Source organism: Stenotrophomonas sp. CASM106 (genome assembly GCF_049384825.1).
Lineage (GTDB): Bacteria > Pseudomonadota > Gammaproteobacteria > Xanthomonadales > Xanthomonadaceae > Stenotrophomonas > Stenotrophomonas muris.
On the sequence record NZ_JBMRFS010000013.1, the window covers coordinates 1 to 57,551 of the forward strand.

Here is a 57,551-nt window from a genome sequence, read left to right on the forward strand (position 1 = left end):
AGAATCCGGCGTGGGGACCCAAGCTACTTCTCGGTCGCAAGACCTGGATCCACACGGTCGCCCACGCCGGGCTCTCGGCCCCCAAGGTGCCAGATCGGCAAGAGATAAGATCCACGCCATGCGTGGATGACTCATTCGACATCTGACAGATGTGCCGACCAAGGTCGACACCTACCAACAGCTGCCGGAGTCTGTCAAAGGTGGGGCGATGTGGGCAGGCAGGACCGTTGGCGCCATGGATGGCGCCATCGAGCCCCCATGGATGGGTTCACGGCGTGTCCTGCCTGCCCACATCGCCCCGCCATCCCACGGAATGCATGCTGTTGCCGTTGCTTAGGCCGTTGCCGTTGCCGTTGCCGTTGCGTCAGCAGGTGCAGGGCTGCAAGCCCTGCCGCAACGCCCTTACCGCACCTGCTCCTGCTTGCGCACGATCGCCATCGCGATCTCCAGCGACTGCTCGTAGTTCAAACGCGGGTCCACCGTCGAACGATACGCGCGTTCCAGGTCGCGCTCGGTCAGTTCGCGCGCGCCACCGGTGCATTCGGTCACGTCTTCGCCGGTCAGTTCCAGGTGCACACCGCCCAGTCGCGTGCCTGCGGCCGCATGCAGATCGAACGACATCTCCACTTCGCCACGCACGTTGTCGAAGCGGCGCGTCTTGAAGCCATTGGCGGTGCTTTCGGTGTTGCCATGCATCGCATCGCACACCCACAGCACGCGACGGCCATCGCGCTTGACCGCGTCCAGCAGCGGCGGCAGCTTATCGGCAATCTGCGCTGCCCCCATGCGGTGGATGAAGCTCAGTCGACCCGGCTCGTCATGCGGGTTGAGCACATCGATCAGGCGCAGCAGCTGGTCCGGCGTCACCGACGGGCCCACCTTGATCGCAATCGGATTGCGCACGCCACGCAGGTACTCCACGTGCGCGCCATCGAGCGCGGCCGTGCGCATGCCGATCCACGGGTAATGCGTGCTCAGGTTCAACCAGCCCTGCTGGCGCGGCACCTGCCGGGTCAGCGCCTGCTCGTAGGGCAGCAGCAGCGCTTCATGCGAGGTGTAGAAGTCGATGCGGTTGAGGTTGTGCACGCGGGCCCCGGCCAGGGTTTCCATGAAGTGCACCGCATCACCGATCGACGCCACCATCTTCTGGTACTCGGCGGCCAGCGGCGAATGCCGCACCCACTCCAGGTTCCAGTACTCCGGATGATGCAGGTCGGCGAAGCCGCCATCGATCAGCGCACGCACGAAGTTCATGGTCATCGCCGAATGCGCATGCGCCTGCAGCATCCGCTTCGGATCCGGCAGGCGCGCCGCCTCGGTGAACGCCGGCGCATTGATCACATCGCCGCGGTAGCTGGGCAGGGTCACGCCGTCGCGGGTCTCGGTATCGGCCGAACGCGGCTTGGCGTACTGGCCGGCAAAGCGCCCGACGCGGATCACCGGCTGGCGAAGGCCATGCACCAGCACCAGGCTCATCTGCAGCAGCACTTTCAACCGGTTGGAAATCGTGCCCGATTCGCAGTCGCTGAAGTTCTCGGCGCAGTCGCCGCCCTGCAGCAGGAAACGCTTGCCTTCCTGGGCCTCGGCCAACTGCTGCTTCAGCGCCAGGATCTCCCACGAGGTGACCAGCGGCGGTAGCCGCTTCAGTTCGTGCAGGGCGGCGTCCAGCGCCACCGGGTCAGGGTAGGTCGGCATCTGCAGCGCGGTCTTGCCGCGCCAGCTCTCCGGCGACCAGGCAGCGCCAGCGGCGGTCGCGGCAGGATCGAGGACGGGCGGAACGGCGGACAGGCTCATTGCAGACTTCCGGGGAGGGGGGCGGTCATGGTCGCAGAGCCAGCCGCTGGCGCAAAGGGCTGGGCACGCCCTGCACATGACTGAACGCCGGGGAAAGGGCATCGCGATCGGCCAGAAACCGCATGGCCACGGCCGCCCGGACAGGCGCATGATTCGCCACGCACTGTTACGAAGTAACACTTCGTCCCCGTCGGCCCCTTCCACAGCCTATCTGCCATGAAGCCCTCCCTGCTCGCTACCGGCATTACCTTCGCCCTGACCCTGGCCAGTCTGCCCACCCTCGCTATGGCCGCCGATGCCGCCGCTCCCGTGAAGGACCTCGACACGGTCACTGTCAGCGCCCAGCTCGATCAGGCCCGCAATGCGCTGTCGCCGGACATCGGCAGCAGCCAGTACCAGATCACCGCCGAGGACATCCAGAAGCAGCCGCTGGGTGCCTCCGCGCCGCTCAGCCAGGTGCTGCTGCAGGCTCCGGGCGTGGTCCAGGATTCCTACGGTGGCGTGCACGTGCGCGGCGACCACGCGAACCTGCAGTACCGCATCAACGGCGTACTGCTGCCCGAATCGATCTCCGGCTTCGGCCAGACCCTGGATGCCCGCACCATCAAGAGCATCCGCCTGATGGACGGGGCGCTGCCGGCGCAGTTCGGCGAGCGCACCGCTGCGGTGGTCGACATCACCACCCGCAGCAGCGCCGAGCTCGGCAATGGCGGCAGCGCCGGTCTGACCGCAGGCTCGTTCGGCAAGATCAATCCGAATGCCTCGTGGTGGGGCAATCAAGGGCGCTGGAGCTGGTTCCTGACCGGCAACTACGACCAGAACGAGGTCGGCCTGGAGAACCCGACCCGCTCGCGCAAGCCGCTGCACGACGACACGCACCAGGGCAAAGCCTTCGCCGACCTGACCTACCTGGTCAACGAGAACACCCGCCTGAGCGTGTTCGCCGGCTTTGCCAACAATCGCTTCCAGATCCTGGTCAATCCCGGGCAGACCCCGCAGTTCGGTTACCTGGACACGACCACCTTCGACTCCAGCCAGCTGGATGAAACCCAGCGCGAGACCACCCGCTTCGGCATGCTGGTGCTGCAGGGCACGCTGGGCGGCACCGCCTACCAGCTGTCCGCCGGGCAGCGCTACAGCGACGTGGCGTTCAACCCGGATGTCATCGGCGATCTGGTATTCAGTGGCGTCGCCTCGCAGGTCCAGCGCAGCAACCGCGCCAACACGCTGCAGGCCGACTTCTCCACCCCGCTGGGCAACGACCACACGCTGCGCTACGGCCTGTACGGCAACTACGAGAATGCGCGCGCCAGCAACAACAGCTGGGTGTTCCCGGTCGATGGCGCCGGCCAGCAATCCAGCACCGCGCCACTGCTGATTCCAGACCGCAGCGCCTTCCACGCCAGTACGCTGGCGGTGTACGTGCAGGATGAGTGGAAGATCGGCGACGACTGGACAGTGAACTACGGCCTGCGTGGTGATCGCTACAAGGCCTTCGGCCGCACCGAGGGCCAGCTCAGCCCCCGCCTGGGCGCGGTCTGGAATGCCAGCGACAGCACCACCGTGCATGCCGGCTATTCGCGTTACTTCACGCCACCGGCCAGTGAGCTGATCGCCAGCAGCGATATCGCCCTGTACGACGGCACCACCAACCAGCAGCCGGGCGGCGGCAACAACATTCCGCTGGCCGAACGCAGCGACTACTACGACATCGGCGTCTCGCAGCAGCTGGGTGAACACCTGACCCTGGGCCTGGACGCCTACGACCGCCGCGTCGCGCGCCTGCAGGACGAAGGCCAGTTCGGCGCCGCCTACATCTACTCGACGTTCAACTACCGCCGCGGCCATATCCGTGGGCTGGAGTTCAGTGCCGACTACAGCAACGGTCCGTTCAGCGCTTACTTCAACGCGGCGTACAACAAGGCCATCGGCACCCAGGTCATCACCAGCCAGTACAACCTCGATCCGGACGCGCTGGCCTATGTGGCCGACCACTGGATCCACCTGGACCACGACCAGAAGCTGACGTCGTCGGGGGGCTTCAGCTACGCCTTCGCCGGGCACAACCGGGTCGGTGCCAACTACGTGTTCGGCAGCGGCCTGCGTTCGGATATCGAGGGCGTGCCCAACGGCGGCGAGCTGCCGTCCTACCTGCAGGTGAACCTCAGCGCCGGGCATGATTTCAATGCCGACAGCGGCCATCCGCTGCACGTGCAGCTGGCCGTGATCAACGCATTGGATCGCAGCTACCAGCTGCGCGATGGCGGCGGTGTCGGCGTGTTCGCCCCGCAATGGGGACCGCGCCGCGGCGCCTACCTGAGCCTGCAGCAGGACTTCTGAGGAGACAGGGGTCGGATCCCTTTCCGCAGGAAAGGGCTCTGACCCCGCACCGGGAACGGAGTCAGAGCCCTTTGCGATGCAAAGGGATCCGACCCCATCCTGCTTCAGCGCTTGACCTTGCGCAGCGACACCACCAGTGCCCACAGCGCCAGCAGCACGAACCACACGCCCGACCACATCGGCATGGTCAGGCCCAGGAACGTCCAGTCGATGTTGCCGCAGTTGCCGGTACCGGTCAGCACCGTGCGGAACACTTCCAGCGGCCCCATGGTCTCGCGCAGGAAGCTCAGCGGCGGGCCACAGGTCGCGCCCATCTCCGGCGGCAGCATCTGCACGTAGACGTGGCGCGCAGCGATGCCCACGCCGACGGCCGCCGCGATGAAGGCGAGCACGCCGTAGGTGGCGCGCCCGGGACGGTTGGACGGCCCGTGCAGCGCACCGATCAGGAACAACAGGCCCAGCGCGGCAAAAGCCAGGCGCTGGAAGATGCACAGCGGGCACGGCTCCAGGCCCATCTTCAGCTGCAGGAAGATCGCGTAGCCGAGCAGGCCCGCGCAGATCAGGAAGCCCAGGAAGAACTGGGCGCGGAAGGGCCAGCGCAGTGGATTCATCGTCAACGCTCGAATGGATCAAGGCGCCAAGCGTAACCGAGAGTGCGTGCCATTCGAACCGCCACAGGTGACGCCTGTCGGAACGATGCGGGTCGGATCCCTTTGCGAATGCAAAGGGATCTGACCTGCGGTGCTGCCTGCTTGGGGTCAGAGCCCTTCCCTGCGGAAAGGGATCCGACCCCTGGAAACGCAAAAGCCCGGCAGGCGCCGGGCTTTCGCTGTGTCGCGTTGGAGCGCTCCGATTACTCGGCCACTTCCTCGGCCACGACCGGACGGTCAACCAGCTCGACGTAGGCCATCGGTGCGTTGTCGCCGGCGCGGAAACCGCACTTCAGCAGGCGCAGGTAGCCGCCCGGACGGTTCGCGTAGCGCGGGCCCAGGATGGTGAACAGGTTGCCCACGGCTTCGTTGTCGCGCAGGCGGGCGAAGGCCAGACGGCGGTTGGCGACCGAGTCGACCTTGGCCAGGGTGATCAGCGGCTCGGCAACGCGGCGCAGTTCCTTGGCCTTCGGCAGGGTGGTCTTGATCAGCTCGTGCTTGAACAGCGAGGCGGCCATGTTCTTGAACATCGCTTCGCGGTGGGCGCTGGTGCGGCTGAACTTACGGCCAGACTTCTGGTGACGCATGGTGATATTCCTTGGTTAATGATGCGGCTGTGTGGATCGTTGTCGCCATCCTGGCGTTACTGCGCGGACTGCGGTTGGTCCTGGCCGCCCGTCCTGGACGACCTGCCCGCGAACCTGTGGTTCGTCGTGGCATGGTGTGTTGCGTTGAAGGCTCCACCGCAAGCGGTGGAGCCTCCAGGCATTACCGATATCAGCCCAGCATGCCGTGGCTGGCGACGCCGGCCGGCGGCCAGTTCTCCAGCTTCATGCCGAGGGACAGGCCGCGCTGAGCCAGCACTTCCTTGATCTCGGTGAGCGACTTCTTGCCCAGGTTCGGGGTCTTCAGCAGCTCCACTTCGGTCTTCTGGATCAGATCGCCGATGTAGTAGATGCTTTCAGCCTTCAGGCAGTTGGCCGAACGCACGGTCAGCTCCAGATCGTCGATCGGGCGCAGCAGCACCGGATCCACGCCGTTGTTGGCCGGCTTGGCCGCACCGCGGTCGCGGTGGGTGAAGTCACCGAACACCGACAGCTGGTCGCTGAGGATGTCGGCGGCGGTGCGCACGGCTTCCTCGGCATCGATGGTGCCGTTGGTCTCGATATCGATGACCAGCTTGTCCAGGTCGGTACGCTGTTCGACACGCGCCGCTTCCACGGCGTAGGCGACACGGCGGACCGGCGAGAACGAGGCATCCAGGACCAGGCGGCCGATGGCACGGGTTTCTTCGTCCGGACGACGACGCGCGGCAGCCGGCTGGTAGCCGAAACCACGTTCGATCTTCAGACGCATGTTGATCGCCGTATCCTTGGTCAGGTGGCAGATCACATGGTCGCCGTTCAGGATCTCCACATTGTGGTCGACCTTGATGTCGGCAGCGGTGACAACGCCCGGGCCCTGCTTGGACAGGGACAGGGTGGCGCTGTCGCCGGAGTGCATACGGATGGCCACGTCCTTCAGGTTCAGCAGGACTTCGAGCACGTCCTCCTGCAGACCTTCGACCGTGGTGTACTCATGCAACACGCCGTCGATTTCGACTTCCGTGATGGCGAAGCCCGGGATGGACGACAGCAGCACGCGACGCAGGGCATTACCCAGCGTATGCCCGTAACCCCGCTCCAAAGGTTCGATAACGACCTTTGCACGGGTGTCGGTAAGGCGTTCGATCTGCGGACCGCGAGGACGCAGAACCTGGTTGGCGGTAACCGTCATGTTGCGGGTTCTCCTAGTGAACCCCCGGCCGTCGCCGGGGGCTCTCCAATGTGAATTACTTCGAATACAGCTCGACGATCAGCGCTTCGTTGATGTCCGCAGGCAGATCCGAACGATCCGGAACAGCCTTGAAGATGCCGGTGAACTTCCCGGAATCCACTTCAACCCACGACGGGCTCAGGTCATGCTGGGCGGCGACGGTCAGGGCTTCCTGGACGCGCAGCTGCTTGGCAGCCTTTTCAGACAGGGCGATGGCGTCGCCAGCCTTGACCTGGTACGAAGCCAGGTTGACCGACTTGCCATTCACGGTGACGCCGCGGTGCGACACCAGCTGACGGGCAGCCGGACGGGTCACGGCGAAGCCCATGCGGTAGACGACGTTGTCCAGGCGGGTTTCCAGCAGCTGCAGCAGGTTCTCGCCGGTGTTGCCCTTCTTGGTCGAGGCCTTCTTGTAGTAGTTGCGGAACTGACGCTCCAGCAGGCCGTAGATACGCTTGACCTTCTGCTTTTCACGCAGCTGGGTGGCGTAGTCGGACAGCTTGCCCTTGCGGGCAGTGGCGCCGTGCTGGCCGGGCTTCTGCTCCAGCTTGCACTTCGAGTCCAGCGCACGCGCCGGGCTCTTCAGGGACAGGTCGGCGCCTTCGCGGCGGGCGAGCTTACAGGTAGGACCGATATAACGAGCCATTTCTTATCGCTCCCTTTAGACGCGACGCTTCTTCGGCGGACGGCACCCGTTGTGCGGGATAGGCGTCACGTCGATGATGTTGGTGATCTTGTAGCCGACGTTGTTCAACGAACGCACGGCCGACTCACGGCCCGGACCCGGGCCCTTGATGCGGACTTCCAGCGACTTCACGCCGTAGTCCAGCGCAGCACGACCGGCCTTTTCAGCAGCCACCTGGGCAGCGAACGGGGTCGACTTGCGCGAACCGCGGAAGCCAGCGCCACCGGAGGTCGCCCACGACAGAGCATTGCCCTGGCGGTCGGTGATGGTGACGATGGTGTTGTTGAACGAAGCGTGGACGTGGGCAACGCCGTCGGTGACGACGCGCTTGATCTTCTTCTTGGTCTTAGCAGCGGGCTTAGCCATTTCTCAGTCCCTTACTTCTTGATCGCCTTGCGCGGACCCTTGCGGGTGCGGGCGTTGGTACGGGTGCGCTGGCCACGCAGCGGGAGGCCACGACGGTGACGCAGGCCGCGGTAGCAGCCCAGGTCCATCAGGCGCTTGATCGCGATACCGATTTCACGGCGCAGATCGCCTTCCACGATGTACTTGCCGACTTCGGCGCGCAGGCGCTCGATTTCCGGCTCCGACAGATCGCGGATCTTGGTGGTCGAAGCAACGCCTGCGACTTCGCAGACCTTCTTCGAACGGGTACGGCCGATGCCGTAAATGCTTTGCAACCCGACCCAGACATGCTTCTGGGCTGGCAGGTTGACGCCTGCAATACGCGCCATGACGCGGTTCTCCAGCTGAGTGATGGCCGACAGCGCGCCTCGGGCACGCCAATCCGGCAGGATGGATCAAAAAAGTGAACTAGCGATACTAACAAGGTTCCGGTTTACATGGAAGCCCGTGAAACCATTGGTTTCATGAACCCGGCCTGGGGAGTGTGCCCAGGCTCCGGCGCCGGATGGGGTTGGACCTGGGGTTTCCCCCGGGGCCGCCCGCGCTACTCCAGCGCGGGACCACCTCATCACACCCCCACCCGGAACCGCTGCGGGGGCCGCCCTTCGTTTGTGTGGCCGGAGTCCGCGAAGCGGAGGGACCATCACGTCAGGAAGACGAAAGTATAACAGGCCTATCAGCCGCGGGCAAAACCGCCGCGGTTGCCACCCTTCAGGTTGGCCTTCTTCAGCAGGCTCTCGTACTGGTGGGACATCAGGTGCGCCTGCACCTGGGCGATGAAGTCCATCACCACCACCACCACGATCAGCAGCGAAGTACCACCGAAGTAGAACGAGGCGTTCAGCTGCGTGCGCATCAGTTCCGGCAGCAGGCAGACGATCACCAGGTACGCCGAGCCGGCCGCGGTCAGGCGGGTCAGCACGCCGTCGATGTAGTCGGCGGTCGCCTTGCCCGGACGGATGCCCGGAATCAGCGCACCGGACTTCTTCAGGTTGTCGGCGGTTTCCTGCGAGTTGAACACCAGCGCGGTATAGAAGAACGCGAAACCGGTGATCAGCGCAGCGAACACGATCATGTGCAGCGGCTCGCCCGGGCCCAGGGCGTTGGCGACCTTCTGCAGGACCTGGCCGAAGCTGCTCTGGTTGGCGGCCTGGCCGGACCACATGGCCAGGGTGGCCGGGAAGGCCAGCAGGCTCGAGGCGAAGATCGCCGGGATGACGCCGGCCATGTTGAGCTTCAGCGGCAGGAACGAGGTCTGGTTCATGTACGCGTTGCGACCACCCTGGCGGCGCGCGTAATTGACCGTGATCCGGCGCTGGCCACGCTCGACGAACACCACGAAGAAGGTGAAGGCGAGCACGACGATGGCGATCAGCAGCAGCTGGATGAACTGGATGTTGCCGTCGCGGTAGGCGTCGAAGGTGTGGATGACCGCACCCGGCAGGCCCGCCACGATACCGGCGAAGATGATCAGCGACACGCCGTTGCCGATGCCGCGCTCGGTGACCTGCTCACCGACCCACATCAGGAACATGGTGCCGGCGGTCAGTGCGACCACGGCAGTGAGCACGAAGCCCATGCCCGGCGCATACACGACCGGAGCGCCCGACGGCGAGACCTGGCCCTGCAGGGCCAGCGCGATCGAGCCGCCCTGCACCACTGCCAGCAGCACGGCGCCGATGCGCGAATACTGGGTGATCTTGCGGCGGCCGGACTCACCTTCCTTCTGCATCGCCTTCAGGGCGGGGAAGATGTGCACGGCCAGCTGCATCACGATCGATGCCGAGATGTACGGCATCACGTTCAGCGCGAAGATGCTGAAACGGTGCAGGGCGCCGCCCGAGAACATGTTGAACATGTCCACGATGCCGCCGCCCTGCTGTTGCATCATGGCAAGCATGGCATCGGGATTGACGCCCGGCACCGGCACGTAGCAGCCGATGCGATAGACGATCAAAGCCCCGACGACGAACAGCAAACGTTGGCGAAGTTCAGTGAACTTGCCCATTCCGCCCGCGAGGTTACCGATGCCAGCTTGCGCCATGATTTTCTTACTCCGTTACGCTGCCGCCGGCAGCTTCGATTGCAGCCTTGGCACCCGCCGTGGCAGCAATACCCTTCAGGGTGAACGCCTTGGTCACTTCGCCCTTGACGACGACCTTGGCCTTCTTTGCGGTGCTCGGGACCAGCTTGGCAGCACGCAGGGCGGCGAAATCGATCTCACCGGCCGGCAGCTTGTCCAGCGCGTACAGCAGCACTTCAGCGGTGTCCTTGGCGATCGGCGAACGGAAGCCGATCTTCGGCAGACGGCGCTGCATGGGGGTCTGGCCGCCTTCGAAGCCAGCCTTGATCTTGCCGCCACCCTTACGGGCGAACGAACCCTTGTGGCCGCGGCCGGCAGTCTTGCCCAGGCCCGAGCCGATACCGCGGCCGACGCGGGTGCGCTCGGTGCGGGCGCCCGGTGCCGGGCTCAGTTCATTGAGACGCAGAGTCATGGTCGATTACTCCTCAACCTGGACGAGGTACTGAACCTTGTTGATCAGGCCGCGTACCTGCGGGCTGTCCTTCAGTTCACGCACATCGTTGAGCTTGTTCAGGCCCAGGGCACGCACCGACAGGCGGTGACGCGACTGGGTACCACGCAGGCCACGCACCAGGCGGACCTTCACAGTCTTGTTGGACTCATTAGCCATGGTTGAGTTCCTCCACCTTCTTGCCGCGCTTGGCCGCGATGCGAGCCGGCGACTGCGCAGCAGACAGGCCCTTCACGGTGGCACGCACCAGGTTGATCGGGTTACGCGAACCGGTGGCCTTGGCCAGCACGTTCTTCACGCCAACGGCTTCCAGCACGGCGCGCATGGCACCGCCGGCGATCACGCCGGTACCTTCCGAAGCCGGCTGCATGAACACGCGGGCTGCGCCGTGACCATCCTTGATGGTGTGCCACAGGGTGCCGTTGTTCAGGTCAACGCTGACCAGGTTCTTGCGGGCCTGTTCCATCGACTTCTGGATGGCGACCGGCACTTCGCGGGCCTTGCCATAACCGAAACCGACCTTGCCTTCGCCGTCGCCGACAACGGTCAGGGCGGTGAAGGTGAACTGGCGGCCACCCTTGACGGTCTTGCTGACGCGGTTGACCGCGACCAGCTTTTCGATCATGCCGTCGTCGATCTTCTCTTCGCGGTTACGGTCGCGATCGCGACCCCGCTGCTGACGCTCTTCTGCCATGTTGATTCCTTGGTTGTTTGGGTATGTACGGCTCGAGGCCGCTTATGGTTGTGGAGTGACGCGTTGTTCCGGTGGGCCACTGCAGAAGAGCGGCGCCGTCCAGCCTCGCTCAGGCTGGCGAGCAGGCAGGCAGGAGGCCATCGGCCCCCTGCCCTTGTCCCTTAGAACTGCAGGCCGGCTTCGCGGGCCGCTTCTGCCAGGGCCTTGATGCGGCCGTGGTAGCGGTAGCCCGAACGATCGAAGGCAACCTTCTCGACGCCGGCGGCCTTGGCGCGCTCGGCGACGATGCGGCCAACCTTGGCAGCGGCATCGGCGTTCTTGCCGTTCTTCAGGCCTTCCTTGACGTCGGTCTGGGTGGTGTTGGCGGCAGCCAGCACCTTCGAACCGTCAGCGGTGAAGACCTGGGCGTACAGGTGCTGGCCGGTGCGCAGCACCGACAGGCGGGCGACGCCGAGCTCACGGATGTGGGCGCGGGTCGACTTGGCGCGACGCAGGCGGGCGATGTTCTTGTTCATTTTGATTATTCCTTGAAAGCTGAAGGATGGGCTTCTCCCTGAGGAGTCCGCACATGGATGTGCGGGCTCTTGCGAGGGAATCGCACTTACGCCTTCTTGGCTTCCTTACGGATGATGACTTCGTCGGAGTACTTCACGCCCTTGCCCTTGTACGGCTCCGGCTTGCGGAACGCACGGATCTTGGCGGCGACTTCACCGACGACCTGCTTGTCAGCGCCCTGGACCAGGATCTCGGTCTGGGTCGGGGTGGTGATGGTGATGCCTTCCGGCGCCACGAACACGACCGGGTGCGAGAAGCCCAGCGACAGGCTCAGGTCCTTGCCCTGCATGGCAGCGCGGTAACCCACGCCAACCAGCTCCAGCTTGCGCTCGAAGCCTTCGGACACGCCCTTGACCATGTTGGACAGGATCGCACGCACGGTGCCGGTCAGTGCGACCAGCTCGGCGTTCTCGGTGCTCAGGGTGGCAACGCCATTGTCGACGTTGATGGCAATGCCGGCCGGCTTGGCCAGCGACAGGGTGCCCTTCGGGCCCTTGGCGGTGACGCTGTCCGACTGGACGTTCAGTTCAACCTTACCCAGGGTGATCGGCTTCTTGGCTACGCGGGACATAGTTCTACTCCTTTCGCCTTAGGCCACGAAGCACAGGACTTCGCCGCCGACGCCCAGCTGGCGCGCCTGCGCATCAGTCATGATGCCCTTGGAGGTGGAAATGATGGAGATACCCAGGCCATTCATGACCTTCGGCAGCTCGCTCTTGCCGCGGTACTGGCGCAGGCCCGAACGCGAGAAGCGCTTCAGGGTCGCGATGACCGGCTTGCCTTCGAAATACTTCAGCACGATTTCCAGCTCGGACTTGTTGTTTTCCAGCTGGGTCACGCGCAGGTCGGTGATGTAACCCTCGTCCTTCAGGACCTGGGCGATCGCAACCTTGATCTTGGACGACGGGGCTTTCACCGTCTGCTTGCCAACTGCGGCCGCATTCTTGATGCGGACCAGCAGGTCGGCGATGGGATCAGTCATGCTCATATGAGTACCTTTGAGTGCACCGATATCCGCTTTCGCGAAAATCTGTTGTCTCCTGGAAACGGGCCAGGTCCCTTGATGCAGCGGGCCGGGGCCCACTCCTACAACCCCGTCTGCACAGGGCAAGACGCGGGAGTATACGCCAAAAGAGCCCGACTTGCGTCGGGCTCTTCGGGTTTTTTCGCAGAAAGGAAGCTGAACAGCCCCCTCCCCCGGTTCAGCACCCCCGCAAGGGGGCGCTGAGCGCAGGGCCGGCTGGGATTACCAGCTGGCCTTGCGCAGGCCCGGGACGTCGCCACGCATGGTGGCTTCGCGCAGCTTGTTGCGGCCGAGGCCGAACTTGCTGTACACGCCACGCGGACGACCCGACAGCTCGCAACGGTTGCGCTGACGGCTCGGCGACGAATCGCGCGGCAGCTTGGCCAGCTTGGTTGCGGCGTCGATCTTCTCTTCGTAGGTCGCGTCCACGGAGGACACGATCTTCTTCAGAGCCGCACGCTTCTCAGCGTACTTCTTGGCCAGCTTTTCCCGCTTGATGTCGCGGTTGACCATGGAGGTCTTTGCCATTTCGGTTTCCTCGACAGATCAGTTACGGAACGGGAACTTGAACGCTGCCAGCAGCGCCTTCGCTTCCGCGTCGGTCTTCGCAGTGGTGGTGATGGCGATATCCATACCGCGGATCGCGTCGACGGCGTCGAAGTCGATTTCCGGGAAGATGATCTGTTCCTTCACACCCATGTTGAAGTTGCCGCGGCCGTCGAAGGAACGACCGGAAACACCACGGAAGTCGCGCACGCGCGGCAGCGAGATGTTGATCAGGCGGTCCAGGAACTCGTACATCTTGTGGCGACGCAGCGTGGTCTTGCAGCCGATCGGCCAACCATCACGGATCTTGAACGACGCAACCGAGATACGCGACTTGGTGACAACCGGCTTCTGGCCGGAAATCTTGGTCATGTCCGCGACGGCGTTTTCCAGGATCTTCTTGTTGGTGGCAGCCTCGCCGACACCCATGTTCAGGGTGACCTTGACGAGCTTCGGTACTTCCATCGGATTGGTGTAGCCGAACTGCTTCATCAGCGCCGGCACCACTTCTTCCTTGTAGATCTTTTCGAGACGGGAAGTCATCTTCACATTCCTCAGGCGTCGAGCGCCTCACCGCTGGAGCGGAACACACGCAGTTTGCGTCCATCCTCCAGCACCTTGAAGCCAACGCGTTCGCCCTTGCCCGAAGCCGGGTTCAGCACGTTCACGTTGGAGATATGGATCGAAGCTTCGCGCTCGACCACGCCGCCGGCAACACCTGCCTGCGGGTTCGGCTTGGTGTGGCGCTTGACGATGTTCACGTTGGCGACGACCACACGGTCGCCGTCGACGCGGACGACTTCGCCCTGCTTGCCCTTGTCCTTGCCAGCGTTGACGACAACCTGGTCGCCCTTCTTGATACGGTTAGCCATGATTATCTCCTGTCGCTCACAGCACTTCGGGAGCGAGCGAGACGATCTTCATGAACTTCTCCGAACGAAGTTCACGGGTCACCGGCCCGAAGATACGGGTACCGATCGGCTCCTGCTTGTTGTTCAGCAGGACGGCAGCGTTGCCGTCGAAGCGGATCAGCGAACCGTCGGCGCGACGCACACCCTTGCGGGTACGCACCACGACGGCGTCATACACTTCACCCTTCTTGACCTTGCCGCGCGGAATCGCATCCTTCACGGTGACCTTGATGATGTCGCCGATGCCGGCGTAACGGCGCTTGGAACCACCCAGCACCTTGAAGCACATCACCTGCTTGGCACCCGAATTGTCCGCGACGTCAAGGTAGCTCTGCATCTGGATCATGATTCAGACTCCTTATTCAGCCGCACGCGTGATGACTTCCACCACGCGCCAGTTCTTGGTCTTGGACATCGGAGCAATCTCGGTCACGCGGACGACATCGCCTTCCTTGCAGGCGTTGTCGGCATCGTGGGCGTGCAGCTTGGTCGAGCGCTTGATGTACTTGCCGTACAGCGCGTGCTTGACCTGACGCTCAACCAGGACGGTAACCGTCTTGTCCATCTTGTTGCTGACGACACGGCCTTCGACCGTGCGCAGCGTCTTCTTTTCAGTATTGTCGCTCATAGCGGCCATCCTTACTTCGTGCTGCCGAGCAGGGTCTTGACGCGAGCAATCTCGCGACGGACCCGGCGAATGTCGTGGGTCTTCGGCAGCTGGCCGGTGACCTGCTGCATACGGACAGAGAACTGTTCCTTACGCAGGTCGATCAGGTGGGCCTTGAGTTCGTCAGCCGACTTTTCACGGAGAGTTTTGATATCCATCAGCGCACCGTACGGGTCACGAAAGTGGTGGTGACCGAGAGCTTGGCGGCGGCCAGGCGGAACGCCTCGCGAGCCACTTCCTCGGAAACACCCTCGATTTCATAGATCATGCGGCCGGGCTGGATCTGGGCCACCCAGTATTCCACGTTACCCTTACCCGAACCCATTCGAACTTCGATGGGCTTCTTGGTGATGGGCTTGTCGGGGAACACGCGGATCCACATCTTGCCGCCGCGCTTGACGTAGCGGCTGATCGAGCGGCGGGCCGCTTCGATCTGACGCGCGGTCAGCTGACCGTGTGCGGTTGCCTTCAGGCCGTATTCGCCGAAGCTGACAGCGTTGGCGCTCCAGCTCAGGCCATCGTTACGGCCCTTGTGTACCTTGCGGTACTTGGTTCGCTTGGGTTGCAACATTGTCGTTACCTCGCTTCACGGGCCGGGCGCTGACGGTCACCACGGTCGCCGCGATCGTGACGATCGTTGCGCGACGGGGTGTCGTCCTGCTTTTCCTGGCCAACCTGGGAGAAATCGAAGACCTCGCCCTTGTAGATCCAGACCTTGATGCCGATGATGCCGTAGGTCGTCTTGGCTTCAGCGAAGCCATAGTCGATGTCGGCACGCAGGGTGTGCAGCGGCACGCGGCCTTCGCGGTACCACTCCGAACGGGCGATTTCAGCACCGTTGAGGCGGCCACCAACGTTGACCTTGATGCCCAGGGCACCCAGGCGCATCGCGTTGCCGACCGAGCGCTTCATTGCACGGCGGAACATGATGCGACGCTCCAGCTGCTGGGCGATCGACTCGGCAACGAGCTGCGCGTCCAGTTCCGGCTTGCGCACTTCGGTGACGTTGATGTGCGCCGGGACGCCCATCATCTCGCTCACTTCCTTGCGCAGCTTCTCGATGTCCTCACCGCGCTTGCCGATCACCACGCCCGGACGGGCGGTGTGGATCGTCACGCGAGCGGTCTTGGCCGGACGCTCGATCAGGATCTTGCTGATGCCGGCCTGGGCCAGCTTCTTGCGCAGCATTTCGCGCACTTTCAGGTCGGCTGCCAGGTAACCGGCGAACTCGGCCTTGTTGGCGTACCACTTGGAGTTCCAGTCCTTGGAAATGCCGAGGCGGATACCAATCGGATGAACTTTATGACCCATGGTCTTTTCCTTATCCGCTTACTTGGCGGCGCCCACAACCACAGTGATGTGGCTGGTGCGCTTGAGGATGCGGGTACCGCGGCCTTTCGCCCGCGCCATGAAACGCTTCAGGGTCGGACCTTCATCAACCATGATGGTCTGAACCTTCAGCTCGTCGACGTCGGCGCCCTGGTTGTTCTCGGCGTTGGCAATTGCCGACTCCACCACCTTCTTGATCAGGTGGGCAGCCTTCTTGTCCGAGAACTTCAGCAGGTTGACCGCACGTTCGGCCGGCAGACCGCGCACCTGGTCAGCGACCAGACGAGCCTTCTGCGGGGAGATGCGCGCAGTGCGCAGGATGGCTTTCGCTTCCATTGTCATCTCTCCTTACTTGCCCGACTTCTTGTCACCACCGTGACCCTTGAAGGTCCGGGTGATGGCAAATTCGCCGAGCTTGTGGCCGACCATGTTCTCGTTGACGAGAACCGGGATGTGGTTCTTGCCGTTATGCACGGCAATGGTGATGCCTACCATGTCAGGCAGGATCATCGAACGGCGCGACCAGGTCTTGATCGGCTTCTTGCTGCCCGCAGCGGCCTCCACCTTCTTGACGAGGTGGTGATCGACGAACGGGCCCTTCTTGAGTGAACGTGCCATGGTCGATTAGCCCCTACGATCGCGGACGATGAACTGCTGAGTGCGCTTGTTATGGCGCGTCTTGTAACCCTTGGTCGGAACACCCCACGGGGTGACCGGATGCGGGTTACCCTGGCCGGCCTTGGCCTCACCACCACCGTGCGGGTGGTCAACCGGGTTCATGGCAGCACCACGAACGGTCGGGCGGACGCCGCGCCAACGCTTGGCACCGGCCTTGCCCAGCTTTTCCAGGCTGTGCTCGTCGTTGCCGACTTCGCCGATGGTGGCGCAGCACTCGACCGGAACCTTGCGCATTTCACCCGAGCGCAGGCGCAGGGTGGCGTAGATGCCTTCGCGAGCCACCAGCTGCACGGCCGCACCAGCGGCGCGAGCGATCTGAGCGCCCTTGCCCGGCTTCAGCTCGATGCAGTGGATGGTGGTGCCGACCGGGATGTTGCGCAGCGGCAGGGTGTTGCCGGCCTTGATCGGGGCGTCCGAACCAGCGATCACCTGATCACCGGCCTTCAGGCCCTTCGGGGCGATGATGTAGCGACGCTCACCATCGACGTAGCACAGCAGGGCGATGTGGGCGGTGCGGTTCGGATCGTATTCGATGCGTTCCACGCGCGCCGGGATGCCCAGCTTGTTGCGCTTGAAGTCGATGATGCGGTAGTGCTGCTTGGCACCACCACCGACGTGACGCACGGTGATGCGGCCGTGGTGGTTGCGGCCACCCGAGCGGCTCTGCGACTCGACCAGTGCGGCGTGCGGAGCACCCTTGTGCAGGTCGGGCGTAACCACGCGCACGGCCGAACGGCGGCCGGGGGAAGTGGGCTTGAATTTCATCAATGGCATGGGATGTACCTCAGGCCTTGGCCGTTACATCGATCGACTGGCCGTCGGCCAGGCGAACGTACGCCTTGCGCCAATCGCCGCGGCGGCCAGCACGGTTACGGAAGGACTTGTTCTTGCCCTTGACGTTGACCACGTTGACGGCTTCGACCTTGACGTCGAACAGCTGCTCAACCGCGGCCTTTACATCGGCCTTGGTGGCTTCGTTCGAAACTTCGAAGACATACTGGTTGGAGAGTTCCTGCAGGCGCGCGGTCTTTTCGGAGACACGCGGGGCACGCAGCACGCTGAAGATTTTTTCGTTGCTGTTCATGCCAGCCACTCCTCGACCTTCTTGACCGCGTCAGCGGTGATGACGACCGTGTCGGCACCCACCAGCGAGACCGGATCCAGACCCTGGACGTCACGCACCTGCACGTACGGCAGATTGCGGGCGGACAGGTACAGGTGCTCGGACGCTTCTTCGGTGACGATCAGCGGGCGCTTGCCCACTTCCAGGCCGGCCAGCTTGGCGATCAGACCCTTCGTGTTGGTCACTTCGACATCGAAGGACTCCACGATGGTCAGACGGCCCTGACGGTTCAGCTCGGACAGGATCGCGCACATGGCGGCACGGTACTGCTTACGATTGACCTTCTGCTCGAAGCTGCGCGGCTTGGCCGCGAAGGTGACACCGCCGCCGACGAAGATCGGAGCCGTCAGTGCGCCATGACGCGCGCCGCCGCCCTTCTGCTTCTTCGACTTCTTGGTGGTACCAGCCACTTCGGAGCGAGTCTTCTGTGCCTTGGTGCCGGCGCGACCGGCGTTGCGGTAGGCAACGACGACCTGGTGGACCAGATCTTCGCTGAAATCGCGACCGAACACGGCGTCGGAGACCGAGACCTTGTTGTTGCTACCCGTGATAACGAGTTCCATCGTCATCTCTCCTTATGCCTTGCTCGCCGGACGGACGATCACATCGCCACCCGCCGCGCCCGGAACGGCGCCGCGAACGGCGATCAGACCGCGCTCGACGTCGACCTTGACCACTTCCAGGTTCTGGGTGCTCTGCTGCACCGCGCCCATGTGGCCCGACATCTTCTTGCCCGGGAAAACGCGACCCGGGGTCTGGCGCTGACCCAGCGAACCCGGCGCGCGATGCGACAGCGAGTTACCGTGGGTTGCATCGCCCATACGGAAGTTGTGGCGCTTGATGGTGCCCTGGAAGCCCTTACCCTTGGTGACACCCTGGACGTCGACGATCTGGCCGACTTCGAAGATGTCCGCCTTGACTTCGCCGCCAACGGCGAAATCGCCGAGCTGCGCGTCTTCAACGCGGAATTCCCACAGGCCACGACCCGCTTCCACCTTCGCCTTGGCGAAGTGGCCGGCTTCCGGCTTGTTGACCAGGGCAGCGCGACGCGCGCCGACGGTCACCTGCACGGCGCTGTAGCCGTCGGTTTCGACGGTCTTGATCTGCGCGATGCGGTTCGGGGTTGCTTCGATCAGGGTCACCGGAATGGAACGGCCATCTTCGGTGAACACGCGGCTCATGCCGGCCTTGCGGCCCACGAAGCCCAACGAATACTTCTTCGTCATGGTCGTAGTCCTCAGGTCAGCTTGATCTGAACGTCGACGCCGGCAGCCAGTTCGAGCTTCATCAGCGCGTCCACGGTCTTGTCATTCGGGTCAACGATATCGAGCACGCGCTTGTGCGTGCGGGTCTCGTACTGGTCACGCGCGTCCTTGTCGACGTGCGGGGAGACGAGAACGGTGTAACGCTCGATCTTGGTCGGCAGCGGGATCGGGCCACGCACTTGCGCGCCGGTCCGCTTTGCCGTTTCAACGATCTCGCTGGCCGAACGGTCGATCAGACGATGATCGAACGCTTTCAGCCGGATCCGGATCTTTTGGTCCGCCATGGCGGTAGGTTCCTTCGTTAAAAGAGCGACAGACAAAGCCTCTGGGTTGCTTTGCCCCATGAAATTCCTGAATACGGACGGCCCGCAGTCCTGCAGGCCGACAAGGTCACTCCATGGACCTCAAAAACGTAGGCAGACCAGTTTCCCGGCCTGCCCAGACGTAGAAGCATAATGGCACGCAAGGCAGCTGTCAACAGTCGCCTGTTGACGCCGCCTGAATGGCATTGACCCTTCCTGGTCCGGGGAACACAAGGCACATCCTGTGCCTGCTTTCCCATTTGATACGCCCCGATGCCCTACCCAGGCAACATCGGGGCGCAGATACTACCAGATTACTCGATGATCTTCGAGACCACGCCGGCGCCGACGGTACGGCCGCCTTCGCGGATGGCGAAGCGCAGGCCTTCGTCCATTGCCACCGGGTTGATCAGGGTGACGACCATCTTGACGTTGTCACCCGGCATCACCATTTCGACGCCTTCCGGCAGCGCAGCTGCGCCGGTGATGTCGGTGGTGCGGAAGTAGAACTGCGGACGGTAGCCGTTGAAGAACGGGGTGTGGCGGCCGCCTTCGTCCTTCGACAGGACGTACACTTCGCCTTCGAACTTGGTGTGCGGCTTGATCGTGCCCGGCTTGGCCAGCACCTGGCCACGCTCGACGTCGTCACGCTTGGTGCCGCGCAGCAGCAGGCCAGCGTTGTCGCCTGCCTGACCCTGGTCCAGCAGCTTGCGGAACATTTCAACGCCGGTCACGGTGGTCTTCTGCACCGGACGGATGCCGACGATTTCGATTTCGTCGCCAACCTTGATCACGCCGCGCTCGATACGACCGGTCACCACGGTGCCGCGGCCCGAGATCGAGAACACGTCTTCCACCGGCATCAGGAACGGCTTGTCGATCGCACGCTCCGGCTCCGGAATCCAGCTGTCCAGCGCGTCGACCAGCTTCAGGATGGCCGGCACGCCGATGTCGCTCTGGTCGCCTTCCAGCGCCAGGCGGGCCGAACCGGCGATGATCGGGGTGTCGTCGCCCGGGAACTCGTACTTGCTCAGCAGTTCGCGCACTTCCATCTCGACCAGCTCGAGCAGCTCGGCGTCGTCGACCATGTCGGCCTTGTTCAGGAACACGACGATGTACGGCACGCCGACCTGGCGCGACAGCAGGATGTGCTCACGGGTCTGCGGCATCGGGCCGTCAGCGGCCGAGCACACCAGGATCGCGCCGTCCATCTGGGCGGCACCGGTGATCATGTTCTTGACGTAGTCAGCGTGGCCCGGGCAGTCAACGTGGGCGTAGTGACGGATCGGGGATTCGTATTCGACGTGCGCGGTCGAGATCGTGATACCACGAGCCTTTTCTTCCGGCGCGGCGTCGATCGAGGAGTAATCCTTGAACTCGCCACCGAAGCGCTCGGCACCGATCTTGGTCAGTGCGGCGGTCAGCGTGGTCTTGCCGTGATCGACGTGACCGATGGTGCCGACGTTGACGTGCGGCTTGGTGCGCTCGAACTTACCCTTTGCCATTGTTCTATACCTTGATTGTTCGTAAGTGGTTTCAAGAGAGGCTGAGCGAGGCTCAGCCCTTCTTCATGACGGCTTCGGCGATGTTGGTCGGAGCCGGCTCGTAGTGATCGAATTCCATGGTGAAGGTGGCGCGGCCCTGGGTCTGCGAACGCAGCGCAGTGGCGTAGCCGAACATTTCACCCAGCGGGATCATCGCGTTGATGATGCTGGCCGAACCGTCACCGGTGGTGTCGGAACCCTGCAGCACGCCGCGACGACGGCTGACGTCGCCCATCACGTCACCCTGGTAATCCTCCGGGGTCACGATCTCGACCTTCATGATCGGCTCCAGCAGCACCGGCTTGGCCTTGGCGAAGCCCTGCTTGAAGGCCATCGACGAAGCCAGCTTGAACGCCATTTCCGAGGAGTCGACGTCGTGGTACGAACCGAACACCAGCTTCACCTTGACGTCCACGACCGGGAAGCCAGCCAGCGGACCGCTGGTGATGGTTTCGCGCAGGCCCTTTTCAACCGACGGAATGAATTCCTTCGGGATCACGCCGCCGGTGATGTCGTTGATGAACAGGAAGTCGTCCTTGATGGCCGGAGCCAGCTTCGGATCGGCACGGTCTTCAGCGGTGATCGGCGACAGCTCGATCACGACGTGACCGTACTGACCCTTACCACCGGACTGCTTGGCGTGCTTGTAGTCCGACTTGACGTCGGCCAGGGTGATGGTTTCGCGGTAGGCCACCTGCGGCGCGCCGACGTTGGCTTCAACGTTGAACTCGCGCTTCAGGCGGTCGACGATGATGTCCAGGTGCAGCTCGCCCATGCCCGAGATGATGGTCTGGCCGGACTCTTCGTCGGTCTTGACGCGGAACGACGGATCTTCCTGCGCCAGACGGCCCAGGGCCAGACCCATCTTTTCCTGGTCCGACTTGGTCTTCGGCTCGACGGCCATCGAGATCACCGGCTCCGGGAACGTCATGCGCTCCAGGATGATCGGCGCGTCCACGGCGCACAGGGTGTCACCGGTGGTGGTGTCCTTCAGGCCCACGGCAGCAGCGATGTCACCAGCCAGAACTTCCTTGATTTCCTCGCGATTGTTCGAGTGCATCTGCAGGATGCGACCGATGCGCTCCTTCTTGCCCTTCACCGAGTTCAGCACGGTGTCGCCACCGTTCAGGGTGCCCGAGTAGACGCGGAAGAAGGTCAGCGCGCCGACGAACGGGTCGGTGATGATCTTGAAGGCCAGCGACGAGAACGGAGCCTTGTCGTCCGACTTGCGGGTCATCTCGACGGTGTCGTCGTCAACGTCCACGCCCTTCACGTCCGGCACGTCGACCGGCGACGGCAGCAGCTGGATCACGCCGTCCAGCATGGCCTGCACGCCCTTGTTCTTGAAGGCCGAGCCGCAGTACATCGGCACGATCTCGGTGGCCAGGGTGCGGGTACGCAGCGCGTTGATGATTTCAGCCTCGGCCAGCTCTTCGCCGCCCAGGTACTTTTCCATCAGCTCTTCGCTGGCTTCGGCAGCGGTCTCGACCATGAACTGGCGAGCCTCTTCGGCAGCCGCCTGCAGATCGGCCGGGATGTCGCTGTATTCGAACTTCATGCCCTGCGAAGCCTCATCCCAATGGATGGCCTTCATCTTCAGCAGGTCGACAACGCCCTTGAAATTGTCTTCAGCGCCGATCGGCAGCTGCATCGGCACGGCGACCGCGCCCAGCTTGGCCTTCAGCTGGCCGACGACCTTCTGGAAGTTGGCACCGGTGCGGTCCATCTTGTTGACGAACGCGATGCGCGGCACGTGGTACTTGTTGGCCTGGCGCCACACGGTTTCCGACTGCGGCTGCACGCCACCGACGGCACACAGGACGAAGACGGCACCGTCGAGCACGCGCAGCGAGCGCTCCACTTCGATGGTGAAGTCGACGTGCCCGGGGGTGTCGATGATGTTGAAGCGGTGCTCCGGCAGGGACTTGTCCATGCCCTTCCAGAACGCGGTGGTGGCAGCGGACTGGATCGTGATGCCACGCTCCTGCTCCTGCTCCATCCAGTCCATGGTGGCGGCGCCGTCGTGCACTTCACCGATCTTGTGGCTCTTGCCGGTGTAGAACAGGATGCGCTCGGACGTGGTGGTCTTGCCGGCATCGATGTGAGCCATGATGCCGAAGTTACGGTAACGCTCGATGGGAGTGGAACGGGCCACGGGAGCCTCTCAGATTTCTTGGATTTCGGATGGCCGAACGCCGCCTTTCGGCGGCCTTCGGATTGGCGCAGCCCTTCTGGGACCGCGAGGCAGCACGCACCGAAGTGGTGCTGCCCTGCCTGTTTTACAAGGCCGTCAAACTCACCAGCGGTAGTGGGCGAATGCCTTGTTGGCTTCGGCCATGCGGTGGGTTTCTTCGCGCTTCTTGATGGCGCCGCCACGGTTTTCCGAGGCGTCGATCAGTTCAGCAGCCAGCTTCTTCGGCATGGTGTTCTCACCACGCTTGCGCGCGGAGTCGATCAGCCAGCGCATGGCCAGGGCCATCTTGCGCGACGAACGCACTTCGACCGGCACCTGGTAGGTGGCACCACCGACGCGACGCGACTTGACTTCGACCGCCGGAGCGACGTTGTCCAGAGCCTTCTGCACCAGTTCAATGGCGTTGGCGCTGCTGTTCTTCTCGGTGATCACGTCCATGGCGCCGTACACGATCTTTTCGGCGACGGACTTCTTGCCGCTCTGCATGACCATGTTGATGAAGCGGGCGATGGTTTCGCTTCCGTGCTTCGGATCGGGCAGGACGGAACGCTGCGGAGTATTACCCTTACGCGACATAGTGCTCTCTCCTTATGCCTTCGGACGCTTGGCGCCGTACTTGGAACGGGCCTGGCGACGCTTGGCAACGCCGGCGGCGTCGAGCGAGCCACGAACGGTGTGGTAACGCACACCCGGCAGGTCCTTGACGCGACCGCCGCGGATCAGGACCACGGAGTGCTCCTGCAGGTTGTGGCCTTCACCACCGATGTAGGAAATCACTTCTTCCTGGTTGGTCAGGCGGACCTTGGCAACCTTGCGCAGAGCCGAGTTCGGCTTCTTCGGAGTGGTGGTGTAGACACGGGTGCAGACGCCACGGCGCTGCGGGCACTTGTCGAGCGCCGGCGAGGCACTCTTGTAGGTGGTCGCTTGCCGCGGCTTGCGGACCAGCTGGTTGATCGTCGCCATCAGTAGGTTCTTCTGATTGGTGGCCGGAAAATCCGACCAGAGATGCGGAAATGTTAAAGCAGGCCGAAATTCTGGCCTGCTGAGACAGACGATTGTAGCAACCTGCCAGGAAAGCAGTCAAACGCCTCCTGTCAAGCCCGTCCCTGATCCCGGGACGTTACTGGGGGGCCTCCATGTACCCCGTTCAGGTTGACAGGGTCGATCGCGGACGATCTCCCCTGCCCTTTCCCAATCCCATCGATGGACCGATGGGGTGGTCCGGCCTTGCGGCCGGACCGGCTACCTCATTCTTCGCCCAACGCCTGTTCAGCTTCGGCTTCAACCACCGGCGCCTCGACCGCGACCGGGGTACCGGCCAGGGTCTGCATTTCCGACTCGGTGAGACCGGAAGCGCCGCGACGGCGGTTGCTGTGGTACGCCAGGCCGGTACCGGCCGGAATCAGGCGACCCACGATGACGTTTTCCTTCAGGCCACGCAGGTTGTCCGAGGTGCCGCGGACGGCCGCTTCGGTCAGCACGCGGGTGGTTTCCTGGAACGAAGCGGCCGAGATGAACGATTCGGTCGCCAGCGACGCCTTGGTGATACCCAGCAGGACCGGATCGAAGTGCGCCGGCAGCTCGTTGCGGGCCGACAGGCGCGCATTTTCCTCGATAACGCGCTGACGCTCCACCTGTTCGCCGTTCAGGAACTTGCTGCTGCCCTGATCGGTGATCTCGACCTTGCGCAGCATCTGGCGGGTGATCACCTCGATGTGCTTGTCGTTGATCTTCACGCCCTGCAGGCGGTACACGTCCTGGATTTCCTTCACCAGGTAGGCCGCCAGCGGCTCGACGCCCAGCAGGCGCAGGATGTCCTGCGGGCTCGGCTCGCCGTCCACGATGGTTTCACCCTTGGTGACATGCTCGCCTTCGAACACGATGACCTGGCGGTACTTCGGGATCAGCTCTTCGTGCTCCGAACCATCGGTGTCCTTGATGATCAGGCGCTGCTTGCCCTTGGTGTCCTTACCGAAACTGATGATGCCCGAACGCTCGGCCAGCACCGCCGGATCCTTCGGCTTGCGCGCTTCGAACAGGTCGGCCACGCGCGGCAGACCACCGGTGATGTCGCGGGTCTTCGACGCTTCCTGCGGGATCTTGGCGACGACGTCGCCCACGCCCACCGGGGCGCCGTCCTGCAGGTTGACGATCGAACGCGGCGGCAGCAGGTACTGCGCCGGCAGGTCGGTGCCCGGAATCGACAGGTCGTTGCCCTTGGCGTCGACGATGCGCACGATCGGGCGCAGGTCCTTGGCCTGGGTACCACGACGCTTCGGATCGGTGATTTCGCGCGAAGCCAGGCCGGTCAGCTCGTCGGTCTTCTCGATGACGGTGATGCCATCAACGAAGTCGATGAAGCGGATGAAGCCGGCCACTTCCGACACGATCGGGTGGTTATGCGGATCCCAGTTGGCCACGGTCTGGCCAGCCTTGATCGCATCACCGTCCTTGGACGTGATGGTCGCACCGTACGGCAGCTTGTAACGCTCACGCTCACGGCCGTGGGCATCGAGCACCGAGATTTCGCCCGAGCGCGACACTGCGACCAGCGAGCCGTTGGCATGCTCGACCGACTTGAGGTTGCTGAACTTGACCGAGCCGGTGGTCTTGACGGTGATGTTGTCGACCGCTGCAGCTCGCGACGCCGCACCACCGATGTGGAACGTACGCATGGTCAGCTGGGTACCCGGCTCACCGATGGACTGCGCGGCGATGACGCCGACTGCTTCACCGATGTTGACCAGGTGGCCACGGGCCAGGTCGCGGCCGTAGCAGCGCGAGCAGACACCGAACGCCGATTCGCAGGAGATGGTCGAGCGGACCTTGATGGTCTGCACGCCGGCATCTTCCAGCTTGGCTACCCAGGCTTCGTCGAGCAGGGTGTTGCGGGTGACGATCGGATCCTCGTCGTTGCCCGGCAGGAACACGTCCTCGGCAACCACGCGACCCAGCACGCGGTCCTTCAGCGGCTCGACCACGTCGCCGCCTTCCACGATCGGGGTCATGATCAGGCCTTCGGTGGTACCGCAATCCACCTCGGTGATCACCACGTCCTGCGCGACGTCGACCAGACGACGGGTCAGGTAACCCGAGTTCGCGGTCTTCAGCGCGGTATCGGCCAGACCCTTACGGGCACCGTGGGTGGAGTTGAAGTACTCCTGCACGTTCAGGCCTTCGCGGAAGTTCGCCTTGATGGGCGTCTCGATGATCGAGCCGTCCGGGCGGGCCATCAGGCCGCGCATGCCGGCCAGCTGACGGATCTGCGCCTGCGAACCACGCGCACCGGAGTCGGCCATGATGTACAGCGAGTTCATCGACTTCTGGTCGATGGTCTCGCCCTTGGCATTGACCACCTTCTCGGTACCGATGGTGTCCATCATCGCCTTGGCGATGCGCTCGTTGGTGCGCGACCAGATGTCGACCACCTTGTTGTAGCGCTCGCCGGCGGTGACCAGGCCTGACTGGTACTGCTCCTGGATTTCCAGCACTTCGGCTTCGGCCTCGGTGAGGATGCCCTTCTTCTCGTCCGGGATCAGCATGTCGTCGATGCCGATCGAGACGCCGGCGCGGGTCGCGTAGGCGAAGCCGGTGTACATCAGCTTGTCGGCGAACACGACCGTGTCCTTCAGGCCCAGCTGGCGGTAGCTGGAGTTGATCAGGCGGCTGATGTTCTTCTTGGTCAGCTCGGTGTTGGCCAGCGCGAACGGCAGGCCTTCCGGCAGGATTTCAGCCAGCAGGGCGCGACCGATCGTGGTGTCCACGATCGAGGTCTTGTTCTGCTTGTTGCCGTCTTCGTCGGTCACCACCTCGGTGATGCGGACCTTGACCTTGGCGTGCAGTTCCACCACGCGGTTGTCGTAGGCACGCTTCACTTCGGCGATGTTGGCGAAGGCCATGCCCTCGCCCTTCTTGTTTTCCAGCGAGCGGGTCATGTAGTACAGACCCAGCACGACGTCCTGCGACGGCACGATGATCGGCTCGCCGTTGGCCGGCGACAGGATGTTGTTGGTCGACATCATCAGCGCACGCGCTTCCAGCTGGGCTTCCAGCGAGAGCGGCACGTGGACGGCCATCTGGTCACCGTCGAAGTCGGCGTTGAACGCGGTGCAGACCAGCGGGTGCAGCTGGATGGCCTTGCCTTCGATCAGCACCGGCTCGAACGCCTGGATGCCCAGACGGTGCAGGGTCGGCGCACGGTTCAGCATCACCGGATGCTCGCGGATGACCTCTTCCAGGATGTCCCAGACTTCGGCTTCTTCGCGCTCGACCAGCTTCTTGGCGGCCTTGATGGTGGTGGCCAGGCCACGACGCTGCAGCTTGGCGAAGACGAACGGCTTGAACAGCTCCAGCGCCATCTTCTTCGGCAGGCCGCACTGGTGCAGGCGCAGGTACGGACCGACCACGATGACCGAACGGCCCGAGTAGTCGACGCGCTTGCCGAGCAGGTTCTGGCGGAAGCGACCCTGCTTGCCCTTGATCATGTCGGCCAGCGACTTCAGCGGGCGCTTGTTGGTGCCGGTGATGGCACGGCCGCGACGGCCGTTGTCCAGCAGCGCATCGACCGATTCCTGCAGCATGCGCTTTTCATTGCGCACGATGATGTCCGGCGCGCTCAGCTCGAGCAGGCGGCGCAGGCGGTTGTTGCGGTTGATGACGCGGCGGTACAGGTCGTTCAGGTCGGAGGTCGCGAAGCGGCCGCCATCCAGCGGGACCAGCGGGCGCAGGTCCGGCGGCAGCACCGGCAGCACGGTCATGACCATCCATTCCGGACGGTTGCCCGATTCCAGGAAGGCCTCGATCAGCTTGATGCGCTTGGTGAGGCGCTTGAGCTTGGTTTCCGAGCCGGTAGCGGCGATTTCCTCGCGCAGGCGGGTCATTTCCGACTGCAGGTCGATCGTGCGCAGCAGTTCGTACACGGCCTCGGCGCCCATGGCGGCGTCGAAGTCGTCACCGTGCTCCTGGCGGGCCTGCAGGTACTGTTCTTCGGTCAGCAGCTGGCGGCGCTCCAGGGCGGTCAGGCCCGGCTCGGTCACCACGTACGCTTCGAAGTACAGCACGCGCTCGATATCGCGCAGGGTCATGTCCAGCATCAGGCCGATGCGCGACGGCAGCGACTTCAGGAACCAGATGTGCGCGACCGGCGACGCCAGGTCGATGTGGCCCATGCGCTCACGGCGCACCTTGGCCAGGGTCACTTCGGTGCCGCACTTTTCGCAGACCACGCCGCGGTGCTTCATGCGCTTGTACTTGCCGCACAGGCACTCGTAGTCCTTCACCGGGCCGAAGATGGCGGCGCAGAACAGGCCGTCGCGTTCCGGCTTGAAGGTACGGTAATTGATGGTTTCCGGCTTCTTCACTTCGCCGAAGGACCACGAACGGATCAGGTCCGGCGAGGCCAGCGCGATCTTGATCGCGTCGAAGTCCAGCGTCTGGCGCTGCTGGTTGAAGAGGTTGAGCAGGTCTTTCATGGTGTTCTCCAGAAGGAGGAATGCTGTGTCGATGGGCTTTCAGTTGACTGCCAGCGGCGCGGCGGCGGAGGCCGCCGCGCCGGCATGGATCAGTTGTCTTCCAGTTCCATGTTGATGGCCAGCGAGCGGATTTCCTTCACGAGCACGTTGAAGGATTCCGGCATGCCCGCGACCATCTCGTGCTCACCGTCGACAATGTTCTTGTACATCTGGTTGCGGCCCTGCACGTCATCGGACTTCACCGTCAGCATTTCCTGCAGGGTGTAGGCCGCGCCGTAGGCTTCCAGCGCCCAGACTTCCATTTCACCGAAGCGCTGGCCGCCGAACTGCGCCTTGCCGCCCAGCGGCTGCTGGGTGACGAGCGAGTACGGACCGGTCGAACGGGCGTGCATCTTGTCGTCGACCAGGTGGTTCAGCTTCAGGTAGTGCATGTAGCCAACGGTGGTGTGGCGATCGAAGGCTTCACCGGTGCGGCCGTCGTACAGCTGGGTCTGGCCGCTGCTCGGCAGGTCGGCCAGTTCCAGCATGCGCTTGATTTCCGCTTCGGTGGCGCCGTCGAACACCGGGGTAGCCATCGGCACGCCGTCGGTCAGGTTGCGGGCCAGGCGCAGCAGTTCCTCGTCGCTGAACTGCGACAGGTCGACACGGTTGGCCACGTTGGTGTCGTCGTGGTTGTAGATGTCGTCCAGGAACTTGCGCAGGTCGGCGACCGCCGCCTGGGCTTCCATCATCGCCTGGATCTTGCGACCCAGACCCTTGGCGGCCCAGCCCAGGTGCACTTCCAGGATCTGGCCGATGTTCATGCGCGACGGCACGCCCAGCGGGTTCAGCACGATGTCCACGGTTTCGCCCGAGGCCATGTACGGCATGTCCTCGACCGGCACCACGTTGGAGACCACACCCTTGTTGCCGTGGCGGCCAGCCATCTTGTCGCCCGGCTGGATGCGGCGCTTCACGGCCAGGAACACCTTGACCATCTTCAGAACGCCCGGAGCGAGGTCGTCACCGGCGGTGATCTTGCCGCGCTTGTCGGCGAAGCGACGCTCGAACTCCTTCTCGTGCGCCTGGATCTGCTTCTGCGCGCGCTCGATGGCTTCCGAAGCGTCCTCGTCCTTCATGCGCAGGGCGAACCAGTCAGCCTTCTTCAGGCCGTCCAGGAAGGCGTCGGTGATCACGTCACCCTTCTTCAGGCCAGCGCCACCGTTGACCACCTTGCCCACGATCTGCGAACGCAGACGCATGTAGATGGCGGCTTCCAGGATGCGGAACTGGTCGTCGAAGTCCTTCTTGACGCGCTTGATTTCAGACTCTTCGATCTGGCGGGCGCGCTTGTCCTTCTCGATGCCGTCGCGGGTGAAGACCTGCACGTCGATGACGGTGCCGTCCATGCCCGGCGGAACGCGCAGCGAGCTGTCCTTCACGTCCGAAGCCTTCTCGCCGAAGATCGCGCGCAGCAGCTTCTCTTCCGGGGTCAGCTGGCTTTCGCCCTTCGGGGTGACCTTGCCGACCAGGATGTCGCCGGCACGGACTTCCGCGCCGATGTACACCACGCCGCTCTCGTCCAGGCGGTTCAGCGCCTGCTCGGAGACGTTCGGGATGTCGGCGGAGATTTCCTCCGGCCCCAGCTTGGTGTCACGCGCGACGCAGGTCAGCTCTTCGATGTGGATCGTGGTGTAACGATCCTCTTCCACCACGCGCTCGGAGAGCAGGATGGAGTCTTCGAAGTTGTAGCCGTTCCACGGCATGAACGCGATCAGCATGTTCTGGCCGAGGGCCAGTTCGCCGATGTCGGTGGACGGACCGTCGGCCAGCACGTCGCCGCGGGCGATGACGTCACCGACCTGGACCAGCGGACGCTGGTTGATGCAGGTGTTCTGGTTCGAACGGGTGTACTTGACCAGGTTGTAGATGTCCACGCCTGCGTCGGTGGCGCCAACGATCTCTTCCTCGTTGACCTTGACCACGATGCGGGCCGCGTCGATCTGCACGATCTCGCCGCCACGGCGGGCGTTCACGGTCACGCCCGAGTCGCGCGCCACGGCGCGCTCGATGCCGGTACCCACCAGCGGCTTCTGCGCACGCAGGGTCGGCACGGCCTGACGCTGCATGTTGGCGCCCATCAGTGCGCGGTTGGCGTCATCGTGCTCCAGGAACGGAACCAGCGCAGCCGCGATCGACACGGTCTGCATCGGCGAGACGTCCATGAAGTGGACTTCCGCCGGCGGCTTCAGCAGCGATTCGCCCTGGAAGCGGCACGGAACGAACTGCTCGGTCAGCACGCTGTCGGCATTGGTCAGGGCGTTGGCCTGCGCAATGACGTACTCGTTTTCTTCGATCGCCGACAGGAACTCGACTTCGTCATAGACCTTGCCGTCCACGACCTTGCGGTACGGGGTCTCGAGGAAACCGTACTGGTTGGTGCGGGCATACACGGCCAGCGAGTTGATCAGGCCGATGTTCGGGCCTTCCGGGGTTTCGATGGTGCAGACGCGGCCGTAATGGGTCGGGTGCACGTCGCGCACTTCGAAGCCGGCGCGCTCACGGGTCAGACCGCCCGGGCCCAGGGCCGAGACGCGACGCTTGTGAGTCACTTCCGACAGCGGGTTGTTCTGGTCCATGAACTGCGACAGCTGCGAGGAGCCGAAGAACTCCTTGATGGCAGCGGCGACCGGCTTGGCGTTGATCAGTTCCTGCGGGGTCAGGCCTTCCGACTCGGCCATCGACAGGCGCTCCTTGACCGCGCGCTCGACGCGGACCAGGCCGACGCGGAACACGTTCTCGGCCATTTCACCGACCGAACGCACGCGACGGTTGCCCAGGTGATCGATGTCATCGACCACGCCGCGACCGTTGCGGATCTCGGTCAGGACCTTGATCACGTCCAGGATGTCGGAGCTGTCGCCGTGGGCAGCGACCAGGCGCTTGGACTCTTCGTCGTTGCGCTCACCGAAGTACTTGCTGTCGTACAGCACGGCTTCGCCGGTGGTTTCCTTGCGGCCCACGCGACGGTTGAACTTCATGCGGCCGACCGCGGACAGGTCGTAGCGCTCGAAGGTGAAGAACAGGTTGTGGAACAGGTTCTGCGCGGCATCCTTGGTCGGCGGCTCGCCCGGACGCATCATGCGGTAGATCTCGACCAGGGCTTCCAGCTGGGTCTTGGTCGGATCGATGCGCAGGGTGTTGGACAGGTACGGGCCACGATCCAGGTCGTTCACCCACAGGGTGCCGACCGCATCGACGCCGGCCTTGCGGAAGGCCTGCAGCTGCTCGTCGGTGATCTCGTCGTTGGCCTGGGCCAGCAGTTCGCCGGTCGAGGCATCGACCACGTCGTGCGACAGGATGCGGCCGACGATGTAGTCGTCCGGCACGGCCAGGGCGGCGATGCCCGAGGCTTCCAGCTGCTTGATGTGGCGCGCGGTGATGCGCTTGCCGGCTTCCACGATGACCTTGTCGCCGTCGGCGAGGTCGAAGCCCAGGGTTTCGCCACGCAGGCGCTCCGGCACCAGCTCCAGCTGGACGCCTTCATCCGGGTTGATGTGGAAGGTGTTGATCTCGAAGAACTCGGCCAGCATCTCTTCGTTGCTGTAGCCGAGCGCGCGCAGCAGGATCGACACCGGCAGCTTGCGGCGACGGTCGATACGGGTGAACAGCGCGTCCTTCGGGTCGAACTCGAAGTCCAGCCAGGAGCCGCGGTAAGGAATGATGCGGGCGCTGTACAGCAGCTTGCCCGAGCTGTGGGTCTTGCCACGGTCGTGGTCGAAGAACACGCCCGGCGAGCGGTGCAGCTGCGAGACGATGACGCGCTCGGTGCCGTTGACGATGAAGGTGCCGTTCTCGGTCATCAGCGGGATTTCGCCCAGATAGACCTCCTGCTCCTTCACGTACTTGATGGCCTTGGTCGACGACTCACGGTCGTAGATCACCAGGCGCACGGTCACGCGCAGCGGGGCGCCGTAGCTCATGCCGCGCTGGCGGCACTCACGCTCGTCGAAGACCGGTTCGCCCAGCTTGTAGCCGACGTATTCCAGGGCAGCATTGCCGCTGTAGCTGGCGATCGGGAAGACCGACTTCAGCGCAGCGTGCAGGCCGTGGTCCGTGCGCTTGGCCGGATCGACGTTTTCCTGCAGGAATTCACGATAGGAATCCACCTGGATGGCGAGCAGGAACGGCACTTCGAGAATCGAGCGCTGCTTGCCGAAATCCTTGCGGATACGCTTTTTTTCGGTGAACGAATAGGACGTCATGAGGTCTTCCACCTTGTTGTGCGGATCGTGCGCCCACGATCCGAAGGGAACTTGAAATTGTCAGTTGGAAGTCGCTGGTATTGCCGGCACCAGCACGCCTTCTCCCGCTACTTCCAACTGCCAACTCGTCTGCTACCACTCCCCCGCTGCCGCGCCGTGCGCTGGCCTGCCGGGGTTTGACTGCAGCCCGTGTTGGGCTTTTTCCTGCTTTTGAAACAGTCGACTAACAGTCGACCCTACCGGTACCGCAACAACGACCAAAGGCCGGGGGCTTACGCCCCCAGCCTTGGCTGCATCGCCGTGAATCGGTGACGATGCAAGGTAACTGCTTACTTGACTTCGACAGTCGCGCCAGCAGCTTCCAGGTCCTTCTTCATCTTCTCGGCGTCTTCCTTCGAAGCGCCTTCCTTCAGGACGCCACCGGCTTCGGCCAGGTCCTTCGCTTCCTTCAGGCCCAGGCCGGTGATGGCGCGGACGGCCTTGATGACCTCGACCTTCTTCTCGCCGGCGGTCTTCAGGGTGACGGTGAACTCGGTCTGCTCTTCAACAGCAGCGGCCGGGCCAGCGGCAGCAGCCACGGCAACCGGAGCAGCGGCGGAGACGCCGAACTTCTCTTCGATGGCCTTGACCAGCTCCATCACTTCCATCAGGGACTTCTCGGCGATGGCGTCGACGATCTGTTCGTTGGTAAGGGACATGATTAATACCTTTGGATGATTTTCTGGGTTGAGGTTCCGTCAGGAACCACGGTAAGTCGAAACTCAGGCGGTCTCGGCGGCCGGCTCGGCAGCGTCGGCGGCGACATCGCCACCCCCCTGCTTCTCGCCAACGGCCTTGATGGCGCGGGCAAACATCGTGACCGGCTCGGTCAGGACGCGGGCCAGCATGGCCAGGGCCTGGTCGCGGGTCGGCAGCGAGGCCAGCACTTCGACGTGGCTTGCCGGGAACACTTCGCCACCGATGGCGACGACCTTAGCCTTCAGCTTGTCGTTGCCCTTGGCGGCTTCCTTGATCAGGCGACCGGCAGCGCCGGGCTCCTCGAGCGAGAACGCGTACAGCAGCGGACCAACCATCTGGTCCTGGGCGACTGCGAACTCGGTGCCTTCAACGGCGCGCGAAGCCAGGGTGTTCTTGACAACCTTCAAGAAAACACCGGTTTCACGAGCCTGCTTGCGCATCGCGGTCATCTGGGCGACCGTGGTGCCAGCGTATTCGGCTGCGATCAAGGAGTGGGCCTTGGCGGCGACGTCTGCCAGCTCGGCGACTACTTCTTGCTTCTGGGACAGATTGAGAGCCATTGCACTCCTCCTATTGAACTCCGCTTACGGCTCCTGCCGTGTGCGGTCCTGTGCGGCATCCGTCCTGGACGCCGGGAACATCGGGATGATGTTCCGGGGGTGGGCCGTTCTAGACCTGGAGTGGGCCAACCTGGGAAACCCAGACGTGCGTGAACCAGAAAAACTCCAGAAGGGCACCATCTACGCAGGGTGATTCCGGGGAATCGATTAAGCGCTCATGACTGCTCCGGCGGCGACTCCTTGCCAGATCGAGCTTCCGTGCCCGTCGCCGGTATTGCCACGACCGCGCCTGCGGTCTTTGACGGCTACCGCAGGCGATGCACTGCCAGCGATGCCTTCAAATGTCACGGTCACGGCACCGAAGGTACCGTGACCGCTTGAAACAATTACTTCAGGGTCAGCGACGACTGGTCGACGGTGACGCCCGGGCCCATCGTCGAGCTGACCGAAACCTTCTGCAGGTAGGTGCCCTTCGAGGTGGCCGGCTTGGCCTTGATCAGGTCCAGCAGCAGCGCGGTCAGGTTCGACTTCAGCGCGTCTTCGGCGAAGTCGGCCTTGCCGATGGTGCAGTGGATGATGCCGGCCTTGTCGGTGCGGTAACGGACCTGACCCGACTTGGCGTTCTTCACGGCTTCACCCGGGTTCGGGGAAACAGTGCCGACCTTCGGGTTCGGCATCAGGCCGCGCGGGCCCAGCACGGTGCCCAGCTTACCGACGACGCGCATGGCGTCCGGGGTCGCGATGACGACGTCATAGTTCAGATCACCGGCCTGCATCTTCTCGGCCAGATCGTCCATACCGACGGCTTCGGCGCCAGCGGCCAGGGCTTCATCAGCCTTGGCACCGGCCGGAGCGAACACGGCGACGCGGACCGACTTGCCGGTACCGGCCGGCAGCACGGTGGAGCCACGGACCTGCTGGTCGGACTTCTTCGCATCGACGCCCAGGCGCACGGCAACGTCGATCGACTCGACGAACTTGGCCTTGGTGGCGGTCTTCAGGATGTTGATCGCGTCCTCGAAGGCGTACGCCTTGCCCGGAACGACGGCGGCCTTGATGGCCTTCTCACGCTTGGTCTGTGCCATCTTATTAACCCTCCACCACGAGGCCCATGGAACGGGCAGAGCCAGCGATGGTACGCACGGCGGCGTCCAGGTCGGCGGCAGTCAGATCCGGTTCCTTCGCCTTGGCGATCTCTTCCAGCTGCTTACGGGTGACCTTGCCGACCTTCTCGGTGTTCGGGCGCTTGGAGCCCGACGAGATGCCAGCGGCCTTCTTCAGCAGGGTGGTAGCCGGGGTGCTCTTGGTGATGAAGGTGAACGTACGGTCCGAGTAGGCCGTAATGATCACCGGAACCGGCAGACCCGGCTCGAGCTTCTGCGTGGCAGCGTTGAACGCCTTGCAGAATTCCATGATGTTCAGACCACGCTGACCCAGCGCAGGACCGACCGGCGGCGAGGGGTTGGCCTGACCGGCCTTCACCTGCAGCTTGATGTAACCGACAACTTTCTTTGCCATGTGAGTGCTCTCCGGGTGCTAGCGCCTTTCGACAACAGGCTCCCCATCGGACCGGGAATCACGCGTCCCGGCATCGCGTTTTGAAATCATGCTGAAGGCCACCTAGCGGCGGCCTCGTTCTGCTGGCTTTCCCAGCAGGGAGCCGCGCACTATAACAGGTTTTTTCTTCACATGCCTGAAGCGGCAGGTAAACGAACGAAACCGGGCCAGGCCCGGTTTCTGGTCCGACGCCGAGCCATGCTCGACGCTACAGACAGGTCAGACGGCCTTTTCGACCTGGCCGAACTCGAGCTCGACCGGGGTCGCACGACCGAAGATCAGCACCGAGACGCGCAGACGGCTCTTCTCGTAGTTGACTTCTTCGACGACGCCATTGAAATCATTGAACGGACCGTCGGTGACGCGGACCATCTGGCCCGGCTCGAACAGCACCTTCGGACGCGGCTTCTCGACACCTTCCTGAACGCGGTTCAGGATGGCCTCGGCCTCGGAATCGGCGATCGGCAATGGACGATCGGCAGTACCGCCGATGAAGCCCATCACACGCGGGGTTTCCTTGACCAGGTGCCAGCTTTCGTTGTCGATGCGCGGAATACCGGCTTCTTCGTGGGTCTCGATCTGGACCAGCACGTAACCCGGGAAGAACTTGCGCTCGGAGCGGCGCTTCTGGCCAGCGCGCATCTCGACCACTTCTTCGGTCGGGACCAGGACGTCGCCGAAGCGCTCTTCCATGCCGTCACGGACGATGCGATCGCGCAGGGCCTGCGCCACCGACTTCTCGAAGCCCGAATAGGCGTGAACGACGTACCAACGCTTCATGCAATTCTCCTTAGCGGCTCAGGAACCACTGAGTCAGTTTCTGGATCAGGAAGTCGAAGCCACCCAGCAGCAGGCTGAGGATGAGCACCACGACGATCACGACCCAGGTCATGCGGATGGCTTCCTGGCGCGTCGGCCAGACCACCTTGCGCAGTTCGAAGCGCGACTCGGAGAGGAATTCGCGGGTGTCGCGCCCCTTGCCGGTCAGCATGAACACGCCGATACCGCCAACCAGACCGACCACGACCGCCAACGCACGCACCTGACCCGCCCACGCACCCAGCTGGGCGGCGCGACCGGAGTCGGCGGAGAACCAGAACCAGACGAACAGACCGGCCAGCACCAGCAACGATGCGGCGACATACTTGACGATATCTCCACCATTGGCGGAGTTGTCCTTGGAGTGTTCGATCTTGCTATTCATCCGGCTGTGTCTGCTTTAGCGGCGCAGGCCGCTGGGTAAGGTGGGCAGATGGCACGCCAGGAGGGACTCGAACCCCCAACCTGCGGTTTTGGAGACCGCTGCTCTGCCAATTGAGCTACTGGCGTACGTCGAAAACTTGCCTTCCCTTAGACGGCGAAGGCGGACCGAGGTTCCCGGCCCGCCATTCGCGTAACCGGCGGCGCTATGCAACCACCGGTACTGCAGGCTTACTCGATGATCTTCGAGACCACGCCGGCGCCGACGGTACGGCCGCCTTCGCGGATGGCGAAGCGCAGGCCTTCGTCCATTGCCACCGGGTTGATCAGGGTGACGACCATCTTGACGTTGTCACCCGGCATCACCATTTCGACGCCTTCCGGCAGCGCAGCTGCGCCGGTGATGTCGGTGGTGCGGAAGTAGAACTGCGGACGGTAGCCGTTGAAGAACGGGGTGTGGCGGCCGCCTTCGTCCTTCGACAGGACGTACACTTCGCCTTCGAACTTGGTGTGCGGCTTGATCGTGCCCGGCTTGGCCAGCACCTGGCCACGCTCGACGTCGTCACGCTTGGTGCCGCGCAGCAGCAGGCCAGCGTTGTCGCCTGCCTGACCCTGGTCCAGCAGCTTGCGGAACATTTCAACGCCGGTCACGGTGGTCTTCTGCACCGGACGGATGCCGACGATTTCGATTTCGTCGCCAACCTTGATCACGCCGCGCTCGATACGACCGGTCACCACGGTGCCGCGGCCCGAGATCGAGAACACGTCTTCCACCGGCATCAGGAACGGCTTGTCGATCGCACGCTCCGGCTCCGGAATCCAGCTGTCCAGCGCGTCGACCAGCTTCAGGATGGCCGGCACACCGATGTCGCTCTGGTCGCCTTCCAGCGCCAGACGGGCCGAACCGGCGATGATCGGGGTGTCGTCGCCCGGGAACTCGTACTTGCTCAGCAGTTCGCGCACTTCCATCTCGACCAGCTCGAGCAGCTCGGCGTCGTCGACCATGTCGGCCTTGTTCAGGAACACGACGATGTACGGCACGCCGACCTGGCGCGACAGCAGGATGTGCTCACGGGTCTGCGGCATCGGGCCGTCAGCGGCCGAGCACACCAGGATCGCGCCGTCCATCTGGGCGGCACCGGTGATCATGTTCTTGACGTAGTCAGCGTGGCCCGGGCAGTCAACGTGGGCGTAGTGACGGATCGGGGATTCGTATTCGACGTGCGCGGTCGAGATCGTGATACCACGAGCCTTTTCTTCCGGCGCGGCGTCGATCGAGGAGTAGTCCTTGAACTCGCCACCGAAGCGCTCGGCACCGATCTTGGTCAGTGCGGCGGTCAGCGTGGTCTTGCCGTGGTCGACGTGACCGATGGTGCCGACATTGACGTGCGGCTTGGTGCGCTCGAACTTACCCTTGGCCATGGCTGCTTATCTCGAATTCGTCTGAGAGGTGATGCTTAAGATGGTGCTCACGAAAGGAATCGAACCTTCGACCTCTTCCTTACCAAGGAAGTGCTCTACCGACTGAGCTACGTGAGCCGAGTTTTGCATTATGACATGAACTCGATAAGATTCAAAGTTCATTCAATGGAGCGGGAGACGGGAATCGAACCCGCACCATCAGCTTGGAAGGCTGCGGTTCTACCATTGAACTACTCCCGCGCCGGGAATGTCACAACGTGAAACTGGTGGAGGGAGGTGGATTCGAACCACCGAAGGCGTAAGCCAGCAGATTTACAGTCTGCCCCCGTTGGCCGCTTGGGTATCCCTCCTTACCACCCCACTCCGTTGCCGCCGAAGCGTTGCGGTGTGTGGTGGTGAGCCGCTTATTCTGCTGATGGGACGGGGGGCTGTCAACGCTTTTTTCCATCTTTTTCACACGTTGTCGCAAACCCATTGATACGCAAGGTTATTGACCGGGGACCGGCAGGGTCTCGCTGGCGAAAATTGCGACATGGGGGACTCCGTCGGCGCCGATCCAGCCCCGATACATGCCCTGGGTGTTGAACGGCGTGGCCATTCTGCCGTCCGCGGCAAGCACGATCGCACCACCGTCGCCGCCCATCTGCGGAATCGTCTCGTTGATCACGCCCTTGCCGGCCTGCTCCGGGCTCTGCCCCTGGTAGCGCATGCGCGCACAGATCTCGTGCGCGGCCGCGGTGCGGATGTAGTACTCGCCCCAGCCGGTGCCCGACACCGCACAGCGCGCATCGGCCCAGGTGCCGGCGCCGATGATCGGCGAGTCACCCACCCGGCCATAGCGCTTGTTGGTCATGCCGCCCGTGGAGGTGCCGGCGGCCAGCTGCCCCTGCGCATCCAGCGCGACCGCACCGACGGTACCGAAGTGCTTTGCGGTCTCCAGGTCGGCATGGGCCTGGCCATTGACCTCTTCCTTAAGCGCGCGCTGCAGCTGCTGCCAACGCTTCTCCGTGCGGAAGTAGGAGGGATCAACCAGAGCAATGCCCTGCTCCACCGCGAAGGCTTCGGCACCCTGCCCTACCATCATCACGTGCCTGGACTTCTGCATCACGGTCTGCGCCAGCAGGATCGGGTTACGCACCCGCTGCACGCCGGCCACCGCACCTGCTGCCTGGGTGGCACCGTCCATCACCGCCGCATCCAGCTCGTTGTGGCCGTCATGGGTGAACACTGCGCCCTTGCCAGCGTTGAAGGTCGGATCGTCCTCCAGCACGGTGATTGCCGCAGTGACCGCTGCAAGCGCCGGACGACCGGCCGCCAGTTCGGCATGGCCTTTCAGCAGTGCGGCGCGCAACGCATCGCGCGCAGCCTTCTCTTCGGCCGGCGACAGGTCCTTGCGTTCGACGCCGGCGCCGCCATGGATGACCAGCAATGGCGACGCAGCCGGGGCGGCCTGGGCGATCAATGGAAAGGACAGCAGCGCGGACAGCGCCAGGCGCAGTTTCATCAGGTACGTCTCCAGCAGGACAAGGGAATGGATTGCAGGGTAGCGCCGGCCGCTGGCCGCAAGGGGTGCATCAGCTCAGGGAAAGTGAGTTGCCGGCCAGCGGCCGGCGCTACCGAAGCGTGAACTCGATCTGGCCGTCGCTGATGTCGGCCACGGCCTGGTAGTCGGCCTCGGCCTGGAAATCGTCCAGGCGCATACGGCTGCCACTGGCGACCACGGTCACCGGAACGGCATGGAAGCGCAATGGTTCGCCCTCGACCAGGCGATCGGCATCACGACCGGGGCTGACCACCCAGACCTTGCCCTCGCCATCAGCGCTGTAGACCTGGGCCTGGCCATCGGGCTCCACGCACAGGGCGGTGTCCTCATCAACGCCGATGCCGACGATGTCAGGGTCGCCGCTGTCCTGCGCGGCGCGTGCCACGAACACGATGAGGCGGCCAAGGCGGTCACGCTTGTCGAAATGGGTGTCGGTGACCACGCGCTGCAGGTAGGGCATCTGCAGGAAGCCACTGTCCATGGTGACTGCGCTGCCCATCGGATCGGCCAGCGCACCGGCCGAGCTGATGCTGCCGCCATCCATGGCGCCATAGGCATAGCCGCCGAGGATGGCCAGGCCAGCGCTGGTACCGGCAATCGGCTTGCCGGCGCGTACATGGGCGTTGAGCGCGCGGTTGAGTGCGGTGCCCTTCCAGAAGCGGATGTAGCGCGACTGGTCGCCGCCGGCAATGAAGATGGCATCGGCCGCAGCGACCACGCGCAGCACGGCTGGATCATCGGCACCGCGGCGGCTGTCGAAGACCAGCGTCTGTACCGCGGTGGTGCCGCCGATCTCGCGGTACAGGCGGTCCTGCAGTTCATTGCCACCGGAGGCACGCAGGATCAGTACACGGCCATTGCCTGCCTGCTTCAACCACCACTGGAAGGCATCCGGCACCCACTCGCCACCGCCCATCAGCATCATCGCGGATGCACGCGGCCCGGGACGTGGGGCCTCAAGGTCGCCGACCTCGTAGTAGGAAAAGCCCGGGCCCTGCAGATCCTGCGCGGGCGCGGCCGACGGCCAGGCCAGCATGAGCAGCGCCAGCCAGGCAACAGGGGTACGCAGGGTCCGGTGAACGCGTCGCATCTTGATCTCCCTGAACAAAATCGACTTGCAAGCGTTTTCACTCTTTGCCAGATAGGGACCCAGTAGTCAAGGACATAAAAAAGGCGTTAAATGCGCGCGCCCATTCCGGAAATCTGAATGGGGGACAGGCCCCTCCTCTGCGGGCCGGCTTCATTTCCGAGAATTCCTCATGCGTAGAAAGGCGATGGCGTGGTCGATCCAGCTAGCGTTGATGGGTGTGGCTGCTTCCGCGGCCGCCCAGGCTCCGACGTCCTCTCCGGTACAACAACTGGACGCGGTGCAGGTCACCGGTTCGCGCATTCCGCGCGCCCAGGTGGAAGGCCCCGCCCCGATCACGGTGATCAACGCCGAACAGATCCGCTCCAGTGGCTTCACCAGCGTGCCGGACGTGCTGCGTGCGATGACCCAGAACGGCGGTGAGACGCAGAGCCAGCAGTCTTCCAGCGGCGCCGACTTCTCGCCGGGTGCCCAGCAGGTGGACCTGCGCGGCCTGGGCCCGAACCACACGCTGGTGCTGGTCAATGGCCGCCGTATCGCCGACTTCCCGATGCCGTTCAAGGGCCGCAGCAACTTCACCGATGTCTCCAACATTCCGCTGGGGATGATCGAGCGCATTGAAGTACTGACCGGCAGCGCCTCGGCCATCTATGGATCGGACGCGATCGCCGGCGTGGTCAACTTCATCCTGAAGAAGAAGGCCGACGGCACCACGATCGACATGCGCATGGGCACCACCACTGAAGGCGGTGGCGAGTCGTTCGACATGAGCATCGCCAGCGGTTTCAGCCGTGGCAACTTCAACGCGGTATACAGCGTCGAACTGCAGTCGCAGACGCCGCTGTGGGCCTATGAGCGCGACATCCAGGACTCGACCCAGGACGGCCCCACCGAGGGTTCGCGCATCGCGCGCCGTGCGTACCTGCGCACCGACTACAACGATGACTATCTGGACCCCGGCGCCGCCACCTGCGAAGCGCTGTCCGGCCAGAACCAGGGCAGCACCTACCGCGCCTACCGCCCGAAGTACGGCTACTACTGTGGCAGCGACAGCTCGATCGGCTACGGCACCATCCTCAGCAAGCGCCGCGGTGCCAACGGCTACGCGTCGTTGAGCCATGACTTCGACAATGGCCAGCAGTGGTTCGCCGACGTGCAGCTGGGCTACCACACGATGTCGCTGATGCGCGACGTCACCAAGTGGGGCCGCATGGACGCCAACGGCGATGAGTCGGGCTACTTCAACAACGAAGCCACCGGCGAGATCGAGTTCTGGCAGCGCCAGTTCTCGCCCGAGGAAATGGGTGGCCTGCGCAATGCCATGGTGCGCAGCACGCAGAAGACCTTCAGCGTGACCACCGGCTTCAAGGGCAACCTGGCCGGCAACTGGGACTACGAAGCGGCATTGAGCCATTCGCAGTACCAGTCGCGGATCAGCTGGGCGCAGATCATCGCCGCCAAGGCCAATGACCTGTTCCTCGGCCCGCAGCTGGGCGTGGATGACGACGGTTTCCCGATCTACAACGCCGACCCGTCACGCCTGTACCGGCCGCTGACCCGCGCCGAGTACGATTCGATCGCCGCGCGTACCACCTACACGCCGAAGTCGCGCACGGAGACGGCGGCATTCACTCTGACCAATTCCGCGCTGTTCGGCCTGCCCGGCGGTGACGCCGGTTTCGCCGCGACCGTGGAAGTGGGCCAGCAGGCGTACTCGCTCAATCCTGATCCGCTGGCGACCCAGTACTACTATTACAGCTGGAAGGATTCGGACGGCCAAGGTTCGCGCAACCGCTGGGCTACGGCGGCCGAGCTGCGCATGCCGCTGCACGAAACGGTCAACCTGAGCGTGGCCGGCCGCTACGACCAGTACCGCTATGCCGGCCACACCATCGGCAAGGCGACCTGGAGCGGTGGCCTGGAATGGCGCCCGATCGACACGCTGCTGGTGCGCGGTTCGTATGGCACCGCGTTCCGTGCGCCGGACCTGCACTATGTATTCGCCGGCCCGGGCAACGATGAGACCACCGCCGAAGACCTGTACAGCTGCCGCGCCGACGGCGCCACCGACTGCGCCGACTACGAGCGCAACCTGATCCGCAGCCGCACCGGCAACCGCCAGCTCGACCCGGAAACCAGCACCTCGTGGAGTGCCGGCTTCGTCTGGTCGCCGGCCGTCGGCCTGGACCTGTCGGTGGACTGGTTCGACATCGACATGCGCGACCAGGTGCAGGACATGGACGTGCGCACGATCCTGGCCAACGAAGCGAACTGCCGCCTGGGCAGCGCCGACATCACCTCGCCGACCTGCGTGGATGCACTCGCCCGCATCACCCGCAGCAACGACGGGCGCCTGTATGGCGTGCGCGTGGCGCCGATCAACGTCGCCCGCGAATCCACCTCCGGCATCGACGTCGGCCTGCGCTACCGCCTGCAGACGGGCATCGGCGACTTCATCTTCAACGGCACCCACACCTGGGTGAAGAAGCATGACTTCCAGCGCTACCCGGGCGACCGCACCGAAGACCAGTTCGCAGTGAACAGCGGCTTCGACATCCCACGCACCAAGACCAGCCTGAGCGTGACCTGGGAAAAGGATGCGTGGTCGGCAACGGTGTACGGTTCGCGCCTGGGCAAGCTGCCGACCTCGGACAGCTACGACCAGGTGTTCGACTGGGACAGCGGCGACAGCCCGTACGTGAAGGCGACCTATCGCTACAACGCCTCGCTGCAGTACCGCTTCGACGACCACTCGCGCCTGTCGCTGTCGGTGGTCAATGTGTTCAACAAGATGCCGCCGAAGGACCGTACCTACACTGCATACCCGTACTACGACGTGTCCTGGTTCGACAGCGTGGGGCGCACGATCAACCTGCAGTACACCCACAAGTTCGGTGGCAGCGCGCTGTAAGCGCCCGGCCAGCACAGATACAGGAGACCCCCGCTTCGGCGGGGGTTCTTTTTTTCCGCCGCCTGAACGGTACCCGCGCGCAGGCTCCGGCCCGACCGGCCAGCCGGGGATTTTAGGAAACAGCTGATTCCGCGCCGCGCGCGCCGCTCCCTAGCATCGTTGCATGTTCCGCTTCCCCCGCCCTTCGCTGCAGCAGGCCGTGCCATCGACCACCGCGTCGGTGCTGCTGCGCTGCCTGACCGTGTGCGTCTTCGTCTGCCTGGCCGCCGCGGCCGGCTTCTACCTGCTCACGGCATTCACCGAGGACATCTCGACCCATCGCCGCGAGATGAATGCAGCGGCCTACAGGGCCCAGATCTATTTCGACCAGCGCGAAGCCCTGCTGCGCTATCTGGGCGATTCGGTGGTGAGGGGCAACCCGGATGCACCTGCGGCGGACAGCGAAGGCATGCGCCAGGTGCCGCTGGATGGTGCTGGCGGCCAACCGGGCCAGCGGCTGCTGTTGTCAGCGCGCGCCGAACACACGCTGCAGGCACTGCAGACGCATCTGCTGCTGGTCGATGCGCACGGCACGCACTGGCTGGCCGGCGGCGAGGTCGACGTGGACCTGGCGCACCTGCCATCGCTGCGTGCGCTGCAGGCACGCAGCGGCAGCCTGGAGGCGGCCGACCCGGTGCACTGGCTGCGCCCGGGTGACAGTGGCGTTGCATTGGCGCAGCCGGTACAGGCCGGCCCGCATCCGACGCAGTGGCTGGTGCTGCTGCTCGATGGCGCGGCGGCGGCGAGCATGATCGACGGCCAGGGCATCGGCGGCTATGCGCTGCTCGACCGTGCGGGGCAGCCGGCATTGTCCAGCCAGACCCCGCGTCTGGATGGTGCGGGCTGGAAGACCCTGCGGGAACGCCAGGACGACAGCTTCGGCACGCTGTGGAGTGGCGGGCTTCCGCGCGGTGTAGCGCTGGTGAAAAGTGTCGGCAACGACGGCTGGCGGTTGGTCTACCACCTGCCGTCGCAACTGCTGCTGGGTGACCTGGCGGTGCCGCTGCTGGTCTGCGCGCTGTTGCTGCTGCTGGCCGGCGTCGCGCTGCGCCTGCTGCGGCATCGCGTGGACCTCCAGCTGATCCAGCCGGCCCTGCAGCAACAGCGCAGGCTGCTGGAGAACCTGGATTTCAGTTCGACGGTGATCGACATGGCGCCGGTCGGCATCTGCGTCCTGCGCCGCAGCGACCGCGCGCTGCTGCTCTCCAACCAGCTGCTACGCGACTGGCTTGGCGAAGAAGGCGAACACAGCGACTGGCAGGCGCCATGGCGCGGCCATGCCGGCGAGCGCGGGCGTGGACTGGAATTCACCACCCGCGACGGTCGTCAGCTGCAGGTGCTGCACGCGGCCTGCCGCTACCAGGGCGACGACGTGCTGCTGTGCGTGTTCCATGACATTTCCCGGCACCGCCAGGCACAGGCCGCGCTGTCGTCGGCACGCCAGGCCGCCGATGCGGCCAACCAGGCCAAGAGCGCGTTCCTGGCCACCATGAGCCATGAAATCCGTACTCCGCTCTACGGCGTGCTGGGCACGCTGGAGCTGCTCGGGCACACCTCGCTGGACGCCCGGCAGTCGCAGTACCTGCGCACCATCGAGAGTTCCTCATCGGTCCTGCTGCAGTTGATCAGCGATGTGCTGGATGTTTCCAAGATCGAATCCGGGCAGCTCAGCCTGGAGCCGGCGCCGTTCTCGCCGCGCGAGCTGACCGAGAGCGTGCTGCGCAGTTTCGCTGCCTCGGCCACCTGCAAGGGCCTGCAGATCCTGGTCTGCACCGACCCGCGCCTGCCCACGCGCGTGCTGGGTGATGCCGACCGCATCCGCCAGGTGCTGGGCAACCTGCTCAGCAACGCGATCAAGTTCACCGAGCATGGCCGGGTGGTACTGCGCGTGCGCCAGGTACAGCGCGAAGGTGAATCGAGCGTGCTCGCCTGGCAGGTCACCGATACCGGCGTGGGCATCGCCGCGGAGGAACAGGCGCGGTTGTTCGAACCATTCCGCCAGGTCCGTGGCGCGGCCAGTGCACAGGGCACCGGGCTGGGCCTGTCCATCAGCGACCGCCTGGTGCGCCTGATGAGCGGCGAGCTGCAGGTGGTGAGCGAGCCCGGCCTGGGCAGCAGCTTCAGCGTGCGCCTGCCCTTGCCGGTGCTGGCCGCCGCCGAGGATGGCCCGACCCTGCTGCCGGAGCCGCCGATCCTGGTGCGCGGCCGTGATCGCGAACTGGTCGACAGTGCCTGCGGCTGGCTGCGTCGCTGGGGTGCCAACGCACAGCCCCTGCAGGGCGACCCTGCACTGCTGGACCATGACGGCGCGATCCTGATGGACGGCGAGGCCGGGATGCCGCTGGCCTGGGCAGGCCCTCGCGTGGTGGCATCGATCGACGGCGGCGACCAGCCCACCGTTGCCGCCGATGGCAGCCTGGTGGTGACCCTGCATGGGATGACCGCGATCGGCAATGCACTGGCCAACGTGCAGCAGCAACGTGCGGCGCTGCCGGAAACATCGCGCGCGGCAACGCCGATGCCGCTGGGCCTGCACGTGCTGGCCGTCGAAGACAACCCGATCAACCGGGTGATCCTGGCCGAGCAGCTGCGCACCCTCGGCTGCGACGTGGAGCTGGCACAGGACGGCGTGGAAGCCCTGCAGCGATGCCGAGAGCAGTCTTTCGACCTGGTGGTGACCGACATCAACATGCCGCGCATGGACGGCCACGCGTTGGCCCGGCAGCTGCGCGAGGACGGCAACCCGGTGCCGGTGATCGGCGCCACCGCCAATGCCACTGCCGAGGAGCGCGAGCGCTGCCTGGCCAGTGGCATGCAGGGCTACCTGAGCAAACCCATCGACATCGCACGCCTGCGCAAGGCGCTCACCTCACTGCGCCAAGGAGACCCCGCATGACCCAGCGTGTCCTGATCCTGGAAGACCAGCCCTTCCAGCGTGGTTTCCTGGCCAATCTGTTCGGCAGCCACGCAGGCGTGCAGGTCGACGCCTGCGAAGACGTGGATGCGGCCATCGCGCTGTGTGCGTGCCAGCCCTACGACCTGGTGGTCAGCGACCTGCTGATGCCCGGGCAGGACGGCATCCAGTTCATCCAGGCGCTGGCGGAACAGCCGCGCCCGCCACGCCTCGCGGTGGTCAGCGCGGCCCCGCGGCGGATGATGACCTCGGCACGGCTGATGGCCGAATCGCTGGGGCTGGATGTGGTCGGCCTGCTGCCCAAGCCGGTGGCGGCCGCCGATGTGGACGCCCTGTTCGAGGCCTTGGCGCAGGCGCGTCCGGCCGCCGGCGAGGCCCCTACGCGCGCGGCGGCTGCGCCCGAACCGGATGCATCGCAGCTGCGCCAGGCCATGGCCGATGGCAGCCTGACGGCCTGGTTCCAACCGAAGAAGTCACTGCAGTCAGGACGCGTGGTGGCGGCCGAAGCACTGGTGCGCTGGCGACATCCGCAGCTGGGCACGCTGGCCGCTGGCAGCTTCCTGCCGGCAATCTGCCGCTACGGGCTGGAGGGCGATCTGCTGCGGATGATGCTCAAGGCCAGCATCAGCGCGCAGGCACGCTGGCGCAAGCAAGGGTTCCGGGTACCGGTATCGATCAACCTGCCCCCTCACCTGCTGGAGCAGTCGGACCTGCCCGACGAACTGCTGGCACTGACCCTGGCCAACGGCGGTACGCCCGGTGAATTGTGCTTCGAACTGATGGAAAACAGCACCACGCGGCACGTCAGCGACTTCTATGCCGGCGCCTGCCGCCTGCGCATGAAGGGCTTCGGCCTGGCCCAGGACGATTTCGGGCAGGGCCTGAGCTCGGTCCACAACCTGGTCAATACCCCTTTCACCGAGGTCAAGATCGACCGCGCGCTGGTCAGCGGATGCGCGCGCGACCCGGCCTTGCACCTGACCCTGTCGACGGTGATCGCGCTGGCCAACCAGCTGGGCCTGACCATCGTGGCAGAGGGCGTGGAAAGCGATGCCGACCTGGCTGCCCTGCGCCAGCTGGGGTGCAGCCAAGTGCAGGGCTTCCTGATCTCGCAGGCGCTGCCGTCGGACGAGTTCACCCGCCTGCTGGACGAAGAAGCGCCGCAGTTGGACGAGTCGCCGCGAGCCGCCCTGCGCTGACACGGATTCCACGTCCGCTTCACGAAATCATCAAGTGGCATTGACGATCCTGTCTGTGCAGCGGTGGCGGATGTCCCTCCGTTGCTGCCCATGGTGCCGCTGACCGCTCCCTGCCCTGAGACCTGCCATGCCGGCCGAGGCCGCTCCTGTACGCCGACTCGCTCGCCACTCACTGCGCGTCCACGCCCTGCTGATCGGCGTTGTGGTGCTGGCCACGCTGCAGGCCGGACTGCTGCTGTCGGCCGGCTCGCAGCTGTTCAACGAAGAGCGCAGCAAGATCGAGTACCACTTCCGCCGCCTGGACGGCACGCTGCGCGAGCAGGAGCGCTTCCTGCGCCAGTGGCGGCTGCATGATGTCGGCACGCATGGGCAGCCGGTGGCCGATGCCAGCGTGGAGCTGCAACGCGGGCCCTTGTTCGCCAACTTTGCGGTGATCGGAAGCGAGGGGGCCAGTCTTTCGCCACCGACTGAACTGGGCGACCGTTTCCTGCGCTTCTACGGCACGTTCTGGTCGGCCTCGCGCTATCCACCGCCGCAATGCCTGCTGGTCGATGGCCAAGGCACGCGCGGGCTGCTGGCACCGGTACAGATCGCCGGTACCGACGCGAGCCAGAACAGCCCGCATCACCTGCGCCCGGCGATCGCCGACATCCACCGGGTGCTGGGTACGCGACCGGCGGTGCAACGTGGTGGCATCGTCTGGGTGGGCGTGCCATGGCGCGACCGGCAGACCTGGCTGCTGGCCATCGCCCACGCCCCGCAGGATGCGCGCCTGTGGGGTGAGGACGACAAGGACTCGCAGGCCGCACTGGCCTGCCTGCTCGATCCTGGCCGTGTCGATGACTATCGCCAGGTGCTGGGTGTCCCGGTGTTCCAGCGGCTGTCGCTGTTCGATGCCAACGGCCAGCGCCTACTGGGCGATGCAGCCGATGCCAGCGAGGCTGGCACCTCCTGGCAGGCCGGCCTCGCTGGCCTGCAGTTCCGCATGCGCAGCGAGCGCGGCTGGCTGGCGGTCTACCACGTCGGCTGGCGGCAGGTGTTCCAGCACCCGCAGGGGCCATTGCTGGGCGCGACCGTGGTCGCCCTGATGCTGGCACTGGGCGGCACGCTGGTGCTGCGCGCGTACCGGCGTTCGGTCATCGAGCCGCTGCGCAGCAACCACGCGCGCCTGCTGGAAAGCGAAGCCTTCAGTCGCACGATCCTGGACAACGCGCCGATCGGGCTGTGCCTGCTGCGTCGTACCGATGGCAATGTGCTGCTGGACAACGCCCTCGCCCGCCGCTGGCTGGGCGAGGACTATCATGCCGGCGGCTGGCATGGCCCGTGGCGGCGCAGCGTACTGGCTGCCGGCGGCACCACGCTGGGCGATGGCCTGGCCTACGCCACGCCCGAAGGCCGCCACCTGCTGGTAACGGCGACACCGGCGCGCTATCGCGGTGAGCCGGCGGTGCTGTGCCTGTTCATTGACCTGAGCAGCCAGCATGAAGCCGAACAGGTGCTGCAGCAGGCGCGCCGCGCCGCCGACCAGGCCAACCGCGCGAAGAGCCAGTTCCTGGCCACGATGAGCCATGAGATCCGCACGCCGCTGTACGGTGTGCTCGGCACGCTTGAACTGCTGGGGCTGACGCCACTGGATGCACGGCAACAGGACTACCTTGCAACGATCCAGCGTTCGTCCTCGACCCTGATGCAGCTGATCAGCGACATCCTGGATGTCAGCAAGGCCGAGGCCGGGCAACTGAGCCTGGAGCCAAGCCCATTCGATCCAGTGCGGCTGACCGAGGACGCGCTCGACTCGTATGCTGCCGCGGCCGCCAACAAGGGGCTGCAGTTCTACGCCTGCATCGATGCCGACGTACCGCCCGGGGTGTGCGGTGATGCCGCGCGGATCCGACAGGTGCTCAACAACCTGATCAGCAACGCACTGAAGTTCACCGACAGCGGGCGCGTGGTGGTCCGTGTTTCGGCACGCTGGCAGGAGCAACGCTGCTGGCTGCAATGGCAGGTGGCAGATACCGGTATCGGCATTGCCAGCGAACACCAGGCGCATCTGTTCGAGCCATTTTTCCAGGCCAACCCGGGCACCGATGCGATGCGCGGCACCGGCCTGGGGCTGGCCATCTGCGCGCATCTTGTGGCGTTGATGGAAGGCCAGCTGCGCGTGGTCAGCGAGAGCGGCCTGGGCAGCAGCTTCAGCGTCGAACTGCCGCTGCCCTCGGCTCCACCGGATCCACAGCAGGCCCCGCCGCCGCAACTACCCGCCGGCCTGCAGGTACAGGTGCGGGGCAGCGTGCGCGAACTGGTGCAATCGCTGTGCGAGCGCCTGCAGCAGCGCGGTGCACAGGCCAGCGTGTACCGGGAGGACAGCGCAGCAGGCCTGCCATCGTCCGCCGTGCTGCTCGAGCTGGTCCTGGACGACCCTCTGCCCGCATGGGCGGGTGGACCGCGCGTGATCGCCTGCCGCGAAGGCGGGGTGCGGCCACGGCAGGTCGATGGCGCCTGGCAGGTCGGCCTGCATCGATTCGACGCGATCGTGCTGGCCCTGGCCGCGGCCAGCGGCCAACCGCTGGCGGCCAGCGCCGAAGGGCGCCTGCCGGCGACGCGCCATTTCGGCCTGCAGGTGCTGGTCGCCGAGGACAACCCGATCAACCAGGCGATCCTGCGCGACCAGCTGGAACAGCTCGGCTGCCGCGCCGTGGTCGCCAGCGATGGCAATGAAGCGCTGGGCTACTGGCAACAAGGGGCGTTCGCGCTGGTGCTGACCGACCTGAACATGCCCGGGCTGGATGGCTACGGCCTGGCCCGTGCCTTGCGGGCACGGGGTGTCAGCGTGCCCATCCACGGCGCCACGGCCAATGCCGACCCGGCCGAACGCCAACGCTGCCAGGAATCGGGGATGCAGGGCGTGCTGGTCAAGCCGATCACGCTGGAAGCCCTGCAGCGCCTGCTGACCCGGATCACCGACGGTGATGCACCGGCCGTCGCGATGCAGGAGCGCGCTGCGTCCACTGCGTCGCACGACAAGGATCCCCCGCTGCAGGTTCCCGCGAAGATGCAGTCGCTGTTCGTACAGACCATGCAGGCCGACCTGGACAGCCTGCGCCAGGCGATCGCCGCTGCCGATCCCGCCAGGGTGGCGCAGGTTCTGCACCGCATCCGCGGCGCGCTGGTGATCGTCGGTGCACCTGCGCTGGTGGACAGCGGCCTGCAGATCGAACAGTGCCTTGCCGGCGGCGATGACCTGGCCACCCAGGCGGCCGCTCTTGCCGGGTTCCAGCGACGCCTCGAGCAGCTGCTGCATCCGTTGCGCGACGCTGCATCCCCCTCCCTTCCCGACGACCCGACCCTGCCATGACCACACGGATCCTCATCGCCGACGACCACCCGATCGTGCTTGCCGGCATCCGCGACGTACTGGCCGGGGAACTGGACCTGGACATCGTGGGCGAAGCGGCCGATCCGGCGACGCTGATCGAGCTGATGACCCGGACCCGGCCACAGGCGGTGATCACCGACTACAGCATGCCGGGAGGCGATCGCTTCGGGGACGGCATCAAGCTGATCTCGTTCCTGCGCCGCAGCTTCCCGGAGACGCGCCTGCTGGTGCTGACGATGGTGTCCAATCCGTCGTTGGTCGCGGCGATGTATGCCGCCGGCGCCGGTGGCGTGGTGCTCAAGAGCCATGGATTGGGCAGCCTGGTACAGGCCCTGCGCGTGGTGCTGGCCGATCGCGTCTACCGCCCCCCGGGACTGCTGCCGGTAGCCGCGAGCGAACCGGCCGATGCGGATGCGGTCCGTGCGCGGCTGTCGCCGCGCGAGCTGGAGGTGATCCGCCTGTTCACCAGTGGCATGAGCGTGGGCGACATCGCACGCCAGCTGCAGCGCAGCGCCAAGACGGTCAGCACGCAGAAGATCAGCGCGATGCGCAAGCTCGGTGTGGACAGCGACCAGGCGCTGATCGAGTACTGCCTGCAGGCCTCGCTGTTCGGCTGAGGCCACTCCCGGCTGAATGCCGCCGGCCCTGCGACGGGGCCTGCAACCGCTTTAGGAAACGCCTGATTCCATCGGACAGTGCCGATTTCTAGGCTGGAGACATCCCGCCAAGGTGCGCCTGCCGGCTGTTGCCGCATCGCCGTGGGGGACGGAAGTCCGATGGCGCCTGCAATTGCCGTGGCGTGGGACTTCCGCAGCGACGCGGCCCTGCCGCGTCAGTCCGCGCAGCCTCGCTGCGCCCTGCCACAGGAAGTCCATCAGCATGAACGCCTCCCCCACACGGCACGGCCGTGCGTACGGGCGCGCGCACGGAAAGCGCGTACCCCTCATTCCCAGCCTGTTGGCCACTGCGCTGTGGGCAGCCCTGCCGGCGCATGCCGCAGACCTCACCGGCCCGCTGCTGGTCAACGACGGTGACACCCTGCAGCTGGGTGCCGACGACGTCCTCACCCACAGTGCGGGCAGCTTCGCACTTGCGGTCACCGGTACCGGCAGCAATGCGCTGATCGACGGCAGCCGCATCCACGTGACCGGCAATGGCAGCGGCGTGTCCGCTGCCAATGGTGGCCAGGTGCAGCTGCGCGACGCAACGCTGTCGATCGCACCGGCGACCGGCACGGGCTTCTATGCGCTGTATGCCAATGGTGCCGGCAGCGTGATCGATGCGCGCGATGTCGACATCGATGCCACGCGCAACGGCAGCGGATTCGGCAGCGTGCAGGCCTACAACGGTGGCGTGATCCACTATGCCGGGGGCAGTCTTTCAATGACCGGGACCGGTGGCACGCTGGCCGGTGCATCCGGCAAGGGCAGCGAGCTGCACCTGGCCGATCTGCGGATGAGCGCCGACGGCGGTGCCCGCCTGCGCGCCGACAGTGCCGGCCTGCTGACGATCCGCAACAGCCGCATCACCCTCGCCCCCGGTGGCATCCTTGCCGGCGTGGCGGCCAACGGCGTGGGCAGCCGCGCCGAGCTGTACGACACCTACCTGCAGGGCGGTTGGTTCGATATCGACAGCGGCGGCAGCCTGCTGCTGGAGAACGTGGAAGCCCATTCGGTGGGCGGCAGCATGCGCCTGCTCGGCAGCCGTATCAGCAAGACCTATTCCAGTGCAGTGATCAACGGCGGCAGCTTCTACACCGTCGGTGGCTATGGCGTGAACATCAACAGCTGGGGACAGTTGACCGCAAGCGATGCCGCGTTCGATGTTCGTGATGGCTACTCCGGATTCTGGCTGGCCAGCGATGAGTCGCGCCTGCAGCTGACCGACAGCAGCATCGACACCTGGACCGACACCTACGGTTATGGCGTTGAGATCGCCGGCGGAGTTGCCACCGTGCAGGGCGGCCGGATCACCACGCACGGTGATGCGACCTACGGCGTGCGCGTGACCGGCTCCACCGGCAGCACCGCCAGCCGCATCGAAGCCAACGGCAGCGTGATCGACGTGCGCGGCAACGGCGGCGGTGGCGTGTTCATCGGCGGCTCCACCGCCACCGCGCTGCTCGATGCCGTTGCGATCCGCAGCGATGGCGAGAACGTGTTCGGCATCGTGCACATGAACACCGCGCGGCTGACCCAGGCCGATCGCCTGGATATCCGCATGACCGGCAGCAACAGCGGCGGCTACCGCTCCTACCTGACCGCGTTCGGCCCGTACTGGAACCGTGCCACCTTCAATGACAGCCACATAGAGACCGCCAGCGGCGCAGCGTTCTGGCTGCAGGGCAGCAACCATGCCTTGAACGTCAATGGCAGCGATGTGACTGCGGGCGACGGCAGCGGCCGCCTGCTGCGGGTCAGCGACACGGTATTCACCGATGGCAGCAGCGTGGCGACCAGCCGCATCGACTTCAGCGCCGACGCCAGCATGCTGCGCGGTGACGTGGTGGTCGACAGCGCAACGGCTGAGGTGCACATGGTGCTGGGCAACGGCACCACGTTCAGCGGCGCCCTGCGCAACGACTCCGGCTACCAGGTCGCACAACTGGCGCTGGATGGCAGCAGCCAGTGGAACGTACGCGCCAGTTCCAGCGTCGGCACGCTCGAACACGCCGGCACCATCGCTTTCGATGCGCCGGCGGCCGGCGATTTCAAGACCGTTACCGTCAGCGGCGACTACGTGGGCAACGGTGGCCAGTGGATCTTCAACCGCGCGCTGGGCGACGACACTTCGCTGGGCGACCAGCTGGTGATCAACGGCAACAGCAGCGGCACCGCCAGCGTGAGTGTGCGCAATGCCGGCGGCGCCGGTGCGCTGACCCAGGAGGGCATCCGCCTGATCACCGTGGCCGGCCAGTCGGATGCACAATTCAGCCTGCAGGGGCGCGCGGTTGCCGGTGCCTACGACTACTTCCTGTTCAAGGGCGGTGTGTCGACCCCGGACGATGGCAACTGGTACCTGCGCTCGGAATACGTGCCGCCGGTCGATCCGCCGCAGCCGCCGGATCCCCCGATCGACCCGCCGCAGCCGCCGGATCCGCCGGTCGACCCGCCGCAGCCGCCGGAACCGCCGGTCGACCCACCGTCACCGCCGGAGCCGCCGATCGATCCGCCGTTGCCGCCGGAGCCGCCGATCGATCCACCATTGCCGCCGGAGCCGCCGATCGATCCGCCGCGCCCGCAGGTGGAACGCCCGGAACCGGCGGCCTACCCGGCCAACCGCAGCGCCGCACTGGGCATGTTCCGGCACAGCCTGCACGACCGCGCCGGTGATCCCGCCGCCGTGGCCAGTGCCAGCGGCGATGCCGTGGCCTGGATGCACCTTCGCAGCGCGCAGCCCGACAGCCACGACCGCAACCGCCAGGTCCAGGTCGATGGGCAGATCAGCAGCATGCTGGTCGGCGTCGGCCGCCGCTTCGAAGTGGGTGGCACGGGCGAGCTGCAGGCCGGTGCGATGCTCGGCCACGGCCGCGCGCGCAATGACAGCCGCTCGCAGGTGACCGGCTACACCGCGCGTGGCGTGGTCACCGGCACCAGCGTGGGTGCCTATGCTACCTGGCTGCAGGATGCGCACATGCAAGGCGGCGCCTATGTGGATGGTTGGCTGCAATACGGCCGCTTCCGCAACAGCGTGCAGGGCGAAGGCCTGCAGAAGGAGCGCTATGACGCCCGCAACTGGAGTGCGTCGGCCGAGGCCGGCTATGTGCTGCCCCTGCGGCGCACCGCGCAGCGCGGCATTTACCTGGAACCGCAGGTGCAGGTGGTGCACAGCCGCTATGACAGCGACCGCGTGGTCGAGGCCAACGGCACGGTAGTCGAGGACCGCGGTGGTGGCGAGACCAGCACCCGCCTCGGCCTGCGCCTGTACAGCCGTGGGTTGAGCCCGGCGCAGGGCCAGGTGCACCCGTACGTGGCGGTGAACTGGTGGTCCGGCGGCAATGGTGCGGGCCTGACAATGGACGGCGAGCGCCTGCAGCGGCAGTTGCCGCGTGACATCTACGAAGCCAAGGCCGGCGTGCAGGTGGATCTGTCCGGCGGCTGGCGCGGCTGGGGTGAACTGAGCCGGCAGAGCGGTGGCATGGGCTTCCACGACGTCGGTGCCCAGCTGGGCGTGTCGTACACCTGGTGACGCGGGACGTGCCCGGCAAGGGAATGCCGGGCACTTTTTCCACATGCGGCGTGGAAAGCGATGGGGGTTTGGTGTGGACAAGTGGGTTCGAGCGTTGCGGGGCAGGCGCTTCCGGGCGTGGTGAGTTTTTGTCCACGTCTGCAGTTCTTTTCCACAACGCGCGTGGAAAGCGATGGGAACTAGGTGTGGACAAGTAGTTGTGAGCATTGCAGCGCAGGCGTTTCGAAGCGTGGTGAAAATTTGTCCAGGTCGTGCGGGCGAGCCCCTTGTAGAGCCGAGCCCACGCTCGGCTCCGGCTGGCATCAGCCGAGCATGGGCTCGGCTCTACATCAGGTTCGTCGGTTTTCCACACCCGACGTGGAAAGCGATGGGAGTTTGCTGTGGACAAGTACCGGCGAACGTCACACCGCAAGCGTTTCGCAGCCTGGTGTTTTTTTGTCCATCACCGGAAACGCGAACGCCCCGCACAGGGCGGGGCGTCCGGGGTCGATCCGATGCCGCAGGATCAGACGTTGAAGCGGAAGTGCAGGATGTCGCCTTCCTGCACGCGGTACTCCTTGCCTTCCAGGCGCAGGCGACCGGCTTCCTTGGCGCCGGCTTCGCCCTTGTACTTGATGAAGTCGTCATACGCGATGGTTTCGGCGCGGATGAAGCCCTTCTCGAAGTCGGTGTGGATGACGGCGGCAGCCTGCGGAGCGGTGGCGCCCTTGCGCACGGTCCACGCACGGACTTCCTTCACGCCGGCGGTGAAGTAGGTCTGCAGGCCGAGCAGGCTGTAGGCCGCGTTGATCACGCGGTTCAGGCCCGGCTCGCTCAGGCCCAGGTCCGCCAGGAAGGTATCGCGGTCTTCGTCGTCGAGCTGGGACAGCTCTTCTTCGATCGCGGCCGACACCGGCACCACCTGCGCGCCTTCGGCGGCAGCATGCGCACGCACGGCTTCCAGGTGCGGGTTGTTGTCGAAACCGTCTTCCAGCACGTTGGCGATGTACATCACCGGCTTCAGGGTCAGCAGGAACAGGTCGCGCACCAGCGCCTTCTCTTCCTCGTCCAGCCCGGCCGAGCGCCCAGCCTTGCCCTCCGACAGTGCAGCCTGCAACTTGGCCAGCACCGGCTTGCGCGCCGCCGCATCCTTGTCGCCACCCTTGGCCGCACGCTCGGCACGGTTCAGCGCCTTCTCGACACTGTCCAGGTCGGCCAGCGCCAGTTCGGTGTCGATGGTTTCGATGTCCGCGATCGGGTCGACCTTGCCGGCCACGTGCACGATGTCACCGTGCTCGAAGCAGCGCACCACGTGGGTGATCGCATCGACTTCGCGGATGTGCGCCAGGAACTTGTTGCCCAGGCCCTCACCGCTGGCGGCACCGGCGACCAGGCCGGCGATGTCGACGAACTCGACCGCGGTCGGGATGACCTTCTGCGGGTTGATGATGCCCGCCAGCTCGTTCAGGCGCGGATCCGGCACCGGCACGATGCCGACGTTCGGTTCGATGGTGCAGAACGGGAAGTTCGCCGCGGCGATGCCCGCCTTGGTCAGCGCATTGAACAGGGTCGACTTGCCGACGTTGGGCAGGCCGACGATGCCGCATTTGATACCCATGGGTTGAATCCGGGTTTGAGTGTAAGTGGATGATTCGGGATTCAAGGCTCGCCTGCGGGCATGCCCTCAATCCCCAATCGTCCTTCCAGTAGCCAAAGCTAGAACGCAGCGTACAGCTTGTGCTTCTCAGCGTAGGTCTGCAGTGCAGTAGAAAGCTCTAGCCTCTCCTCAGTCTCACAAAATCTCTGGCTCAAGCGGCCCAGCAGAGCTTCGACACCGTCCGGCAACTCATTATGCTGACCGTACATTTTCTCCCACCGGACACCTTCATCCTTGGGCACGGCGTCGTCACCGAACAGCACCATCTTGGCTTCTTTCAGCACGTCTCCCAATTCGACCAGCCCCATTTCTTCAAGACCTGCGAGCGTCTCTTCGTAATAGGCACCCGAGTAACTGTCGAAGTACGTACCAATGCCGCCACGCCAGACTTCGCTACTTGTCACCGAAACC

The 57,551-nt window shown here is 64.7% G+C and carries 53 protein-coding genes and 4 tRNA genes (1 of these 57 running past the window's edge); 7 read left to right on the forward strand and 50 right to left on the reverse strand.

Translation table 11 applies throughout. From position 1 onward, the window contains the following. Positions 1-402 precede the first annotated feature (402 nt). Entirely contained in the window at positions 403-1,794 is a 1,392-nt protein-coding gene (locus tag VG556_RS20380; RefSeq protein ID WP_014646058.1) for a class II 3-deoxy-7-phosphoheptulonate synthase, read from the reverse strand. Between the two features lie 216 nt (positions 1,795-2,010). Here VG556_RS20380 and VG556_RS20385 point away from each other — a divergent pair, with 216 nt between their 5' ends. Further along, a complete protein-coding gene (locus VG556_RS20385; protein WP_100449373.1) occupies positions 2,011-4,134 on the forward strand; it encodes a TonB-dependent receptor in 2,124 nt (707 codons plus the stop codon). A 104-nt stretch (positions 4,135-4,238) separates the two neighbouring features. On the opposite strand, the gene VG556_RS20390 is transcribed toward VG556_RS20385, so the two are convergent. The 47 genes from VG556_RS20390 to VG556_RS20620 all read right to left on the reverse strand — a co-directional run bounded on the left by VG556_RS20390 (position 4,239) and on the right by VG556_RS20620 (position 40,880). Continuing rightward, a complete protein-coding gene (locus VG556_RS20390; protein ID WP_005415421.1) occupies positions 4,239-4,745 on the reverse strand; it encodes a disulfide bond formation protein B in 507 nt (168 codons plus the stop codon). A gap of 242 nt (positions 4,746-4,987) precedes the next feature. After that, positions 4,988-5,371, reverse strand: a complete 384-nt coding sequence (rplQ, locus tag VG556_RS20395; RefSeq protein ID WP_005408217.1) for a 50S ribosomal protein L17 — start codon at positions 5,369-5,371, stop codon at positions 4,988-4,990. Between the two features lie 190 nt (positions 5,372-5,561). Beyond that, positions 5,562-6,560: a DNA-directed RNA polymerase subunit alpha gene (locus VG556_RS20400; protein ID WP_005408216.1), complete on the reverse strand. Its 999-nt coding sequence runs from the start codon at positions 6,558-6,560 to the stop codon at positions 5,562-5,564. 55 nt (positions 6,561-6,615) lie between these two features. Next, positions 6,616-7,245 (reverse strand): 30S ribosomal protein S4, encoded by a 630-nt coding sequence (rpsD, locus tag VG556_RS20405; protein WP_004145446.1) that lies wholly within the window; start codon positions 7,243-7,245, stop codon positions 6,616-6,618. 15 nt (positions 7,246-7,260) lie between these two features. Beyond that, positions 7,261-7,650: a 30S ribosomal protein S11 gene (rpsK, locus tag VG556_RS20410; RefSeq protein WP_004145443.1), complete on the reverse strand. Its 390-nt coding sequence runs from the start codon at positions 7,648-7,650 to the stop codon at positions 7,261-7,263. A gap of 11 nt (positions 7,651-7,661) precedes the next feature. Next, positions 7,662-8,018, reverse strand: a complete 357-nt coding sequence (rpsM, locus tag VG556_RS20415) for a 30S ribosomal protein S13 (RefSeq protein WP_004154500.1) — start codon at positions 8,016-8,018, stop codon at positions 7,662-7,664. 347 nt (positions 8,019-8,365) lie between these two features. Then, positions 8,366-9,733 carry a preprotein translocase subunit SecY gene (gene secY, locus VG556_RS20420; protein ID WP_005415420.1) on the reverse strand — a complete coding sequence of 456 codons (1,368 nt, stop codon included), beginning with the start codon at positions 9,731-9,733 and terminating at the stop codon, positions 8,366-8,368. A 7-nt stretch (positions 9,734-9,740) separates the two neighbouring features. Beyond that, positions 9,741-10,184, reverse strand: a complete 444-nt coding sequence (rplO, locus tag VG556_RS20425) for a 50S ribosomal protein L15 (protein WP_004154498.1) — start codon at positions 10,182-10,184, stop codon at positions 9,741-9,743. A gap of 6 nt (positions 10,185-10,190) precedes the next feature. Continuing rightward, a complete protein-coding gene (gene rpmD / locus VG556_RS20430; RefSeq protein ID WP_005408214.1) occupies positions 10,191-10,382 on the reverse strand; it encodes a 50S ribosomal protein L30 in 192 nt (63 codons plus the stop codon). Next, a complete protein-coding gene (gene rpsE, locus VG556_RS20435) occupies positions 10,375-10,917 on the reverse strand; it encodes a 30S ribosomal protein S5 (protein WP_005408213.1) in 543 nt (180 codons plus the stop codon). Before rpsE ends, rpmD begins: the two co-directional genes overlap by 8 nt. 161 nt (positions 10,918-11,078) lie before the next feature. Further along, positions 11,079-11,438, reverse strand: coding sequence for a 50S ribosomal protein L18 (gene rplR / locus VG556_RS20440; RefSeq protein ID WP_169411773.1), 360 nt, complete (start codon positions 11,436-11,438; stop codon positions 11,079-11,081). 80 nt (positions 11,439-11,518) lie between these two features. Continuing rightward, the gene (gene rplF, locus VG556_RS20445) at positions 11,519-12,043 is read right to left on the reverse strand and encodes a 50S ribosomal protein L6 (protein ID WP_014646052.1); all 525 of its coding nucleotides are present in this window, start codon (positions 12,041-12,043) and stop codon (positions 11,519-11,521) included. 18 nt (positions 12,044-12,061) lie between these two features. After that, on the reverse strand, positions 12,062-12,460 hold the full coding sequence (gene rpsH, locus VG556_RS20450) for a 30S ribosomal protein S8 (protein WP_005408210.1): 399 nt from the start codon (positions 12,458-12,460) through the stop codon (positions 12,062-12,064). 258 nt (positions 12,461-12,718) lie between these two features. Continuing rightward, on the reverse strand, positions 12,719-13,024 hold the full coding sequence (gene rpsN, locus VG556_RS20455) for a 30S ribosomal protein S14 (RefSeq protein WP_005408209.1): 306 nt from the start codon (positions 13,022-13,024) through the stop codon (positions 12,719-12,721). A gap of 18 nt (positions 13,025-13,042) precedes the next feature. Further along, the gene (gene rplE, locus VG556_RS20460) at positions 13,043-13,585 is read right to left on the reverse strand and encodes a 50S ribosomal protein L5 (protein ID WP_005415416.1); all 543 of its coding nucleotides are present in this window, start codon (positions 13,583-13,585) and stop codon (positions 13,043-13,045) included. Positions 13,586-13,596: 11 nt separating this feature from the next. Beyond that, the gene (rplX, locus tag VG556_RS20465; RefSeq protein ID WP_004154490.1) at positions 13,597-13,914 is read right to left on the reverse strand and encodes a 50S ribosomal protein L24; all 318 of its coding nucleotides are present in this window, start codon (positions 13,912-13,914) and stop codon (positions 13,597-13,599) included. Positions 13,915-13,930: 16 nt separating this feature from the next. Continuing rightward, entirely contained in the window at positions 13,931-14,299 is a 369-nt protein-coding gene (rplN, locus tag VG556_RS20470; protein WP_010483978.1) for a 50S ribosomal protein L14, read from the reverse strand. 12 nt (positions 14,300-14,311) lie between these two features. Next, positions 14,312-14,581 (reverse strand): 30S ribosomal protein S17, encoded by a 270-nt coding sequence (rpsQ, locus tag VG556_RS20475; RefSeq protein ID WP_004154489.1) that lies wholly within the window; start codon positions 14,579-14,581, stop codon positions 14,312-14,314. An 11-nt stretch (positions 14,582-14,592) separates the two neighbouring features. Beyond that, on the reverse strand, positions 14,593-14,778 hold the full coding sequence (gene rpmC / locus VG556_RS20480; protein WP_004154487.1) for a 50S ribosomal protein L29: 186 nt from the start codon (positions 14,776-14,778) through the stop codon (positions 14,593-14,595). Further along, complete coding sequence (gene rplP, locus VG556_RS20485) at positions 14,778-15,191, reverse strand: 50S ribosomal protein L16 (protein WP_004154486.1); 414 nt, start codon at positions 15,189-15,191, stop codon at positions 14,778-14,780. Before rplP ends, rpmC begins: the two co-directional genes overlap by 1 nt. Before the next feature lie 5 nt (positions 15,192-15,196). Further along, positions 15,197-15,931, reverse strand: coding sequence for a 30S ribosomal protein S3 (gene rpsC, locus VG556_RS20490; protein WP_004145350.1), 735 nt, complete (start codon positions 15,929-15,931; stop codon positions 15,197-15,199). 18 nt (positions 15,932-15,949) lie between these two features. After that, positions 15,950-16,285, reverse strand: a complete 336-nt coding sequence (gene rplV, locus VG556_RS20495) for a 50S ribosomal protein L22 (protein WP_004145348.1) — start codon at positions 16,283-16,285, stop codon at positions 15,950-15,952. A gap of 12 nt (positions 16,286-16,297) precedes the next feature. Then, positions 16,298-16,567, reverse strand: coding sequence for a 30S ribosomal protein S19 (rpsS, locus tag VG556_RS20500; RefSeq protein ID WP_005415413.1), 270 nt, complete (start codon positions 16,565-16,567; stop codon positions 16,298-16,300). A gap of 6 nt (positions 16,568-16,573) precedes the next feature. Further along, positions 16,574-17,401 carry a 50S ribosomal protein L2 gene (gene rplB / locus VG556_RS20505; RefSeq protein ID WP_004145339.1) on the reverse strand — a complete coding sequence of 276 codons (828 nt, stop codon included), beginning with the start codon at positions 17,399-17,401 and terminating at the stop codon, positions 16,574-16,576. Positions 17,402-17,411: 10 nt separating this feature from the next. Next, positions 17,412-17,711, reverse strand: a complete 300-nt coding sequence (gene rplW, locus VG556_RS20510) for a 50S ribosomal protein L23 (protein WP_004145338.1) — start codon at positions 17,709-17,711, stop codon at positions 17,412-17,414. Continuing rightward, positions 17,708-18,313, reverse strand: coding sequence for a 50S ribosomal protein L4 (gene rplD, locus VG556_RS20515; RefSeq protein WP_004145337.1), 606 nt, complete (start codon positions 18,311-18,313; stop codon positions 17,708-17,710). Before rplD ends, rplW begins: the two co-directional genes overlap by 4 nt. A 12-nt stretch (positions 18,314-18,325) precedes the next feature. After that, entirely contained in the window at positions 18,326-18,976 is a 651-nt protein-coding gene (gene rplC / locus VG556_RS20520) for a 50S ribosomal protein L3 (protein ID WP_004145336.1), read from the reverse strand. Positions 18,977-18,987: 11 nt separating this feature from the next. Further along, the gene (rpsJ, locus tag VG556_RS20525) at positions 18,988-19,299 is read right to left on the reverse strand and encodes a 30S ribosomal protein S10 (RefSeq protein ID WP_005408208.1); all 312 of its coding nucleotides are present in this window, start codon (positions 19,297-19,299) and stop codon (positions 18,988-18,990) included. A gap of 332 nt (positions 19,300-19,631) precedes the next feature. After that, the gene (tuf, locus tag VG556_RS20530) at positions 19,632-20,822 is read right to left on the reverse strand and encodes an elongation factor Tu (protein WP_014036096.1); all 1,191 of its coding nucleotides are present in this window, start codon (positions 20,820-20,822) and stop codon (positions 19,632-19,634) included. A gap of 52 nt (positions 20,823-20,874) precedes the next feature. Next, entirely contained in the window at positions 20,875-23,016 is a 2,142-nt protein-coding gene (fusA, locus tag VG556_RS20535) for an elongation factor G (RefSeq protein ID WP_014646050.1), read from the reverse strand. A gap of 141 nt (positions 23,017-23,157) precedes the next feature. Further along, complete coding sequence (gene rpsG / locus VG556_RS20540) at positions 23,158-23,631, reverse strand: 30S ribosomal protein S7 (RefSeq protein ID WP_004145321.1); 474 nt, start codon at positions 23,629-23,631, stop codon at positions 23,158-23,160. 12 nt (positions 23,632-23,643) lie between these two features. Further along, positions 23,644-24,018, reverse strand: coding sequence for a 30S ribosomal protein S12 (gene rpsL, locus VG556_RS20545; protein ID WP_004145320.1), 375 nt, complete (start codon positions 24,016-24,018; stop codon positions 23,644-23,646). Positions 24,019-24,302: 284 nt separating this feature from the next. Beyond that, positions 24,303-28,526, reverse strand: a complete 4,224-nt coding sequence (gene rpoC, locus VG556_RS20550; protein ID WP_049405436.1) for a DNA-directed RNA polymerase subunit beta' — start codon at positions 28,524-28,526, stop codon at positions 24,303-24,305. Between the two features lie 89 nt (positions 28,527-28,615). Further along, positions 28,616-32,770: a DNA-directed RNA polymerase subunit beta gene (gene rpoB, locus VG556_RS20555; RefSeq protein ID WP_014036099.1), complete on the reverse strand. Its 4,155-nt coding sequence runs from the start codon at positions 32,768-32,770 to the stop codon at positions 28,616-28,618. 329 nt (positions 32,771-33,099) lie between these two features. After that, positions 33,100-33,468: a 50S ribosomal protein L7/L12 gene (gene rplL / locus VG556_RS20560; protein WP_014646047.1), complete on the reverse strand. Its 369-nt coding sequence runs from the start codon at positions 33,466-33,468 to the stop codon at positions 33,100-33,102. A gap of 63 nt (positions 33,469-33,531) precedes the next feature. After that, entirely contained in the window at positions 33,532-34,068 is a 537-nt protein-coding gene (gene rplJ, locus VG556_RS20565) for a 50S ribosomal protein L10 (RefSeq protein ID WP_010480377.1), read from the reverse strand. Between the two features lie 386 nt (positions 34,069-34,454). Next, positions 34,455-35,153 carry a 50S ribosomal protein L1 gene (gene rplA, locus VG556_RS20570; protein ID WP_014646045.1) on the reverse strand — a complete coding sequence of 233 codons (699 nt, stop codon included), beginning with the start codon at positions 35,151-35,153 and terminating at the stop codon, positions 34,455-34,457. Positions 35,154-35,157: 4 nt separating this feature from the next. After that, on the reverse strand, positions 35,158-35,586 hold the full coding sequence (gene rplK, locus VG556_RS20575) for a 50S ribosomal protein L11 (RefSeq protein WP_004145248.1): 429 nt from the start codon (positions 35,584-35,586) through the stop codon (positions 35,158-35,160). 258 nt (positions 35,587-35,844) lie between these two features. Continuing rightward, positions 35,845-36,405, reverse strand: coding sequence for a transcription termination/antitermination protein NusG (nusG, locus tag VG556_RS20580; protein WP_004154362.1), 561 nt, complete (start codon positions 36,403-36,405; stop codon positions 35,845-35,847). 10 nt (positions 36,406-36,415) lie between these two features. After that, positions 36,416-36,829: a preprotein translocase subunit SecE gene (secE, locus tag VG556_RS20585; RefSeq protein ID WP_014646044.1), complete on the reverse strand. Its 414-nt coding sequence runs from the start codon at positions 36,827-36,829 to the stop codon at positions 36,416-36,418. A gap of 49 nt (positions 36,830-36,878) precedes the next feature. Continuing rightward, a tRNA-Trp gene (locus tag VG556_RS20590) sits at positions 36,879-36,954 on the reverse strand. A 102-nt stretch (positions 36,955-37,056) separates the two neighbouring features. Beyond that, the gene (gene tuf, locus VG556_RS20595) at positions 37,057-38,247 is read right to left on the reverse strand and encodes an elongation factor Tu (protein ID WP_014036096.1); all 1,191 of its coding nucleotides are present in this window, start codon (positions 38,245-38,247) and stop codon (positions 37,057-37,059) included. Between the two features lie 41 nt (positions 38,248-38,288). Continuing rightward, positions 38,289-38,364: transfer RNA gene (locus tag VG556_RS20600), tRNA-Thr, on the reverse strand. Between the two features lie 49 nt (positions 38,365-38,413). After that, positions 38,414-38,487: transfer RNA gene (locus tag VG556_RS20605), tRNA-Gly, on the reverse strand. Positions 38,488-38,511: 24 nt separating this feature from the next. After that, positions 38,512-38,597 (reverse strand) — tRNA-Tyr (locus VG556_RS20610). Positions 38,598-38,734: 137 nt separating this feature from the next. After that, on the reverse strand, positions 38,735-39,751 hold the full coding sequence (locus VG556_RS20615) for an isoaspartyl peptidase/L-asparaginase family protein (RefSeq protein ID WP_100449372.1): 1,017 nt from the start codon (positions 39,749-39,751) through the stop codon (positions 38,735-38,737). 109 nt (positions 39,752-39,860) lie between these two features. Further along, positions 39,861-40,880, reverse strand: a complete 1,020-nt coding sequence (locus tag VG556_RS20620; RefSeq protein ID WP_100449380.1) for a cyanophycinase — start codon at positions 40,878-40,880, stop codon at positions 39,861-39,863. 169 nt (positions 40,881-41,049) lie between these two features. Here VG556_RS20620 and VG556_RS20625 point away from each other — a divergent pair, with 169 nt between their 5' ends. The 6 genes from VG556_RS20625 (at position 41,050) to VG556_RS20650 (ending at position 55,504) form a co-directional block, all read left to right on the forward strand. Beyond that, on the forward strand, positions 41,050-43,788 hold the full coding sequence (locus tag VG556_RS20625; protein ID WP_100449371.1) for a TonB-dependent receptor plug domain-containing protein: 2,739 nt from the start codon (positions 41,050-41,052) through the stop codon (positions 43,786-43,788). A 163-nt stretch (positions 43,789-43,951) separates the two neighbouring features. After that, complete coding sequence (locus tag VG556_RS20630) at positions 43,952-46,723, forward strand: response regulator (protein ID WP_049406781.1); 2,772 nt, start codon at positions 43,952-43,954, stop codon at positions 46,721-46,723. Next, a complete protein-coding gene (locus VG556_RS20635; protein WP_111144282.1) occupies positions 46,720-47,940 on the forward strand; it encodes an EAL domain-containing response regulator in 1,221 nt (406 codons plus the stop codon). The genes VG556_RS20630 and VG556_RS20635 overlap by 4 nt, the downstream gene beginning before the upstream one ends. A gap of 127 nt (positions 47,941-48,067) precedes the next feature. Beyond that, complete coding sequence (locus VG556_RS20640) at positions 48,068-51,295, forward strand: hybrid sensor histidine kinase/response regulator (RefSeq protein WP_100449370.1); 3,228 nt, start codon at positions 48,068-48,070, stop codon at positions 51,293-51,295. Beyond that, positions 51,292-51,933: a response regulator gene (locus VG556_RS20645; RefSeq protein ID WP_014036089.1), complete on the forward strand. Its 642-nt coding sequence runs from the start codon at positions 51,292-51,294 to the stop codon at positions 51,931-51,933. The genes VG556_RS20640 and VG556_RS20645 overlap by 4 nt, the downstream gene beginning before the upstream one ends. Before the next feature lie 262 nt (positions 51,934-52,195). Then, a complete protein-coding gene (locus VG556_RS20650; RefSeq protein WP_100449369.1) occupies positions 52,196-55,504 on the forward strand; it encodes an autotransporter outer membrane beta-barrel domain-containing protein in 3,309 nt (1,102 codons plus the stop codon). A gap of 505 nt (positions 55,505-56,009) precedes the next feature. Here the strand turns inward: VG556_RS20650 and ychF are convergent. Continuing rightward, positions 56,010-57,101 carry a redox-regulated ATPase YchF gene (gene ychF / locus VG556_RS20655; protein WP_049406789.1) on the reverse strand — a complete coding sequence of 364 codons (1,092 nt, stop codon included), beginning with the start codon at positions 57,099-57,101 and terminating at the stop codon, positions 56,010-56,012. 98 nt (positions 57,102-57,199) lie between these two features. Continuing rightward, a protein-coding gene (locus tag VG556_RS20660; protein ID WP_157806022.1) for a DMP19 family protein crosses the window boundary here: on the reverse strand, positions 57,200-57,551 show its 3' portion. Its footprint extends 230 nt past the window's final position; only the last 352 of its 582 coding nucleotides appear in the window; the start codon falls outside the window, past its right edge; its stop codon occupies positions 57,200-57,202.

Coding starts and splice junctions, on each gene's coding strand:
- VG556_RS20380 (WP_014646058.1), bottom strand. CDS start 1,794: ATGAGCCTGTCCGCCGTTCCGCCCGTCCTCGATCCTGCCGCGACCGCC.
- VG556_RS20385 (WP_100449373.1), top strand. CDS start 2,011: ATGAAGCCCTCCCTGCTCGCTACCGGCATTACCTTCGCCCTGACCCTG.
- VG556_RS20390 (WP_005415421.1), bottom strand. CDS start 4,745: ATGAATCCACTGCGCTGGCCCTTCCGCGCCCAGTTCTTCCTGGGCTTC.
- rplQ (WP_005408217.1), bottom strand. CDS start 5,371: ATGCGTCACCAGAAGTCTGGCCGTAAGTTCAGCCGCACCAGCGCCCAC.
- VG556_RS20400 (WP_005408216.1), bottom strand. CDS start 6,560: ATGACGGTTACCGCCAACCAGGTTCTGCGTCCTCGCGGTCCGCAGATC.
- rpsD (WP_004145446.1), bottom strand. CDS start 7,245: ATGGCTCGTTATATCGGTCCTACCTGTAAGCTCGCCCGCCGCGAAGGC.
- rpsK (WP_004145443.1), bottom strand. CDS start 7,650: ATGGCTAAGCCCGCTGCTAAGACCAAGAAGAAGATCAAGCGCGTCGTC.
- rpsM (WP_004154500.1), bottom strand. CDS start 8,018: ATGGCGCGTATTGCAGGCGTCAACCTGCCAGCCCAGAAGCATGTCTGG.
- secY (WP_005415420.1), bottom strand. CDS start 9,733: ATGGCGCAAGCTGGCATCGGTAACCTCGCGGGCGGAATGGGCAAGTTC.
- rplO (WP_004154498.1), bottom strand. CDS start 10,184: ATGACTCTGCGTCTCAATGAACTGAGCCCGGCACCGGGCGCCCGCACC.
- rpmD (WP_005408214.1), bottom strand. CDS start 10,382: ATGGCTAATGAGTCCAACAAGACTGTGAAGGTCCGCCTGGTGCGTGGC.
- rpsE (WP_005408213.1), bottom strand. CDS start 10,917: ATGGCAGAAGAGCGTCAGCAGCGGGGTCGCGATCGCGACCGTAACCGC.
- rplF (WP_014646052.1), bottom strand. CDS start 12,043: ATGTCCCGCGTAGCCAAGAAGCCGATCACCCTGGGTAAGGTTGAACTG.
- rpsH (WP_005408210.1), bottom strand. CDS start 12,460: ATGAGCATGACTGATCCCATCGCCGACCTGCTGGTCCGCATCAAGAAT.
- rpsN (WP_005408209.1), bottom strand. CDS start 13,024: ATGGCAAAGACCTCCATGGTCAACCGCGACATCAAGCGGGAAAAGCTG.
- rplE (WP_005415416.1), bottom strand. CDS start 13,585: ATGACTTCCCGTCTCGAAAAGATCTACAAGGAAGAAGTGGTGCCGGCG.
- rplX (WP_004154490.1), bottom strand. CDS start 13,914: ATGGCTAACCGTATCAAGAAGGGCGACCAGGTTGTCGTCAACGCTGGC.
- rplN (WP_010483978.1), bottom strand. CDS start 14,299: ATGATCCAGATGCAGAGCTACCTTGACGTCGCGGACAATTCGGGTGCC.
- rpsQ (WP_004154489.1), bottom strand. CDS start 14,581: ATGAGCGACAATACTGAAAAGAAGACGCTGCGCACGGTCGAAGGCCGT.
- rpmC (WP_004154487.1), bottom strand. CDS start 14,778: ATGGATATCAAAACTCTCCGTGAAAAGTCGGCTGACGAACTCAAGGCC.
- rplP (WP_004154486.1), bottom strand. CDS start 15,191: ATGTTGCAACCCAAGCGAACCAAGTACCGCAAGGTACACAAGGGCCGT.
- rpsC (WP_004145350.1), bottom strand. CDS start 15,931: ATGGGTCATAAAGTTCATCCGATTGGTATCCGCCTCGGCATTTCCAAG.
- rplV (WP_004145348.1), bottom strand. CDS start 16,285: ATGGAAGCGAAAGCCATCCTGCGCACTGCGCGCATCTCCCCGCAGAAG.
- rpsS (WP_005415413.1), bottom strand. CDS start 16,567: ATGGCACGTTCACTCAAGAAGGGCCCGTTCGTCGATCACCACCTCGTC.
- rplB (WP_004145339.1), bottom strand. CDS start 17,401: ATGCCATTGATGAAATTCAAGCCCACTTCCCCCGGCCGCCGTTCGGCC.
- rplW (WP_004145338.1), bottom strand. CDS start 17,711: ATGAACAGCAACGAAAAAATCTTCAGCGTGCTGCGTGCCCCGCGTGTC.
- rplD (WP_004145337.1), bottom strand. CDS start 18,313: ATGGAACTCGTTATCACGGGTAGCAACAACAAGGTCTCGGTCTCCGAC.
- rplC (WP_004145336.1), bottom strand. CDS start 18,976: ATGACGAAGAAGTATTCGTTGGGCTTCGTGGGCCGCAAGGCCGGCATG.
- rpsJ (WP_005408208.1), bottom strand. CDS start 19,299: ATGGCGGACCAAAAGATCCGGATCCGGCTGAAAGCGTTCGATCATCGT.
- tuf (WP_014036096.1), bottom strand. CDS start 20,822: ATGGCAAAGGGTAAGTTCGAGCGCACCAAGCCGCACGTCAACGTCGGC.
- rpsG (WP_004145321.1), bottom strand. CDS start 23,631: ATGTCGCGTAAGGGTAATACTCCGCAGCGTTCCGTCCTGCCCGATCCG.
- rpsL (WP_004145320.1), bottom strand. CDS start 24,018: ATGGCGACGATCAACCAGCTGGTCCGCAAGCCGCGGCAAGCGACCACC.
- rpoC (WP_049405436.1), bottom strand. CDS start 28,526: ATGAAAGACCTGCTCAACCTCTTCAACCAGCAGCGCCAGACGCTGGAC.
- rpoB (WP_014036099.1), bottom strand. CDS start 32,770: ATGACGTCCTATTCGTTCACCGAAAAAAAGCGTATCCGCAAGGATTTC.
- rplL (WP_014646047.1), bottom strand. CDS start 33,468: ATGTCCCTTACCAACGAACAGATCGTCGACGCCATCGCCGAGAAGTCC.
- rplJ (WP_010480377.1), bottom strand. CDS start 34,068: ATGGCTCTCAATCTGTCCCAGAAGCAAGAAGTAGTCGCCGAGCTGGCA.
- rplA (WP_014646045.1), bottom strand. CDS start 35,153: ATGGCACAGACCAAGCGTGAGAAGGCCATCAAGGCCGCCGTCGTTCCG.
- rplK (WP_004145248.1), bottom strand. CDS start 35,586: ATGGCAAAGAAAGTTGTCGGTTACATCAAGCTGCAGGTGAAGGCCGGT.
- nusG (WP_004154362.1), bottom strand. CDS start 36,405: ATGAAGCGTTGGTACGTCGTTCACGCCTATTCGGGCTTCGAGAAGTCG.
- secE (WP_014646044.1), bottom strand. CDS start 36,829: ATGAATAGCAAGATCGAACACTCCAAGGACAACTCCGCCAATGGTGGA.
- tuf (WP_014036096.1), bottom strand. CDS start 38,247: ATGGCCAAGGGTAAGTTCGAGCGCACCAAGCCGCACGTCAATGTCGGC.
- VG556_RS20615 (WP_100449372.1), bottom strand. CDS start 39,751: ATGAAACTGCGCCTGGCGCTGTCCGCGCTGCTGTCCTTTCCATTGATC.
- VG556_RS20620 (WP_100449380.1), bottom strand. CDS start 40,880: ATGCGACGCGTTCACCGGACCCTGCGTACCCCTGTTGCCTGGCTGGCG.
- VG556_RS20625 (WP_100449371.1), top strand. CDS start 41,050: ATGCGTAGAAAGGCGATGGCGTGGTCGATCCAGCTAGCGTTGATGGGT.
- VG556_RS20630 (WP_049406781.1), top strand. CDS start 43,952: ATGTTCCGCTTCCCCCGCCCTTCGCTGCAGCAGGCCGTGCCATCGACC.
- VG556_RS20635 (WP_111144282.1), top strand. CDS start 46,720: ATGACCCAGCGTGTCCTGATCCTGGAAGACCAGCCCTTCCAGCGTGGT.
- VG556_RS20640 (WP_100449370.1), top strand. CDS start 48,068: ATGCCGGCCGAGGCCGCTCCTGTACGCCGACTCGCTCGCCACTCACTG.
- VG556_RS20645 (WP_014036089.1), top strand. CDS start 51,292: ATGACCACACGGATCCTCATCGCCGACGACCACCCGATCGTGCTTGCC.
- VG556_RS20650 (WP_100449369.1), top strand. CDS start 52,196: ATGAACGCCTCCCCCACACGGCACGGCCGTGCGTACGGGCGCGCGCAC.
- ychF (WP_049406789.1), bottom strand. CDS start 57,101: ATGGGTATCAAATGCGGCATCGTCGGCCTGCCCAACGTCGGCAAGTCG.